The organism is Amycolatopsis sp. CFH S0740, assembly GCF_004522315.1.
GTDB classification, from domain to species: domain Bacteria; phylum Actinomycetota; class Actinomycetes; order Mycobacteriales; family Pseudonocardiaceae; genus Amycolatopsis; species Amycolatopsis nivea.
In genome coordinates, this window is sequence record NZ_SDLS01000024.1 from 53,453 (window position 1) to 110,406 (window position 56,954).

At 69.1% G+C, this 56,954-nt stretch carries 51 protein-coding genes (1 of these 51 cut by a window edge); 31 read left to right on the top strand and 20 right to left on the bottom strand.

Going from position 1 to position 56,954, the window contains the following annotated elements:
* Positions 1 to 1,189: 1,189 nt before the first annotated feature.
* Entirely contained in the window at positions 1,190 to 1,876 is a 687-nt protein-coding gene (locus EIZ45_RS32445; protein ID WP_037816184.1) for a M23 family metallopeptidase, read from the bottom strand.
* Positions 1,877 to 3,077: 1,201 nt separating this feature from the next.
* Here EIZ45_RS32445 and EIZ45_RS32450 point away from each other — a divergent pair.
* The 8 genes from EIZ45_RS32450 (at position 3,078) to purH (ending at position 12,614) form a co-directional block, all read left to right on the top strand.
* Positions 3,078 to 5,270 (top strand): hypothetical protein, encoded by a 2,193-nt coding sequence (locus tag EIZ45_RS32450; protein ID WP_240690853.1) that lies wholly within the window; start codon positions 3,078 to 3,080, stop codon positions 5,268 to 5,270.
* 20 nt (positions 5,271 to 5,290) lie between these two features.
* Positions 5,291 to 5,563 carry a hypothetical protein gene (locus tag EIZ45_RS32455; RefSeq protein ID WP_370318210.1) on the top strand — a complete coding sequence of 91 codons (273 nt, stop codon included), beginning with the start codon at positions 5,291 to 5,293 and terminating at the stop codon, positions 5,561 to 5,563.
* Positions 5,564 to 5,694: 131 nt separating this feature from the next.
* Positions 5,695 to 6,864: an ADP-forming succinate--CoA ligase subunit beta gene (gene sucC / locus EIZ45_RS32460; RefSeq protein ID WP_134667608.1), complete on the top strand. Its 1,170-nt coding sequence runs from the start codon at positions 5,695 to 5,697 to the stop codon at positions 6,862 to 6,864.
* A 1-nt stretch (position 6,865) separates the two neighbouring features.
* Positions 6,866 to 7,756 (top strand): succinate--CoA ligase subunit alpha, encoded by an 891-nt coding sequence (gene sucD / locus EIZ45_RS32465; protein ID WP_037816181.1) that lies wholly within the window; start codon positions 6,866 to 6,868, stop codon positions 7,754 to 7,756.
* A 217-nt stretch (positions 7,757 to 7,973) separates the two neighbouring features.
* On the top strand, positions 7,974 to 8,690 hold the full coding sequence (locus EIZ45_RS32470; RefSeq protein WP_134667606.1) for a DUF5336 domain-containing protein: 717 nt from the start codon (positions 7,974 to 7,976) through the stop codon (positions 8,688 to 8,690).
* 143 nt (positions 8,691 to 8,833) lie between these two features.
* Positions 8,834 to 10,363, top strand: a complete 1,530-nt coding sequence (locus EIZ45_RS32475; protein WP_167756617.1) for a DUF6350 family protein — start codon at positions 8,834 to 8,836, stop codon at positions 10,361 to 10,363.
* Between the two features lie 74 nt (positions 10,364 to 10,437).
* Positions 10,438 to 11,055, top strand: coding sequence for a phosphoribosylglycinamide formyltransferase (purN, locus tag EIZ45_RS32480; RefSeq protein ID WP_043835174.1), 618 nt, complete (start codon positions 10,438 to 10,440; stop codon positions 11,053 to 11,055).
* A complete protein-coding gene (gene purH / locus EIZ45_RS32485; protein ID WP_134667602.1) occupies positions 11,052 to 12,614 on the top strand; it encodes a bifunctional phosphoribosylaminoimidazolecarboxamide formyltransferase/IMP cyclohydrolase in 1,563 nt (520 codons plus the stop codon). The genes purN and purH overlap by 4 nt, the downstream gene beginning before the upstream one ends.
* A 45-nt stretch (positions 12,615 to 12,659) precedes the next feature.
* Here the strand turns inward: purH and EIZ45_RS32490 are convergent, their stop codons facing one another.
* A complete protein-coding gene (locus EIZ45_RS32490) occupies positions 12,660 to 13,172 on the bottom strand; it encodes a GNAT family N-acetyltransferase (protein ID WP_134667600.1) in 513 nt (170 codons plus the stop codon).
* Between the two features lie 97 nt (positions 13,173 to 13,269).
* Complete coding sequence (locus EIZ45_RS32495) at positions 13,270 to 14,310, bottom strand: hypothetical protein (protein ID WP_134667598.1); 1,041 nt, start codon at positions 14,308 to 14,310, stop codon at positions 13,270 to 13,272.
* A 451-nt stretch (positions 14,311 to 14,761) separates the two neighbouring features.
* Here EIZ45_RS32495 and EIZ45_RS32500 point away from each other — a divergent pair, with 451 nt between their 5' ends.
* From EIZ45_RS32500 to EIZ45_RS32515, 5 genes are all read left to right on the top strand, one after another.
* Positions 14,762 to 15,355: a hypothetical protein gene (locus EIZ45_RS32500; RefSeq protein ID WP_037816176.1), complete on the top strand. Its 594-nt coding sequence runs from the start codon at positions 14,762 to 14,764 to the stop codon at positions 15,353 to 15,355.
* Positions 15,356 to 15,405: 50 nt separating this feature from the next.
* Positions 15,406 to 16,992: a DNA polymerase Y family protein gene (locus EIZ45_RS32505; protein ID WP_167754267.1), complete on the top strand. Its 1,587-nt coding sequence runs from the start codon at positions 15,406 to 15,408 to the stop codon at positions 16,990 to 16,992.
* 56 nt (positions 16,993 to 17,048) lie between these two features.
* On the top strand, positions 17,049 to 17,171 hold the full coding sequence (locus tag EIZ45_RS47445) for a hypothetical protein (protein WP_255443579.1): 123 nt from the start codon (positions 17,049 to 17,051) through the stop codon (positions 17,169 to 17,171).
* 2 nt (positions 17,172 to 17,173) lie between these two features.
* Positions 17,174 to 20,506 carry an error-prone DNA polymerase gene (locus EIZ45_RS32510; RefSeq protein ID WP_134667596.1) on the top strand — a complete coding sequence of 1,111 codons (3,333 nt, stop codon included), beginning with the start codon at positions 17,174 to 17,176 and terminating at the stop codon, positions 20,504 to 20,506.
* A 90-nt stretch (positions 20,507 to 20,596) separates the two neighbouring features.
* Positions 20,597 to 21,184 carry a pentapeptide repeat-containing protein gene (locus tag EIZ45_RS32515; RefSeq protein WP_037816173.1) on the top strand — a complete coding sequence of 196 codons (588 nt, stop codon included), beginning with the start codon at positions 20,597 to 20,599 and terminating at the stop codon, positions 21,182 to 21,184.
* A 68-nt stretch (positions 21,185 to 21,252) separates the two neighbouring features.
* On the opposite strand, the gene EIZ45_RS47720 is transcribed toward EIZ45_RS32515, so the two are convergent.
* Complete coding sequence (locus EIZ45_RS47720) at positions 21,253 to 25,722, bottom strand: TNT domain-containing protein (RefSeq protein ID WP_370318211.1); 4,470 nt, start codon at positions 25,720 to 25,722, stop codon at positions 21,253 to 21,255.
* A gap of 274 nt (positions 25,723 to 25,996) precedes the next feature.
* Between EIZ45_RS47720 and EIZ45_RS32535 the strand changes: the two genes are divergently transcribed.
* Both EIZ45_RS32535 and EIZ45_RS32540 read left to right on the top strand, forming a co-directional pair.
* Positions 25,997 to 26,851: a bifunctional methylenetetrahydrofolate dehydrogenase/methenyltetrahydrofolate cyclohydrolase gene (locus EIZ45_RS32535; protein ID WP_037816426.1), complete on the top strand. Its 855-nt coding sequence runs from the start codon at positions 25,997 to 25,999 to the stop codon at positions 26,849 to 26,851.
* Positions 26,851 to 27,162 (top strand): DUF3017 domain-containing protein, encoded by a 312-nt coding sequence (locus tag EIZ45_RS32540; protein ID WP_043835164.1) that lies wholly within the window; start codon positions 26,851 to 26,853, stop codon positions 27,160 to 27,162. Before EIZ45_RS32535 ends, EIZ45_RS32540 begins: the two co-directional genes overlap by 1 nt.
* A 197-nt stretch (positions 27,163 to 27,359) precedes the next feature.
* Here the strand turns inward: EIZ45_RS32540 and EIZ45_RS32550 are convergent, their stop codons facing one another.
* Together EIZ45_RS32550 and EIZ45_RS32555 are read right to left on the bottom strand one after the other, a co-directional pair.
* Positions 27,360 to 28,538 carry an MFS transporter gene (locus EIZ45_RS32550; RefSeq protein ID WP_134667594.1) on the bottom strand — a complete coding sequence of 393 codons (1,179 nt, stop codon included), beginning with the start codon at positions 28,536 to 28,538 and terminating at the stop codon, positions 27,360 to 27,362.
* A gap of 185 nt (positions 28,539 to 28,723) precedes the next feature.
* The gene (locus EIZ45_RS32555) at positions 28,724 to 29,047 is read right to left on the bottom strand and encodes a helix-turn-helix transcriptional regulator (RefSeq protein WP_134667592.1); all 324 of its coding nucleotides are present in this window, start codon (positions 29,045 to 29,047) and stop codon (positions 28,724 to 28,726) included.
* Between the two features lie 109 nt (positions 29,048 to 29,156).
* Between EIZ45_RS32555 and EIZ45_RS32560 the strand changes: the two genes are divergently transcribed.
* A complete protein-coding gene (locus EIZ45_RS32560) occupies positions 29,157 to 30,347 on the top strand; it encodes an MFS transporter (protein WP_134667590.1) in 1,191 nt (396 codons plus the stop codon).
* A gap of 13 nt (positions 30,348 to 30,360) precedes the next feature.
* Positions 30,361 to 31,005 carry a hypothetical protein gene (locus tag EIZ45_RS32565; RefSeq protein ID WP_037816168.1) on the top strand — a complete coding sequence of 215 codons (645 nt, stop codon included), beginning with the start codon at positions 30,361 to 30,363 and terminating at the stop codon, positions 31,003 to 31,005.
* An 18-nt stretch (positions 31,006 to 31,023) separates the two neighbouring features.
* Here EIZ45_RS32565 and EIZ45_RS32570 read toward each other — a convergent pair whose 3' ends face one another.
* From EIZ45_RS32570 to EIZ45_RS32585, 4 genes are all read right to left on the bottom strand, one after another.
* Positions 31,024 to 31,410 carry a toxin-antitoxin system, toxin component, PIN family protein gene (locus EIZ45_RS32570; RefSeq protein ID WP_081684974.1) on the bottom strand — a complete coding sequence of 129 codons (387 nt, stop codon included), beginning with the start codon at positions 31,408 to 31,410 and terminating at the stop codon, positions 31,024 to 31,026.
* Positions 31,400 to 32,050 (bottom strand): DUF433 domain-containing protein, encoded by a 651-nt coding sequence (locus EIZ45_RS32575; protein ID WP_043835155.1) that lies wholly within the window; start codon positions 32,048 to 32,050, stop codon positions 31,400 to 31,402. The genes EIZ45_RS32570 and EIZ45_RS32575 overlap by 11 nt, the downstream gene beginning before the upstream one ends.
* A gap of 102 nt (positions 32,051 to 32,152) precedes the next feature.
* Complete coding sequence (locus EIZ45_RS32580; protein WP_037816165.1) at positions 32,153 to 32,734, bottom strand: HhH-GPD-type base excision DNA repair protein; 582 nt, start codon at positions 32,732 to 32,734, stop codon at positions 32,153 to 32,155.
* A gap of 27 nt (positions 32,735 to 32,761) precedes the next feature.
* Positions 32,762 to 33,523 (bottom strand): AraC family transcriptional regulator, encoded by a 762-nt coding sequence (locus tag EIZ45_RS32585; RefSeq protein ID WP_134667588.1) that lies wholly within the window; start codon positions 33,521 to 33,523, stop codon positions 32,762 to 32,764.
* Between the two features lie 50 nt (positions 33,524 to 33,573).
* Here EIZ45_RS32585 and EIZ45_RS32590 point away from each other — a divergent pair, with 50 nt between their 5' ends.
* Positions 33,574 to 33,987 carry a DUF2000 domain-containing protein gene (locus EIZ45_RS32590; protein ID WP_134667587.1) on the top strand — a complete coding sequence of 138 codons (414 nt, stop codon included), beginning with the start codon at positions 33,574 to 33,576 and terminating at the stop codon, positions 33,985 to 33,987.
* A 292-nt stretch (positions 33,988 to 34,279) separates the two neighbouring features.
* Here EIZ45_RS32590 and EIZ45_RS32595 read toward each other — a convergent pair whose 3' ends face one another.
* From EIZ45_RS32595 to EIZ45_RS32605, 3 genes are read right to left on the bottom strand one after another with little or no spacing between them, the layout of a single operon-like run.
* Complete coding sequence (locus EIZ45_RS32595) at positions 34,280 to 34,879, bottom strand: class I SAM-dependent methyltransferase (RefSeq protein WP_134667584.1); 600 nt, start codon at positions 34,877 to 34,879, stop codon at positions 34,280 to 34,282.
* A gap of 29 nt (positions 34,880 to 34,908) precedes the next feature.
* Positions 34,909 to 35,274 (bottom strand): DUF2203 domain-containing protein, encoded by a 366-nt coding sequence (locus EIZ45_RS32600; protein ID WP_037816161.1) that lies wholly within the window; start codon positions 35,272 to 35,274, stop codon positions 34,909 to 34,911.
* A 37-nt stretch (positions 35,275 to 35,311) separates the two neighbouring features.
* Entirely contained in the window at positions 35,312 to 35,800 is a 489-nt protein-coding gene (locus EIZ45_RS32605; RefSeq protein ID WP_240690852.1) for a hypothetical protein, read from the bottom strand.
* A 216-nt stretch (positions 35,801 to 36,016) separates the two neighbouring features.
* Between EIZ45_RS32605 and EIZ45_RS32610 the strand changes: the two genes are divergently transcribed.
* Together EIZ45_RS32610 and EIZ45_RS32615 are read left to right on the top strand one after the other, a co-directional pair.
* Positions 36,017 to 37,240 carry an NADP-dependent isocitrate dehydrogenase gene (locus EIZ45_RS32610; protein WP_037816160.1) on the top strand — a complete coding sequence of 408 codons (1,224 nt, stop codon included), beginning with the start codon at positions 36,017 to 36,019 and terminating at the stop codon, positions 37,238 to 37,240.
* 193 nt (positions 37,241 to 37,433) lie between these two features.
* Entirely contained in the window at positions 37,434 to 37,745 is a 312-nt protein-coding gene (locus EIZ45_RS32615) for a hypothetical protein (RefSeq protein ID WP_106961406.1), read from the top strand.
* 368 nt (positions 37,746 to 38,113) lie between these two features.
* Here EIZ45_RS32615 and EIZ45_RS32620 read toward each other — a convergent pair whose 3' ends face one another.
* The gene (locus EIZ45_RS32620; protein WP_134667582.1) at positions 38,114 to 38,845 is read right to left on the bottom strand and encodes an MBL fold metallo-hydrolase; all 732 of its coding nucleotides are present in this window, start codon (positions 38,843 to 38,845) and stop codon (positions 38,114 to 38,116) included.
* A gap of 64 nt (positions 38,846 to 38,909) precedes the next feature.
* Here EIZ45_RS32620 and EIZ45_RS32625 point away from each other — a divergent pair, with 64 nt between their 5' ends.
* From EIZ45_RS32625 to yhjD, 5 genes are all read left to right on the top strand, one after another.
* On the top strand, positions 38,910 to 39,725 hold the full coding sequence (locus tag EIZ45_RS32625; RefSeq protein WP_037816421.1) for an exodeoxyribonuclease III: 816 nt from the start codon (positions 38,910 to 38,912) through the stop codon (positions 39,723 to 39,725).
* A gap of 411 nt (positions 39,726 to 40,136) precedes the next feature.
* Positions 40,137 to 40,514, top strand: a complete 378-nt coding sequence (locus tag EIZ45_RS32630) for a hypothetical protein (RefSeq protein ID WP_240690851.1) — start codon at positions 40,137 to 40,139, stop codon at positions 40,512 to 40,514.
* Positions 40,515 to 40,807: 293 nt separating this feature from the next.
* Complete coding sequence (gene trpS / locus EIZ45_RS32635; protein WP_037816158.1) at positions 40,808 to 41,827, top strand: tryptophan--tRNA ligase; 1,020 nt, start codon at positions 40,808 to 40,810, stop codon at positions 41,825 to 41,827.
* A 42-nt stretch (positions 41,828 to 41,869) separates the two neighbouring features.
* Complete coding sequence (locus tag EIZ45_RS32640; RefSeq protein WP_134667579.1) at positions 41,870 to 43,126, top strand: hypothetical protein; 1,257 nt, start codon at positions 41,870 to 41,872, stop codon at positions 43,124 to 43,126.
* 54 nt (positions 43,127 to 43,180) lie between these two features.
* Complete coding sequence (gene yhjD / locus EIZ45_RS32645; RefSeq protein WP_134667577.1) at positions 43,181 to 44,194, top strand: inner membrane protein YhjD; 1,014 nt, start codon at positions 43,181 to 43,183, stop codon at positions 44,192 to 44,194.
* Between the two features lie 52 nt (positions 44,195 to 44,246).
* Here the strand turns inward: yhjD and EIZ45_RS32650 are convergent, their stop codons facing one another.
* Positions 44,247 to 45,479, bottom strand: coding sequence for a D-alanyl-D-alanine carboxypeptidase family protein (locus EIZ45_RS32650; protein WP_037816155.1), 1,233 nt, complete (start codon positions 45,477 to 45,479; stop codon positions 44,247 to 44,249).
* Positions 45,480 to 45,521: 42 nt separating this feature from the next.
* Here EIZ45_RS32650 and EIZ45_RS32655 point away from each other — a divergent pair, with 42 nt between their 5' ends.
* Positions 45,522 to 45,767: an SCO4848 family membrane protein gene (locus EIZ45_RS32655; protein WP_037816154.1), complete on the top strand. Its 246-nt coding sequence runs from the start codon at positions 45,522 to 45,524 to the stop codon at positions 45,765 to 45,767.
* Positions 45,768 to 45,845: 78 nt separating this feature from the next.
* A complete protein-coding gene (locus EIZ45_RS32660; protein WP_134667576.1) occupies positions 45,846 to 47,228 on the top strand; it encodes a S8 family serine peptidase in 1,383 nt (460 codons plus the stop codon).
* Between the two features lie 55 nt (positions 47,229 to 47,283).
* On the opposite strand, the gene EIZ45_RS32665 is transcribed toward EIZ45_RS32660, so the two are convergent.
* The 5 genes from EIZ45_RS32665 to sdhC form a co-directional block, all read right to left on the bottom strand.
* The gene (locus tag EIZ45_RS32665) at positions 47,284 to 48,249 is read right to left on the bottom strand and encodes a hypothetical protein (RefSeq protein ID WP_240690850.1); all 966 of its coding nucleotides are present in this window, start codon (positions 48,247 to 48,249) and stop codon (positions 47,284 to 47,286) included.
* 151 nt (positions 48,250 to 48,400) lie between these two features.
* Positions 48,401 to 49,174: a succinate dehydrogenase iron-sulfur subunit gene (locus tag EIZ45_RS32670; protein ID WP_037816151.1), complete on the bottom strand. Its 774-nt coding sequence runs from the start codon at positions 49,172 to 49,174 to the stop codon at positions 48,401 to 48,403.
* A complete protein-coding gene (sdhA, locus tag EIZ45_RS32675) occupies positions 49,174 to 50,928 on the bottom strand; it encodes a succinate dehydrogenase flavoprotein subunit (protein WP_037816150.1) in 1,755 nt (584 codons plus the stop codon). The genes EIZ45_RS32670 and sdhA overlap by 1 nt, the downstream gene beginning before the upstream one ends.
* A 35-nt stretch (positions 50,929 to 50,963) precedes the next feature.
* Positions 50,964 to 51,380, bottom strand: a complete 417-nt coding sequence (locus tag EIZ45_RS32680; RefSeq protein WP_037816149.1) for a succinate dehydrogenase hydrophobic membrane anchor subunit — start codon at positions 51,378 to 51,380, stop codon at positions 50,964 to 50,966.
* 4 nt (positions 51,381 to 51,384) lie between these two features.
* Positions 51,385 to 51,834 carry a succinate dehydrogenase, cytochrome b556 subunit gene (sdhC, locus tag EIZ45_RS32685; RefSeq protein ID WP_078870582.1) on the bottom strand — a complete coding sequence of 150 codons (450 nt, stop codon included), beginning with the start codon at positions 51,832 to 51,834 and terminating at the stop codon, positions 51,385 to 51,387.
* A 553-nt stretch (positions 51,835 to 52,387) separates the two neighbouring features.
* Between sdhC and EIZ45_RS32690 the strand changes: the two genes are divergently transcribed.
* The 4 genes from EIZ45_RS32690 to EIZ45_RS32705 all read left to right on the top strand — a co-directional run.
* On the top strand, positions 52,388 to 53,530 hold the full coding sequence (locus EIZ45_RS32690; protein ID WP_037816147.1) for a BMP family protein: 1,143 nt from the start codon (positions 52,388 to 52,390) through the stop codon (positions 53,528 to 53,530).
* 80 nt (positions 53,531 to 53,610) lie between these two features.
* Entirely contained in the window at positions 53,611 to 55,176 is a 1,566-nt protein-coding gene (locus tag EIZ45_RS32695; protein WP_037816145.1) for an ABC transporter ATP-binding protein, read from the top strand.
* A complete protein-coding gene (locus EIZ45_RS32700; protein ID WP_037816144.1) occupies positions 55,173 to 56,270 on the top strand; it encodes an ABC transporter permease in 1,098 nt (365 codons plus the stop codon). The genes EIZ45_RS32695 and EIZ45_RS32700 overlap by 4 nt, the downstream gene beginning before the upstream one ends.
* A 47-nt stretch (positions 56,271 to 56,317) precedes the next feature.
* Positions 56,318 to 56,954, top strand: partial view of an ABC transporter permease gene (locus EIZ45_RS32705; protein ID WP_051172618.1) — the 5' portion only. Its footprint extends 596 nt past the window's final position; only the first 637 of its 1,233 coding nucleotides appear in the window; the start codon lies at positions 56,318 to 56,320; its stop codon lies beyond the right edge, outside the window.

Consider the following 56,954-nt stretch of genomic DNA (forward strand, 5'->3'; position numbering starts at 1 on the left):
GCCGTGCCGTGCCGTGCCGTGCCGTGCCGTGCCGTGCCGTGCCGTGGGCCCGATTCTCCACAGTCCGGCGCGCCAGAGCGGGACTGTCCAAGCTGACTCGCCACAGTGAACACTGGCCGCCGCCAACACCGCAGCACTGCTCTGGGCTCCACGCTGCCTTTCGCGCAACGGTGCCCCTCAGCTCCCATTGCCTCTCCAGGCGTCAGCCCCGCACGTCTGGCGCGTGATGCTTCCAGCCGTGGCAAGCCACCCCTGTCGGTACCGCGAGCCGTCCTCCCCGCGAAGCCTTCCTCGTCGTCCTCCGGTGTAGGTCCACTCGCCCTAGTTTTCCCGCTGGCGGTGCCAAAACTCGGCGTCGCCCGGGCCCTGCGCGGCTCCCGCGTGTTCCCGGTCTCCTGCCGTAACCCACTCCTGCCCGGTGTCGGACGCCTGCCCGCCCCGTCCGGGACATCTTTCGCCGGACCGAGTGAACTCCCCATTGAACCCGCCGATCTTGTCGGTCCCCTCCGGCATACTGAGTTTCATCGAACACAAGTTCGATGAAATGCGGTAGGCTGCAGAAGGGACGCAGGGGATGGACGCGGTGCTGTTTGGGGTATTTGCCGCTGGGGTACAGGAGTACTTGAGGAGAGTCGCGGGGACGGTTGCCGTGGGGACGGCAGCTTGGCCAGCTCGGGACGTGCCAGGGGATGTGGCACGGCTGGCCGCAGCATGGCGCGCGCTGCTGAAACAGCACGCATTAGGACCAGACGGCAGATGTGTCGTCTGCGGAGGAACATCGCGCGCTGACGAGGGACTCGCGCGATGGATGCCATGGCGAAGACGCGCCGACCTGTGCACAGTGTGGCAGGTAGCAGTCGCCTACTTCGTCCGTCGCCTACCGGGCAGCGATCCGTGACGCCATCGCCTGACAGCTGAAAGTCTCGCTCAAGCCGGGCAGAGATCGTTGGAACTCGTCGCCGATTGTTCGGACCGACGGCCATGCGGTGCGACTAACCGACGAAATCCCATTTCACCGACGAGCCTGTCGACACCAGGTCTCGCGCCGCCAGAGTTCCTCACGCACAAAGGCGTTTCCACCACGAGCAGCCAAGAAAGAATCCGTACGAACCAAACTCAGTCGACGCTGCCGTGCGGCGGCAAGGCACCACTGCACCGGTCGCCCGGCGAGCAGGAAATGCGGTCTGGCTCAGACGTTCACGCCGCGAGCGGCAAGCCACGGGCGCGGGTCGATCTTCTTGGTGCCGTCCTGCCACACCTCGAAGTGCAGGTGCGGGCCGGTGCTCTCGCCGCGGTTGCCGATCTCGGCGATCTGCTGGCCGCACTTGACCTTCTGGCCCTCGCGGACGGAGAAGCTGTTCATGTGGCCGTAGACCTGGATGGTGCCGTCGTCGAGCTGGATGCGTACCCAGAGGCCGAAACCGCTGGCAGGGCCGGCCTGGATGACGGTGCCGTCGGAGGCGGCGTAGATCGGGGTGCCGATCGAGTTGGCGATGTCGATGCCGAGGTGGCTCGTGCCCCAGCGGGCGCCGAAGCCGGAGGTGAACGTGCCGTGAGCGGGCATGCAGGTCTTCGGGCGGGCGGCCTCTTCGGCGGCCTGACGCGCGGCTTCGGTTTCCGCCTGCACGCGGGCCTTGGTGACCTTGGCGCTGTCGGCCATCTTCGCGGCTTCAGCGGAGGCGTCGACGGCGTGCCCGGCCGGCAGCAGTTCGGGAGCTCCCCCGGAGCCCGCGCTGCCGAGGGTGAACGAGGCGCTCGCGTTCTGTGCGTTGGCGAGCGGGGTGACCGCGGCGTCGGAATCTCCGCCGCTGGTGGACTTGAGGGTCTGCCCGGCGGCGGCTGCGGCGAACGCGCCAGCCGCGACGGCGGCGACCACGACCCGTCCGCGAAGCGCGGAGGAGGGCGGGGCGATGCGGTGCTGCCCCCGGACGCGGATGACTGCACCGTCCAGTGCGTCTTTCAGCGCCGGGGAAGGGGCTTGGCCGCCGGGGGAGCGGTGTGAAGCCAAGACAGGGCCTTCCATCGTCGGGGAGCCGGGCGGAAACGGACTCGGGCGGGGGATCCCGTGAACGAACCTCGGGGGTGATTCGCTCAGCGTCCTGCTTCGTGACCTGACTGTAATGGGGACCGCAGGACAGTAACGAAGCGGCGCCTCAATGAGCAAGACGCGACCGGGCTTTCGGCCGAACGAGTGGCGCGCATCGCGCGTCTAGCTGTGGAAACTACCCAAAGTTAATCGGAAACTACTTCGCCGTTTGTGGCTTGAGTCACATACCTTCGGATGGCCCAACGTCCATGAACGCCCTCCCGGCGCTCTCGCGGACGAAATAACCGGCCACTCCGGTGCGTTGAAGCAGTTTCACGGCGAAACTTGTGATGCCGGTCACTCACGGCAAGCCCCGCGGGTTCTGAGCGGTGCGGCCGGTTACCTGCCCTCCCCGGCAGGCCCCGGCCGTCCCTGTCCCCAATCTCGGCCGACCGTCCCCACGATCTGCCGAGCCTGTCGCCGTCCCCTCCGCGACCCGGCCTGATTGCCTGTCCCGGCAGGCACTGGCCGTCTCCGTTCCTGGCAGGTCCTCCCCGGCCTGCCAGGAACGGAGTTCGCGGCTCCCTCCGCGACGCGGCCGTTCACCTGCCCTCCCCGGCAGGCCTCGGCCCCTCCATCTCGGTCCCGGCTGGCCGTCCCCACGACCTTCCGGCACCCGCCGCGGCTCCCCTCCGCGACCGGGTCGGGCACCTGCCACGAACAGGCATCCGACCTCGTCCATCGCCCCCGCGATGTGTCCCCGTGCTTCGCCCCGTGCCGGAGTGACGCCCCGAACGCCACTCCCTTACGCGACTTCCCCGAAGTTTTTTCCCGACGCTCCCTCCGGCACTCCAGTCCCTCTTGCCGTCGAGACCTCCGGCCCGCGCCCCTCTTACGCGGATCGGCGGAATTTTTTCTTCGCACCCGTCAGACGCGCGGGAACGGCCAAAGGTTCATCCGGCGGCGAATTCACCTGGAAGTGCGTTCCGGCCTGGTCGAGGCGGCCCTGCTGTCCCCGCGCCGGGGCCGGTCCTTGCTAGCGTCGCGAGCGATGACTCCGCCGACCCCAGAGCCTTCCGACGGCGATTCCGCCCCGGACACACCGGGCCGTCCCGCCGGACCCCGGCGTCCCAGCCTCGCCGAGCGCAAGGCCGCCGCCCGAGCCCGTGCCCGCCGCGACGCCGACCGCGCGAAATCGGATCCCGCCGACAGCCCCGCCGACTCGTCCCGTCGCCGCGGGACGGACCCCGCTGGACGTTCGGTGGACTCACCCGGCGGCACCGAGCCGACGTCGACAAGTCCCGCCGACTCGCCTAGCCGTGGCGAGGAGACTTCCGCTGAAAGCTCAGCCGACCCGGTCACCAGCGACCAGTCCGCTGCGGAAAGCCCGGCAAGCCGGGAACCTGCCGCCGGGCAACGGCGTGACGAGGCAGGTCTGGCTAGCCGGAAGCCTGCCGCCATCCCTGACGAGCAGAGGTCTGCGCCTCGGACCATCCCCAGCCGTCAGGACACAAGCAGGGCCGACGCAAGCCGCGGAGACGCAGGCCGTAAAGGCGAGGCCCTCCTAGACATAACCGACCAACCCCCCTCCCCAAGGCTCCAAGCCGCCACCGCCCTCCTCGCCGTCGGCTCCCTGGCCCTGGCCGCAGGCGCCATCGCCCCGGTCTCACCGGACGCCGGACCCGGTTACCTCTCCTGGCCGCTCCTAGCCATCCTCGCCGTCGTCCCAGCCGGAATCGCGGTCGCCGCAGCCCGAAGCGGCCGCTACGGACTGGCGGCCGGTCTCGTCACCGGACTCGCCGCTCTCGCACCGGGCAGGCTGATCCTCGATCTCCAATTCCTCGTCAACGGCTCCAAAACCATCCGCCCCGAGCTGTACCTCCCGGACCGCCTGCTCGACCGCAGCGGTGTCGGCATCGGGTTCTGGCTGCTGATCGCCGGGCATCTGCTGACGCTCGCCGCCGGGATAGTGGCCGCGCGCGTCGTGCTGGAGCGCAACGAGATCGCCGGCGGCGACGACAAACGTCGTTGGCGGCTGATCATTCCGCTGCTCGCCGTCGTGGCAGCAGTCGGATTGCTGATGACCCCCGTCCTCTCGGACGATCCGTTTCTCCTTGCGCGGTCAGCATTCGAGGGCCCGGGACTGGCGCTCGCCGGGTACCTTCTCCTCGCCGGTGCGCTGCCGGTCGCCGCGGTGCTCGGGGTTTTCGCTGGCTCCGACGGTGTCGCTCGCGGGACGCTCGGCGGGATTGTCGCGGCGGTGCTCGCCGTCGCGGTGCCGACGTTGGTCGCCGGGTTCGCCGTGTCCGGGCTGGAGGTCTCGACGGGCGCGTATCTCGCCGTCGTGCCGATGGTGCTGGTCCTCGTCCTCACTCCACTTGCGACACCGCAGCAGACGCAAACCGAGCGCACCGACCTGGCCGGCGAGGCTCGCGTCCCCGGGCTCACCATTTGGCGTGCGCTCACCGGACTGCTCGCGTTGCTGACCGGGGTCGCGGCGGCGATCGGTGCGTACGCTCCGCAGCTCGGCAACAGCACGGACAGCCCGGCTCGTCTGCAGCTGCTGGTCGCGGCAGTTCTTGTCGTGCTGCCAACACCTTTCCTCCTCTCCCGCCGCACCGCGCCGATCGCGCGCGGAATTCTCGCGGTGTTGTGGGCCGGCGTCGTTCTCGCGGGAACAGCGGTTCTCAGCACGGCCATCACCGCCTCCGAAGCGACTGGGCTCGGCGGGCTGGGCGGCGCGATCAGTTATCACCTCGGCGCGGGTGCCGTTTTCACCGCGATCGCACTCGGACTCGCCGGGCTTACCGGATTGGCCGCGGTGATCACCGGCGTCGTGGAACGCGATGACACCGGTACCGAAGGGGCGCGTTCCGCCGCGCTCATTCCGGCCGGAATCACCGCGGTGCTGGCGATCGCGGCGTTCGGCACGCCGGTGTTCACCGCGCAGGATTACGCGCCGCCCGGTCTCTGGTCCGATTTCGACACTCCGTCGTGGGGATTGCTCGCCGCGCTGCTCGTCGTTCTCGGGACGCTCGGGTTGAGCGTTCGTTCACGGCCTGGTGCCGCGGCGGCGGGACTGGCTGGAGCGGCACTGCTCCTTGCCTTGCGCGTCGCCGAGATTCCGCTGGTCAGCATCCTTTTCTACGCCGCGAAGCCGGGTGCGGGTTTCTGGCTCGGGCTCGCCGCGACAGCAGCGGCAGTGATCACCGCTGTCATCGCGGCCGCCGGTGCGAAGAAGTGAGTCCGCGGCGCGTCGTCCTCGTGGAGCTGGCTGAAGAAACCGCGGCGATTCCGTTGGCGCGATTGCTGCGCGACGCCGGTCTCGAAGTCGTCCACGTAGGACACCTCGACACGGCGGAAAAGATCGTGCGCACCACCGAACAGGAGGATCCAGACATTCTGGGCCTCCTCGGCGGTCCCGTGCCCGAAGGTCTCGCGGAAGCGCTCTCCGGCACCACAGTGATCGAGTTGGGCTCCGAAAGCCCCGAAAAGGCCGCTGAAATGCTTGTCGGTGGGCGGTCTCACACCCTCTGACCGCGCACGGTGACCGACTTCACCAGGTGCGGCGTCCCCTGCGTCTGCGCTGGTCGCTAACCTCGACTGGTCCGACAGCGCGGTCCGGAAAACGGACCACCACAGTGGCGTGTCGTCAGGAGACTGGAGTAGTGGACCTCTACGAGTACCAGGCGAGGGATCTCTTCGCCGCCCACGGAGTACCGGTTCTGCCGGGTGCCGTGGCAAGCACCCCGGAAGAAGCCAAGGCCGCCGCGGAGCAGATCGGCACCCAGGTCGTCGTCAAGGCGCAGGTGAAGGTCGGCGGCCGGGGCAAGGCGGGCGGCGTCAAGCTGGCCCAGACGCCCGACGAGGCGAAGGAGAAGGCGGAAGCCATCCTCGGCCTCGACATCAAGGGCCACATCACGCACCGCGTGCTGGTGGCGGAAGCCTCGGACATCGCGTCCGAGTACTACTTCTCCTTCCTGCTCGACCGCGCCAACCGCACCTTCCTCGCGATGGCGTCGTCCGAGGGCGGCATGGAGATCGAGCAGCTCGCGGTCGAGCGCCCGGACGCGCTCGCCAAGATCCCGGTCGACGCGATCAAGGGCGTCGACAAGGCCACCGCGCTCGAGATCCTCAAGGCGGGCAACTTCCCGGCCGAGATCATCGACGAGGCCGCCGACGTCGTGGTGAAGCTGTGGGAGACCTTCGTCTCCGAGGACGCCACCCTGGTCGAGGTCAACCCGCTGGTCCGCGACCCGCAGGACAAGATCATCGCCCTCGACGGCAAGGTCACCCTCGACGAGAACGCCTCCTTCCGCCACCCGGCGCACGAGGAGCTCGTCGACAAGCAGGCCGAGAACCCGCTCGAGGCGAAGGCCAAGGCCAAGAACCTCAACTACGTCAAGCTCGACGGCGAGGTCGGCATCATCGGCAACGGCGCGGGCCTCGTGATGTCCACTTTGGACGTCGTGGCGTACGCGGGCGAGAAGCACGGCGGCGTGAAGCCCGCCAACTTCCTCGACATCGGCGGCGGCGCGTCGGCCGAGGTCATGGCGGCCGGGCTGGACGTCATCCTCAACGACACCGACGTGAAGAGCGTGTTCGTGAACGTCTTCGGCGGCATCACCGCCTGCGACGCGGTCGCGAACGGCATCGTCGAGGCGCTGAAGATCCTGGGCGACGAGGCCACCAAGCCGCTGGTCGTCCGCCTGGACGGCAACAACGTCGTCGAGGGTCGCCAGATCCTGGCCGACGCGAACCACCCGCTGGTCACCGTGGTGGACACAATGGACAACGCGGCCGACAAGGCTGCCGAGCTCGCCGCGGCAGGTGCGTGAGATGTCGATCTTCCTCAACGAGAACAGCAAGGTCATCGTCCAGGGGCTCACCGGCTCCGAGGGCATGAAGCACGCGACCAAGATGCTGAAGTCCGGCACCAACATCGTGGGCGGCGTCAACGCCCGCAAGGCAGGCCAGACGGTCACCGTCGAGGGCAAGGACCTCACCGTGTTCGGCACGGTCGAGGAGGCCATCAAGGAGACCGGCGCCGACGTGTCGGTCATCTTCGTGCCGCCGAAGTTCGCCAAGGACGCGGTCATCGAGGCGATCGACGCCGAGATCCCGCTGGCCGTCGTCATCACCGAGGGCATCCCGGTGCACGACTCGGCCTACTTCTGGGCGCACGCGGTCGCGACCGGCAACAAGACCCGGATCATCGGGCCGAACTGCCCCGGCGTGATCAGCCCCGGCAAGTCGAACGCGGGCATCATCCCGGCCGACATCACCGGCCCGGGCTCGATCGGCCTCGTGTCGAAGTCGGGCACGCTGACCTACCAGATGATGTACGAGCTGCGCGACATCGGCTTCTCCACCGCTGTCGGCATCGGCGGCGACCCGGTCATCGGCACCACCCACATCGACGCCCTCGAGGCGTTCGAGAAGGACGCCGACACCAAGGTCATCGTGATGATCGGCGAGATCGGCGGCGACGCCGAGGAGCGGGCCGCGGCCTACATCAAGGAGAACGTGACCAAGCCGGTCGTCGGCTACGTCGCGGGCTTCACCGCCCCTGAGGGCAAGACGATGGGCCACGCGGGCGCGATCGTCTCCGGTTCGTCCGGCACCGCCGCGGCGAAGAAGGAGGCCCTCGAGGCCGCCGGCGTCAAGGTCGGCAAGACCCCGAGCGAGACCGCGGTTCTCGCCCGGGAGCTGTACAACAGCCTCGGCTGACCAGCAGCGACTCCACTGGCGGAGGCCGGGCACCGACACGGTGCCCGGCCTCCGTCGTTTCCGCCCGCAACCGATCCGGTGTCCGGTGCGTCCAACGACGCGGACGCCCAGCGCGGATGCGCTAGCGTGCAGTCACTCGTGAGCGGGGGACGCCGCCGGTGCACCCCGGGTGCCTCAAGATCCCGAACCGCCGGTCGATGAGACAGGAGAGCTTCCGATGACCTTCCCCAGTGGCGGGCCCGGCTACCCTCAGCAGGGCCAGCCGTCCCAGGGACCGCCCCCGTCGGGCGGGTTCCCGCAGCAGCCCCAGCCGCAGCAGGGTCCGCCTGCCGCGGGTGCCGGTGCGCCGCCGAACCTTCCGCTGCTGCTGTCCCTCGGCGTGGCCGGGCTCGGCCTGGTGCAGTACTTCCTCGGCTTCGCTTCCGAGGCGGGCACGGCCGGGCAGCCCATTCTGTTCCTGCTCGTCGGCGGTCTGCTGTCGGCGCTGAACCTGCTGCCCAAGGGGCCGAAGACGCTGCCTTTCGCCGCGCTGTTCAGCGTGGTCGGCGGGCTGGGCGCGCTCGACGCCGTCATCTCCGGGCGGTCGTCCGCCATCGTGATCGTGGTGCTGATCCTCGGTCTGCTGCAGGCGGCCGCGTCGGTCGCGGTGCTGCTGTTCGAGTACAACGTGCTCAAGCCGCCGACGCCGCAGCCGTCCGCTCCGGCGTACCAGCAGCCCTACGGCCAGCAGGGCCAGTACCAGCCGACGCAGTACCAGCCGGCTCCCGGTCAGCAGGGTCAGCAGCCGCCCGCTCCGGGGCAGCAGCCGCCCGCCACTCCGCCGCCGGGCGGACAGGCCACGACGTACGCGCCGCAGCAGGGCCAGTTCTTCCAGCCGCCCGCGGACCAGAACAAACCGGGCACGCCGCCCGGAGGTTTCGGACAGCAAGGCTGAAACCCCTTCGCATCACCCACCCGCTGTGACTCTCCGTGTCACAGCGGGTGTTTTTCTTGGCCCGGTGCCACGACCGGGTGGGCGTTGGATTCGCCACGTCCGCCGGGCGGCGTGCCTCACCCGGACGGCCGAGTGCGGATGTCATGGTCGAGGACATGCAGGTGCTCACCAGTCCCGGACGCCCCGCGGGCGACGAGCCGGTGGGCGACTCCCTTGACCAGGATGTTCCCCGGTTCCGGGTGTTGCTCGCCGCGGCGCTCGGCCCGCTCGTCACCGGCTACGCGGTGGTCGCCACGCTGCTCGCGCTCGTCGCCCTGACCGCCCAGCACGCGGTCTTCTCCGCGGGCGGCGTGCTGCTGTCGGCGGGACCTGGCTGGCTGGCCGCCTACCAGGTCGAACTCGGGATCGGCGGCCATCCGCTCGGGATGCTGCCGCTGCTGCCGACGATCGGGGTGGTACTGCTGGTCGCGCGCGCGGCGGCCAAGGCCGTGCGACGGCTTCGCTGCGCCAGGCTGCGGCACGCGGTCCCGTTGATCGCCACGATTTCCGGCGCGCATCTGCTGTTCGGAGTGCTGATTTCGCTGCTGTCGATCGGCGAACCAGTGCGGGCGAACTTCTGGCTCGCCGCGGTGGTGCCCGCCGTGATCTCCGGGCTCGCGGCCACCGGCGGCGTGCTTCGCCGGTCCGGGATGCCGCGGGTGCTCGCCGACCGGCTCGATCCGCTGGCTCTTCGCGGCCTGCGCGCGGGCCTGCTCGGACTGTTCGCGCTGCTGGCCGCTGGCGCGCTGACGCTGACCGCCGCCACGGCGCTGTCCGCGCGCACGGTGTCCAGCCTGTTCGAGCCGTCGTTCGGGAGCAGCTTCGGCCTGTTCCTGCTTTCCGTGCTGTACCTGCCGAACGCCGTGGTCGCCGCGATGTCGTTCGTGAGCGGACCCGGATTCAGCATCGGCAGTCTCGACGTGCACCTCATCGGCTACCGCGGCGGTTCCGTCCCCGGGGTCCCGCTGCTCGGCGGCATTCCCGAGCACGCCGCGTCGTGGTGGCCGGTGCTGCTGGTGCTGCCGCTGGCGGTCGGCGTGCTGGTGGGCTGGTCGGTCCGCGCGGTGGACGAGGATCCGGCGGCGCGGCTGCGGGTCGTGGTCGTCGCGGGCGCGGTCGTCGGATTCGGCTGCGTGCTGCTGGGCACGTTCGCCGGCGGACGGCTCGGCGACGGTCCGTTCGACCCGGTCAGCGTGCCGGTCGGGGTGGCGTCGATCGTCGCGTTCTGCTGGATCGTCATTCCGGCCGGGTTCGTGGCCTTCTTCGCGGGGGCGCACGCTCCGATGCAGCCGGTCGGCTCGCTCGAGGTGGAGGACGAGGCTGAGCCTGAAGCCGAGTCCGAATCGGCTGAGTCCGAGGATGCTGAGGAGTCCGAGTCCGACGAGGACGTCGCGGATACGGACGAGGCCGAGGAATCCGAAGACGCTGAAGACTCCGAAGACCCCGAAGAGCCTGCCGGAGAATCCGACGAGGCCTCGGCTGAGGGCGACGAGGACTTCGACGCCGAGGCGGACGCGGAACTGGGCCTCGACCTGCCGGAGGACGAGCCCGAAACCCCCGCCGAAGAGCCGGACGCTGTGACCGAGTCCACCGAGGACTCCGGCGACGCGAAGCCCGTCGAGGACGACCGTTAGGGTTGGGGCGACCTGGTGAAGCGCCGTGCGCCCGAGGCGTACCGCCGTGCAAGGAGCCCGTTCTGGCCAGCCGCTTGGAACTGCCCACTCCGGTGAAGATCGTCGTGCTCGCGTCCGGTTCCGGCACGCTGCTGCAGGCTGTGCTCGACGCGGTCGGGCAGCCCGGGTTCCCGGCCGCCGTCGTCGCGGTCGGCGCGGATCGCACCGGCATCGAGGCGCTCGCGCGGGCGGAACGGGCGGACGTGCCGTCGTTCACCGTGCGCGTCGCCGACCATCCGGACCGGGCCGCCTGGGACCGCGCGCTCGCCGAGGCCGTCGCGGCTTATCAGCCCGACCTCGTGGTGTCCGCGGGTTTCATGAAGATCCTCGGGCCGGAATTCCTGTCGCGGTTCGCGGGCCGCGTGATCAACACCCACCCCGCGCTGCTGCCGTCGTTCCCCGGGATGCACGCGGTCGCCGACGCGCTGGCCGCGGGCGTGCGCGTCACCGGATCGACGGTGCATTTCGTCGACGCCGGGGTGGACACTGGCCCGGTCATCGCCCAGGAGGCGGTGCCGGTGGAGACCGACGACACCGAAGACGTCCTGCACGAGCGGATCAAAGCCGTGGAACGCAGGCTGCTGGTTGAAACGATCGAGCGACTCGGCCGTGGTGGGTGCACCGTGGACGGACGAAAGGTGAGGTTTTCGTGAGCACAGCACAGGGACGGCGCCCGGTCCGGCGCGCGCTGATCGGCGTCTCGGACAAGGCCGGCCTGCTCGAGCTCGCGACCGGCCTGCACGCGGCCGGCGTGGAGATCGTGTCGACCGGCGGCACGGCGAAGGTCATCGCGAACGCCGGGGTTCCGGTCACGCCGGTCGAGCAGGTCACCGGGTTCCCCGAGTCGTTCGACGGCCGGGTCAAGACGCTGCACCCGCGCGTGCACGCCGGCCTGCTCGCCGACCAGAGCAACGACGACCACGTCGCGCAGCTGAAGCAGCTCGACATCGCGGCGTTCGACCTGCTCGTGGTGAACCTGTACCCGTTCCAGGCGACTGTCGCGTCCGGCGCGAGCTTCGAAGACTGCGTCGAGAACATCGACATCGGTGGCCCCGCGATGGTGCGCGCGGCCGCGAAGAACCACGGCAGTGTCGCTGTCGTCGTGGACCCGGCGCGGTACGCGTGGGTGCTTGAGCAGGTCTCCGCGGGCGGCTTCGAACTCTCGGACCGCAAGCGGCTCGCTGCGCAGGCGTACGCGCACACGGCTGCGTACGACACGGCTGTCGCTTCGTGGTTCGCCAACGCGTACGCGCCTTCGGACGACAGTGGCTTCCCGGACTTCCTCGGCGCGACGTGGGACCGTGCGGACGTACTGCGCTACGGCGAGAACCCGCACCAGAAGGCGGCGCTGTACCGCGGTGCGCAGCCGGGCCTCGCGCACGCGGAGCAGCTTCACGGCAAGGCGATGTCGTACAACAACTACGTCGACACTGACGCCGCGCGTCGGGCCGCTTTCGACTTCTCCGAGCCGGCTGTCGCGATCATCAAGCACGCCAACCCGTGCGGGATCGCTGTCGGCACGGACGTCGCCGAAGCGCACCGCAAGGCGCACGCCTGCGACCCCGTGTCCGCGTATGGCGGCGTGATCGCCACGAACCGGCCGGTGAGCGTCGCGGCGGCGGAGCAGATCGCCGAGGTGTTCACCGAGGTCGTGCTCGCCCCCGACTTCGAGCCGGAAGCGCTGGAGATCTTGCAGCGCAAGAAGAACGTGCGGCTGCTGAAGCTGCCCGCGATCGAGAACGCGTCCCCGGTGGAGTTCCGGCCGATCTCCGGCGGCGTCCTCGTGCAGACCGCCGACGCGATCGACGCCCCCGGCGACGACCCGGCGAACTGGACGCTGGCCACCGGCTCGCCCGCCGACGAGCAGACCCTGGCGGACCTGGAATTCGCGTGGCGTGCGCTGCGCGCGGTGAAGTCCAACGCGATCCTGCTGGCGCACGAGCAGGCGACCGTCGGCGTCGGCATGGGCCAGGTCAACCGCGTCGACTCGTCGCGGCTGGCGGTCGCGCGGGCGGGTGACCGGGCGAAGGGCTCGGTCGGCGCGTCGGACGCGTTCTTCCCGTTCCCGGACGGGCTCGAGGTGCTGATCGAGGCGGGCGTGCGAGCCGTCGTGCAGCCCGGCGGGTCCATCCGCGACGCCGAGGTGATCGCCGCCGCCGAGGCCGCCGGGATCACGCTGTACCTCACCGGAACGCGCCACTTCGCGCACTGAGTTTTTCGCTGACCGGCCGGGACTTTCGGGTCCCGGCCGGTTTTTTCATCCCTCGCGCAAGATCGCGTAGACGACCTCGTCGCGGTAACCGCCGTCGCGCCAGGTGACCTGGCACAGCAGGCCTTCGCGATGGAAGCCGGTCTTTTCGAGCGTGTGCTGCCCGGCGACGTCCTCACTGTCGACGAAGGCTTCGAGCCGGTGCGCGCGGGTGTGCCGGAAGAGCTGGTCGACGAGCAGGTGGTACGCCTTCGCGGCGGTGCCGTGGCCGCGATAGTCAGGCAGCAACGCGACCCCGACCCGGAAGCACCCGCCGGCAGGCCCGCCCCGGTCGGCCGCTTCCCAGGTAGCCATCCCGGCGACGACCGAGTCGACAGTCACCGCGACCGCGCTCGACGCCGGGCTGAGGAACCCGTCCTCGGCGAACCGGCGCCGTGCCTGCGGTCCGGTGAACCTCGTCCACTGGAAGGTCCCGGCGCCGTCCGGGTCCGTGGAGAACCGGTCGAGCACCGGAAGGTCAGCTTCGGCGAAACCCCGAAGGGCGATGTGTCCTGTCTTCATCAGGGTTCCCAGTGTAAAGAGCGGTTTTCCTGGTGTCCGGTGATCTTCCGGGTTCTTTCTCCGTGCGCGCTTGACAGGCGGGGGAGGGCGGGTGAGACTAGGTGGTGTCGAACGGGTGTTCGATACTGTTCGGCGCAGTGGTGTGTTGTGGGTGCGATTTGTTGGGTGACCGTGCGGTTTCCGCACGGATGAGGATGCGGAACCGCCTTCCCCGCGGTGTGCCGGCGTCCGTCCCGGGCCAGGTATGACGACCTGTCCCGGGACGGACCGTCGGCCAATCCCGGCGGAAGGAGAAACCGGTGACGACCGGAGCGACTTCGGGGGCTGCTTCTTCGGGGTTTGCTTCGGAGATCGCGGAAGGTGCAGAGGTTTTCTCGGCCGCGGGGGCGGCTGGTGAGCCTGGGGGGACTTCCGCGGACGGTGCCTCGACTGGTTGTGCGGACGGTGCCTCGGCTGGTTTTTGGGAAGCGGGCGAGGCTTCGACTCTGGCCGGGGTGGCTTCGGGGGCAGGCAGCGCTGTTGCCTTGGCTGCGGGAGCTTCGGCGGCGGGTGGTTCTTCGGCCGTCGCCGAGATGGCTTGGGGAGCCTCGGCGGCGAACGGTTCTTCGTCCGCGGTCAGGGTGGCGTCGGGAGCTTCCGGGGCTAGGGGAGTTCCGGAAGCGGCCGGAGCGGCGTTGGGAGCGAGCAGTGCTTCGGCTTTGACTGGGGCGGTGTCGGGAGAGGGCGCCGCGGTGGCTCTGGCCGAGGCCGCTTCCGCGACGAGCGACTCTTCGGCGGTGCCCGGAAACCTGCGCGCTCCAGTTCTTCCTGCTGACTCTGCCACGACCGATCTCCTTGTCACCGCAAGGAAATCACCTCTGCTGAAGCAGACATCTCGGGAGATCTTCTCCGCTGCGGAACCTTCCGCGCCCACGAGCGTGCCGGAGGCGCGGCCGGCACGCTCGTGGGAAGTACTGGTGCCGTGGTCGGCGCTCGAAGCCTTGGCGAAGGAACGGACGCCAGTCGCCGCGATGTCCGCGAGTTCCCCGAGCCTGAAGTTCTCCTTGGGGGAGAACGGATCCCGCACCCGGCTGGGCACAGCGTTCGAACCATGGACACCGGCCACCTCCGGCAAGGCAGCGGAAGCCAGGTCGCCCACCGAGCTTCGTTCGCAGGTCCGATCAGCCGAATCCGGCCGTGAGCCTCGCCCTGCCTCGCGCGCGTCCAGCGGACCTGATTCACTACGGCCTTCCGCTCGGGGTCACTCGTCTGCTGAACGCGATTCGCCGCCTCAACCTGAATCGGAGCCGCCAACTCGTCTTCGCTCGCTCACCCCGCCGTCTCAGCTGCGCCCGGAAACTCCTTCCACCCCGCTAACTGAGCCCAGCCAGGAAACTCCCCCCGAACCCCCGTCAACCCAACTGCGCCCAGCAACCCCCGAACCCTCGAAACTCCGTCCCCCAACCCGGCTCCGCCCAACAGACCCGCCCTCACCGGCAGACCCAGCACACCCGCTGGCCAAACTGACCGCCCTCCCCGGCGTCAGCACTGCCAGCACCGTCGCCGCCGAGCGGGCTTCCCGGGCCGACTGGGGGCAGGCTGCCGGGCGGATGCTTCCGGTGGCCCCAGCACTGGCCGATCTCCTCCCCGGAGCCGGGTTGCGCCGCGGGAGCGTCGTCGCGGTTCACCACTCCACCTCGCTGCTGTTCGCGTTGCTCGCGGAGGCGACCGCCGCCGGGGCGTGGGCGGCGGTGGTCGGGGCCCCGTCGCTGGGGATTGTCGCGGCGGCCGAGCACGGCGTCGTCGTCTCGCGGCTCGCGTTGGTTCCGCAGCCGGGGGCCGAATACCCGGCGGTGATGGCCGCTTTGCTCGACGGCGTCGACCTCGTCGTCACCGAACCCCGGTCGGTCCGGCCGGACGTCGCGCGGAGGCTTGCGGCTCGGGCTCGGCACCGCGGGGCCGTGCTGCTTTCGCTGGGGCCCTGGCCTTCCGCCGACGTCGAGCTGCACTGCACCCCAGGCACCTGGACCGGGGTGCTCGAGCACGGTGCCGGACACCTCCGTTCCCGCCCGGTCGAAGTACACGCCCGCGGACGCGGTGCAGCAGCTCGGCCTCGGTCGGCATCGGTGCTTCTTCCTGGCCAGGACGGTCGGGTTTCCCGGGGCGAGAAGCGCGTCGCGGCGCGGGAAGAGGCGGTCGGGTGAACCAAATTGTCCACAAAGGACAGAATGATCCGCGTCGCCATCCCGTGCGGATGCTGGTCTTGTGGTGCCCAGACTGGCCCGCGGTCGCTGCCGTCGCCGCGGCGGGGAGTGTGCTTACCCAGCCGGCGGCGGTGTTTCATGCCAACCGGGTCGTGGCGTGCACTGCAGTCGCGCGGGCGCGGAACATCCGGCGCGGCATGCGGCGGCGGGAAGCGGAATCCCAGTGTCCTGACCTGGCGGTGTTCGGCGTAGACGAGGCGCGGGACGCACGGTTTTTCGAGAATGTCGCGTCGGCGGTGGAGGAACTGGTCGTCGGGCTGGAAGTGGTGCGGCCCGGGTTGCTCGCGGTTCCTGTCGCGGGGGCGGCCGGGTATTTCGGCGGCGAACCGCAGCTCGCGGAGAAACTGGTGGACCAGGTGGCCGCGGCGGCGGGAGTCGAATGCCAGGTCGGCGTGGCGGAAGGACTGTTCGCGGCGACGCTGGCCGCACGGCAGGGGGCGCTGGTCGAACCTGGGCGGAGCGCCGAATTTCTCGCTCCGTTGCCGGTGACTGAGCTGGACCAGCCGGATGCCGAGCGCGCGGATCTGGTCGGCCTGCTCGTCCGGCTCGGGTTGCGCACGCTCGGCGCCTTCGCCGAACTCGGCGAGCGGGACGTGGCCGCTCGGTTCGGGCGCACCGGCGTGCTCGCGCATCGGCTGGCCCGGGGGCTGTCCGACCGGCCGCCGTTGCGCCGCAGTCCGCCGCCGGAACTGTCGCTTGCCGAATCGTTCGATCCAGTGCTTGCCCGGGTGGACGTCGCCGCGTTCATGGCCAAAAAACTCGGCGCGCGGTTCCACGCCGCGCTCGCCGATCGCGGGCTCGCATGCACTCGATTGGGTATATACGCGACAACTGAGAACGGTGAGCAGCTCGGTCGCGTCTGGCGTTGTGCGGAACCACTTACGCCGCAAGGGGTTGCGGACCGGGTCCGGTGGCAGTTCGAGGGCTGGCTCAAGGCCGCGCCCGGCGAACGGCCCACGGCCGGGGTCGCGCGGTTGCGGCTCGAACCGGAAGAGACCGTCGAAGGGAGGTCATTGCAGCTGGGGCTGTGGCGGGGGAGCGATCCCGGCGCCGGTCCCGGCGAGGACGAGGAATTGGCTGCCGAACGGGCCGGCCGCGCGTTCGTGCGGGTGCAAGGTCTGCTCGGTCCGGAGGGCGTGGTCACGCCGCTGCTCGACGGCGGACGCGATCCGGCGAGCCGGGTCCGGCTCATTCCGTGGGGTGATCCGCGGGAACCTGCCGGACCGCCGGACGCCACGTGGCCTGCCCGGTTGCCGTCCCCGTCCCCGGCGACGGTGCTGGAACAACCGTTGCCAGTCCAGGTCATCGACGCGCAAGGACGGCCAGTCGGTCTCACCTCGCGCAAACGGCTGACCGCGCCGCCGCACGGACTGTGCGTCGCGGGCGGGCCGCCCCGGCCGATCACCGGATGGGCCGGTCCGTGGCCGGCCACGTCGGGCCGTCGGTCGACCGGACCGCAGCAAGCCCGGCTGCAACTGCTGCTCGCGGCAGGGGAAAACGAGGCGCCGGAGGCGGTGCTCGTCCTCTGCTCCGGAACAGAAAATCCAGTGTGGACAGTGGAGGGAAGCTACGACTGAACCAAGCCGCCACGAAACCCGAAAAACCCGGTGGAGACAACGAAAGGAATTCGCCCGTGATGGACCACGACCTGCCGGTGCCCCGCGTCCCGGTCGAACCGCCGTGCCCGCTCGACTCGGTGCCGGTCGCACTGCTGATCCCGGAACCCCGCCGATCGCCTGAGAACCGGATGGACTGACGATGGGCTGGAACAACCCGCCGGTCCCGTGGAAGGACCTCGCGCGGGCGCTGTCGGGCGGGATGCCGCCCGGCGACCACGGCGACAGTCCCGCGTGGGGACGCAAACGCGAGGGGTACCGCCGCCCCGCCGACATCCCGCCGCCGCGCAGCGACCTGGAAGCCGGACCGCGAGTGGCGTACGCCGAACTGCACTGCCACTCCAACTTCAGTTTCCTCGACGGCGCCAGCCACCCCGAGGAACTGGTGGAGGAAGCCGCGCGGCTGCGGCTCGACGCGATCGCGCTCACCGATCACGACGGCATGTACGGCGTGGTCCGGTTCGCCGAAGCGGCCAAAGAGCTAGGCGTCGCAACGGTGTTCGGCACTGAGCTGAGCTTCGGGCTGTCCGCGCCGCAAAACGGTGTCGCCGACCCCGAGGGCGAGCACCTCCTGCTGCTGGCTCGCGGCAGCGACGGCTACCGCAGCCTGTGCCGCGCGATCACCGCCGGACAGTTGCGCGGCCACGAAGGCGAAGACGTGGAGCGGGCCGAAAAAGGCCGCCCGATCTACGATTTGGCCGCCGTGGCAGAGGAAGTCGCGGGGAAATGCGCGGTGCTGACCGGCTGCCGCAAGGGATCCGTGCGTTCGGCGTTGGTGCGCGAAGGCGCGGACGCCGCGTTCGCCGAACTGCGCCGGCTGGTCGACCTCTTCGGCCAAACCCAGGTCTATGTCGAATTGATCGACCACGGTCAGCCGCTCGACAGCACGCACAACGACCTGCTGACCGAGATGGCCGGCGAACTCAAGCTGCCCACTGTCGCGACCACCGCCGCGCATTACGCTCGCCCGGAACGAGGCCGGCTCGCGGACGCCGTCGCCGCCATCCGCGCCCGGCGCAGCATCGACGATCTCGAAGGCTGGCTGCCCGGCGACGCCGCCGCGTTCTTGCGCTCTGGCAACGAAATGGCGGAAGTTTTCCAGCGATACCCGGGCGCGGTGCAACGGTCGGCCTTGCTGGGCATGGAATGCGCCTTCCCGTTGGAGCTGCTCGCGCCGGAGCTGCCGCCGTTCGACGTACCGCCTGGCGAGACCGAGACCACGCATCTGCGAAACATCGTCAAGGAGGGCTTCGAGAAGCGCTACTCGGGCAAGGACCACGCGGACAAGGCCTGGCAGCAGATCGAGCACGAGATGGAGGTGATCGAGAAACTCGAGTTCCCCGGGTACTTCCTGATCGTCTGGGATATCGCGCGATTCTGCCGGGACCACGACATTCTGTGCCAGGGAAGAGGTTCCGCGGCCAACTCGGCGGTCTGCTACGCGCTTGAGATCACCAAGGTCGACCCCATCGAGTACCACCTGCTCTTCGAACGGTTCCTCGCGCCCGACCGCGACGGCTATCCGGACATCGACATCGACATCGAGTCCGACCGGCGCGAGGAGGTGATCCAGTACGTCTACGGCAAACACGGCAGGCTCAACGCCGCACAGGTCGCGAACGTGATCACCTACCGCGCCCGCTCCGCGATCCGCGACGCCGCCAGGGCGCTCGGCTACTCGACGGGCCAGCAGGACGCGTGGAGCAAGCAAATCGACCGCTGGGGAGCCTTGCGCAGCACGGAAAAAGACCATGACCACGACATCCCGAACGACGTCGTGCAGCTCGCCTTCGCCCTCGAAGACTTCCCGCGGCACCTCGGCATCCACTCCGGCGGCATGGTGATGTGCCGGGAACCGGTGAGCCAGGTGTGCCCGGTCGAATGGGCGCGGATGGAAAACCGCAGCGTTCTGCAGTGGGAGAAGGAGGATTGCGCCGCGGTCGGGCTGGTGAAGTTCGATTTGCTCGGGCTCGGCATGCTCTCCGCGTTGCACTACATGCTCGACCTGGTCAAGGAGTACAAGGGCGAGACGATCGATCTCGCCGAACTGGACCTCACTGACGAGAACATCTACGAAATGCTCTGCCGCGCCGACGCGATCGGCGTGTTCCAGGTGGAAAGCCGGGCTCAGCTGGCCACGTTGCCGCGGTTGCGGCCGGAGAAATTCTACGACCTGGCCGTGGAAGTCGCGTTGATCCGGCCGGGCCCGATCCAAGGCGGTTCGGTGCACCCGTACATCCGCCGCAAGCAGGGGCGCGAGAAGTGGGATTACGACCATCCGCTGCTGGAGAACGCTCTGGAGAAAACGCTGGGAGTGCCGCTGTTCCAGGAGCAGATGATGCAGATCGCCCTGGACGTCGCGAAATTCACCCCGGCCGAGGCCGACCAGCTTCGGCACGCGATGGGGTCGAAACGGTCGCAGCGGAAGATGGAACGGCTGCACAAGCGGTTCCTTGACGGGGCCGTCGCCAACGAGGTGGACGCTGAGCTGGCGGAGAAAATCTTCCAGAAGCTCAAGGCGTTCGCCAACTTCGGCTTCCCGGAAAGCCATGCGCTGAGCTTCGCGCATCTGGTGTTCGCGAGCGCGTACTTCAAGCACTACCACCCGGACGCGTTCTGCGCGGGTCTGCTGCGGGCGCAGCCGATGGGGTTCTACTCGCCGCAGTCGCTGGTGGCGGACGCGCGTAGGCACGGCGTCACCACGCTCGGCCCGGACATCAACCTGAGCCTCCCGCACGCGACCCTGGAAGCGTTGCCGGGCAAGGGGAAACTCCACGCGGTACGCGGCGGGCTCAGCACCGTCCGGATGATCGGCGAAACGCTGGCCAAGGAGATCGTGGCGGAACGGCAGGCGAACGGCCGGTACGAGAGCATGTCCGACCTCGGCAGGCGCGTCCGGCTCACCACACCGCAGCTGGAAGCACTGGCCACCGCGGGTGCGTTCAGCGCGTTCGGCCCGGACCGGCGGCAGGCGTTGTGGTCCGCGGGCGCGGTCGCGCAGGACCGGCCGGAGAAACTGCCCGGCACCGGCGTCGGCGTGGACGCGCCGATGCTGCCCGGAATGGACGGGCTCGACGTCGCCGCCGCCGATGTCTGGGCCACCGGGATCTCGCCGGACAGCTATCCGACGGAGTTCATCCGAGACCGCCTCGACGCGCTCGGGGTCATCACCGCCGACAAGCTGCTGGGCCGGTCCGACGGGGAACGAGTGCTCGTCGGTGGAGCGGTCACGCACCGCCAGCGGCCGGCGACCGCCGGTGGAGTCACGTTCCTGAATCTCGAGGACGAGACCGGCATGGTGAACGTGATCTGCACACTCGGGCTGTGGCAACGGTTCCATCGGATCGCGCGGGGCAGTTCGGCGCTGCTGGTGCACGGAGTGCTGGAAAAAGCGGACGGCGTCGCGAGCGTGCGCGCGCAGAAACTGGAGCAGCTGAGGCTGCGGATTCCCACGAGATCGCGGGACTTCCGATGACCGGCGGACAGTTCGTGGACACACGCCTTCCGGCGGCTCGCAGCCACCCCGTCGCAAAGCCGGCACCGGGGCGGATGACATCCTGTCCGGGTGACGGAGACCGGCGAGGACTACACCGAAGCACGACTTTCCGGCCAGTGGTGGGAAAAACGCCAGTTCGTGGATTGCGATTTCACCGAAGCGGACCTGCGCGACCTGCGCACCCGCGGCTGCACCTTCGACAACTGCGACTTCACCAAGGTCGATCTCGCCGGTTCGCGGCACGACGCGTCGGCGTTCCGCTCCTGCACGTTCGACCGCTCGGTGCTCGCCGACAGCCGCTGGTCGTCGTGCTCGCTGCTTGGTTCGTCCTTTGTGGACTGTCGCTACACCGGGATCGCGCTGACCGAATGCGATCTGTCGCTCGCGTCGTTCGCGCGCGGCCGGTTGCGGAAACTGGACCTGTCCGGTCTGCGGATGCGGGAAGTGAACCTCAACGAGGCGGATCTGACGGATTCCGACCTGCGGGGCACGGATCTGTCCGGGTCCCGGATGATCGGCACGAAGTTTCCCGGAGCCGACCTGCGCGGTGCGGTGGTCGACGCGAACGGGCTGGTGCAGTCGGACTTGCGCGGCGCGTACGTGGACGTCGAACTGGCGGTGGCGTTCGCCGCGGCCCATGGCTTGGTCGTCAAGTAGCACGGTTCCGGGCACGGAAAAGGGGCGAAGCCCGCTGGCCCCGCCCCTTTTCCGCAGCTTCGGTTTTCTCAGTCGATCGGCGGTTCGCCCGGGTCGAGTTCGATCAGGTCGCCCTCGGCGAGCAGCTCTTCGATGCTCGCCGGAAGCAGGTACGCCGACCCGCCGCCCGGCTGGTTGAACCACGGGATCGCGACCCCGGCCAGGGTTTCGAGCGGCCGCTGCACGCGGTACACGTGGTACGGCCGGTTCACCCACTCCGGCACCAGCGAACGCTCCTCGAACGGGGTGCCCGCCGCGTAGGTCAGGTTGCCGTTCGGGCCGCCGAAGCGGTCCAGTTCGCTGCCCGCGGGCAGTTCGCGCAGTTCCTTGCCGCGGAACAGGGTCAGCGGCGGTTCCCCGGACAGCGGCGCGATCGGCCACTGCCCGCTGCCGCCGGTTCCGTTGGCGCGCACCGGTTCCTCGCGCCGCACCGGCGGTTCCCGCCGCGGCGGCGGGCTGACCGGCGGAGCGACCTGGGTGGGCGGCGCGCTGACCGGCGAGGCGATCTGCGTCGGCGGGGCGCTGACCGGGGGAGCCACCTGGGTCGGGGGGCTCACCGGTGCCGCGACCTGCGTCGGCGGAGCGGGCGGCGGGGTCTGCCGGGCAGGCGGTTCGTCGTCGGCCAGCAGCTGATCGGCGGGCGTGAACGCGGTCTGCTCCTGCGGCGGCACGTTCTCGCGCGGCCGGACCGGGAACGAGCCCGTCGCGACCTCCGGCGACAACGTCGCCACCACGGGCGGCTTCGGCGCGTCCGCGACTGGCTGCTCAGCCGGTGCGGGGGCTTCCGCCGCGACATACCCGTCGGGGTACAGCAGCACCTTGCCGAGCATGAACGCCGCGGCGTCCTCCGCGTCGCCGAACACCGCCGGGTTGATCAGCTCGCCGTCGTACCAGCCGACGCGCCAGCCTTCGCCCACCTGCTCGACGCTCCAGCCGCGTTCGGTGGGGCCGCCGAGCCGGTACGCGGCCTCGGGCACGTCCAGTTCGTCGAGCTTCGCCTGCAGTTCGGCCAGCTCCGGCTGAGCGGGCTGCTCCCGCCGCGCGACCGGGGCCGGTTCGGCCTGCTCCCGAGCCGCGCGCCGCCCGCCGGACGGCGGCGGAACCGGCATCTCCGGCACCGGAAGCCCGCCGGGGATCTCGGACCCCGGCATGATCATCGCGGTCGGAGGGCCCGCGTCGTACTCGGCCTCGCGACGGTTGTCGTCCTCGTAACCATTGGAGTGCGTGAACAGTTCGGCACGCTGCTCGTCGTCGTCGCGGGACGGCTCGTTGCCGTGCGTGAAGAGCACCGGCTCTTCACTCTCGACGTCGACCGGCCGGTGAACGTCGGTGTCGTCCTCGTCGTCCGGATGACCCGGGCCGGTGCCGTTGCGGCTCGGGACCAGGTCGTGGTGGACCTCGGTGTGGTCTTCGTCGTCGTAGTGGCCGTCGTCGTAGCGGTCGTACTGCCCGCCGTCGAAGTCTTGCTCGAAGGGCGGCTCCGCAGGACGCTCCGGCGCGGTGCCGTGGCGGCCCTCGGCCTCCTTCTCCCGGCTCCGACCGTGCGCGGCAGCTGCGAGCCCGGCCGCGGCCAGCCCGCCTGCCGCGGCGAGCCCGGCCGCAGCCGCGCCGACGTGACTGCCGTGCTCGTCCGCGGGTTCGGCCTGGCTGTCGGGTTCGGCGCTGCGTCGTCCGCCGTCCTCGGCGTTCAGCCGCACGTCTTCCCGGCGGCTGTCGTCCGCTTCGGCGTCCGGCTGGGCTCGCCGACGGCCACCTTCCTGGTCACGGCTGTCGTCCGGCGCCGCACCGCGCCGAGCTGCGTCCGGCTCAGCGTTGTGCCGGTTCGGGGCGGCAGGTTCGTCGGCGGAGTTGTCCGCGCCGATGAGCCCGTCGGCACCGATGAGGCCATCCGCGCCGACCAGCCCGTCCTCCGTGTTGGGAGCGGACTGGTCGAACGTGCCGACGCCCGGAACCTTGCTCCCGTGCGCGTCGAGGTGCTCGTCGTACCCGTGGGCGTCGTCGTAGTCGGCCGCGTCGCGGTTGCGGTCATCGACGTGGTGCGCGGGTTCGTCGTAACCCGCTTCGTCATGACCGTGCTGACCGGCTTCGTCGTACCCCTGCTCGGCGTAGGCACCGGGCTCGTGGGATGCGGCGTCCTCGTACCCGTGCTGGTCGTACGGCTCGGCGTCGTACCCACCGTGCGGTGCGTGGTCGTAGTCGCCGTGGGCGGACTCGTCGTAACCCTCGTCGTGCTGGTCGTAACCATCGGCGTGGCCGCGCTGGCCTTCGCCGCGGTCGTAGTCCTCCGGGTAACCGGCTGCCTGGTCGTAGCCAGCGTTGGCGTGCCCCTGCTGGTCGTAGCCGTCGGCGTCGGGGGCTCGGTCGTCGTAGCCGGCCGCGTCGGGGTGCTCGTCGTAACCAGCTTCGTGCGGGTGCTCAGCACGAGTGCCGCTCGCGGCGGCTCCTGCCACGCCCGCTGCCCCTGCCGCCGCGGCGGCTACGCCCAGTCCGTGCGACCCGCCGGGACTGTCCTGCCCGGACACTCGCGAGTCCGGTGCGCCGGGACCTTGCGGACCAGGCCTCTCGCGCCTGTCCGAGGCACTGCGGTTGGGCTCGAAGTGCTCTTCCGGGCCGCTGCGGTCGTCGAAACCGTGGCCGTCCGTTGCGTCGGGACCCGCGAATTCGTCGGCCGGGTGGAAGCTGTCCGCTCGGCCGGGGTCGCGGCTGTCGAACTCGTCGGCCGGACCGCGCCGGTCGGGACCGGAGCCGCCTGGGCTTCCGGCCGCGCCGGGCCTGCGGGAGCCGGGGCCGTCGAACTCGTCCGCCGAGTCGAAGCCGGGAGCGTCCGATCCGCCGGGCCTGCGGAATTCCTCGGCCGGGTGGAAAGCGCCCTCCGGCTGGTCGGCCGCGCCGGGCCTGCCGAACTCGTCAGCGGGGTGGATGCCCTCCGGGCCACCGGCTACTTCGTGCCCGCCGAAGTCGTCGGCCGGGTGGAAGGTGCCTTCTGGCCGGTCCGCTGGGCCTGGCCCGCTGAAGTTGTCGTCGGGGTGGAAGTTGTCCGGTCGGCTGGAGTCGCGGTTGTCGAACTCGTCGGCTGGGCCGCGTCGGTCGGGACCGGGCGCACCCGGTCCGGGCCTGCCGGAACCGGGGTCGCTGAAGTCGTCGGCTGGGTGGAAGTTGTCGTGGCTGCTTGGTCCAGACTCGCCTGCCGCGCCGAGTGCGGCTGCACCCAGACCGGCCGCGCCGAGTCCGGCGGCGGCTGCTCCGACTCCGGCTGCGCCGTGGCCACCAGAGCTGGGGCCGTCAGCGCTGGGGCTGCCGGAACCCGGTCCGTTGGCGTCGAATCCGCCGGGGCCGCCCGAAGTCGGTCCGCCGACTCCGTTCGGACCGCCGGGTGCACCAGCACCGCCAGGCCCACCGGCACCGCCGGGGCCGCCCGTTGCGCCAGCGCCGACTGGCCCACCAGCCGCGCTAGGACCACCGGGACCAGTAGCGCTCGAGCCGGGGCCGCCAGGACCGCCGGAACCGGGACCATTCGCGCCAGGCCCGCCCGCCCCGGGACCACCGGCACCGGGGCCACCAGCGCCAGGTCCGCCCGAGCCAGGACCGCCAGCACCGGGACCACCAGCACCAGGTCCGCCCGCACCAGGTCCACCAGCACCAGGTCCGCCAGGAGCGGGTCGCTGCTGCGGAGTCTGGCTCCCGCGAGTCAGATACGCGGCCGCACCCTGCAGCGTCAGCTCGTCCACCTGCGGAAGCTGGAACGCGTTCGCCCGGATGTGCTCGATCAGGTCCGCTTCCGGCGAGACGCCGTACGTGCGGAGGTAGAAGTTGACCGCGGCCGGCCAGATCCAGTGGCCGTCGCTGTGGAAGGCGACGGGGACCGTCGCTTCGGGGGTCTGCGCGAGACGGTCGATGTCGTAGCCGCGGTCCTGAACCACGACGGGGGCGTGGTCCAGGTAGTCCAGCAGCCGGTCTTGCTCGTCGACGTCCAGGTCAGGGCGGTTGATCACCGGGCGGCCCGCCGGGCCGATGGTGTCGAAGATCCGGGCGATGCGGAAGTGCGGTCCGGGCTGTTCCGGGCCGAGGCCGGACATCCGGCGGATCAGCCACTCGGGGACGTTCTCCTCGGTGCGCGGGAACATGCGCAGCTCGTCGGAGTACGCCTGCGGCGGCGGGGCGAGGTGCCAGCCCGGCTCGTCGCGGTTGTATTCGAGGTTGTAGCTGGAGGGGTGGTCCAGCTGGTAGCGCGCGTTGAACCAGGTGCCGCGGCCGTCGCGGTACATGCCCGCGCGGAGTCTGCCGAACAGGGTCGCGATGTCGTGCGTCGCGATCCATTCCTGAGTGGAGCCGTCCTCGAGCACGATCTCGCCGGTCAGCTCGTGGTACCTGCCGACGGCTCGGTACTCCGCGGAGACTTTGCGCCAGTCGCGCGGGGCGGCGCGCAGCAGGGCCAGTCCGATCTGCTTGACCAGAGTGTCCTGCTCCGTCGCGTTCAGCTGCGTCGTCGGTTGTGCCACAGAGAACATTTTGACTGTTCGCGCGCACGAACGCACCCCGCATAGGGCTTTTGCCACCCTCAGGCCGGTGGACGAGCCCGCTGACCTCGACGGACGCGATATGGCACGGGTCACACGCCTGGGTGGGTGATGCGGTGGAGCCCCTCCAGCTTAAGACCCAGGACGGCTGATTCGACGGAAGACGCGCGGGCCGATCGGGTGGTGTCGCGGACACACAGAGTGCAGAACCCACTCCTGACCGGCAGTCTCCGGCGGCTCTGCGACAATGGCCGCCGTGACGGCGAAGATTCTCGACGGCAAGGCCACGAAGAACGCCATTTTCGCAGAGTTGCGCCCCCGCGTGGCCGCGCTCGCGGAGAAGGGGATCACCCCTGGGCTGGGCACGGTGCTGGTCGGCGACGACCCCGGTTCCCACTCCTACGTGAAGATGAAGCACGCGGACAGCGCGAAGATCGGCGTCAACTCGATCCGCCGCGACCTGCCCGCGGACATCTCCCAGGAGAAGCTCGAGGCCGTCATCGACGAGCTGAACGCGGACCCGGCCTGCCACGGCTACCTCGTCCAGCTGCCGCTGCCGAAGCACCTCGACGCGAACCGCGTCCTGGAGCGCATCGACCCGGAGAAGGACGCCGACGGACTCGCGCCGATCAGCCTCGGCCGGCTCGTGCTCGGCGAAGCTGGCGCGCTGCCGTGCACCCCTTACGGGATCATCGAGCTGCTCAAGCGGCACGGCGTCGAGCTGAACGGCGCGCAGGTCACCGTGGTCGGCCGCGGGATCACCGTCGGCCGCACGCTCGGTCTGCTGCTCACCCGGCGCAGCGAAAACTCCACCGTCACGCTTTGCCACACCGGCACCCGTGACCTCGCCGCCGAGGTGCGCCGCGCGGACATCGTGATCGCCGCGGCGGGCGTGCCCGGGATCATCAAGCCGGACATGGTCAAGCCCGGCGCGGCGGTGCTGGACGTCGGCGTTTCGCACGTCGAGGGCAAGCTCACCGGCGACGTCGACCCGGCGGTCGCCGAGGTGGCCGGCTGGCTGTCGCCGAACCCCGGCGGCGTGGGCCCGATGACGCGGGCGATGCTGGTCACGAACGTGGTCGAGGCTGCGGAACGCGCGGCCGCCCGCTGATGGCGATGACCGGGCAACGGCACCGCGGCGATCGTCCCTGGCTCGTCCACGTGCCGTTCGCGGTGATCATGCTGCTGCTGGCGGCGGCTGTGGTGCGCGCGCTGCAGTACCACTGGCGCGAGGGTGCGGCGCTGGTCGGCGTGGCCTTGTTCGTGGCCGGGCTGCTGCGCGCGGTGCTGCCGGAGGAGCGCGCCGGACTGCTCGCGATCCGCGGCAAGGCCGTCGACATCCTCACCTACGGCGCGTTGTGCGCCGCGGTGCTCTACATCTCGCTGTCGATCGTCGGCGGCCCGTTCGACGCCTCCTCCTGAGCGAGCGCGGTCAGGACGCGAGCGCGAGTTCTTTCTGGACTCGCGCTTCGCGGCGGGCCGACCCAGTTCGGGGCCAGTAGGCCGAGTCCGCCTGCGATGACGAGGCCGCCGAGGTAGGCGCCGATCGTTGAACGCGGGCTGCACCGCCGCCGAGACCAGCGACGGCGTGCCGCACGCCTCCTCCTGAGCGAGCGCGGTCAGGAGGCGAGCGCGAGTTCTTTCTGGACTCGCGCTTCGCGTCGGTCCAGCAGCCCGGACACTGCGGCGATGGATACGCCGAGGACGGCGAGCAGTGAGCCGACCCAGTTCGGGGCCAGCAAGCCGAGTCCGCCGGCGATGACGAGGCCGCCGAGGTAGGCGCCGATCGAGTTGGCGATGTTGAACGCGGACTGCACCGCGGCCGAGACCAGCGACGGAGTGCCGCCCGCCTTCTCCATGATCCGGGCCTGCATCATCGGGCCGATCATGAAGCCCGCGACGCCCACGAAGAAGATCGTGACCGCCGCGCCGACCTTGCCCTGCGCGGTCACGGTGAAGATCGCGAGCACGGTCGCGAGCGCGAGCAGCGCGACGTACAGGCTCGGCATCAGCGCCTTGTCCGCGAGCCGTCCGCCGAGGTAGTTGCCGATCGTCATGCCGACACCGGCCAGCGAAAGCAGCACCGTGACGTTGGCGGGCGAGTATCCGGCGACGTCGGTCAGCATCGGCGCGATGTAGGACATGCAGGCGAAAACGCCGCCGAGTCCGAACATCACGATCGCCAGCGCCAGCCACACCTGCGGGCGCCGGAACGCGCCGAGTTCGCCGCGGATCGACGGGTCGGCCGGGCGGCCCTGGTGCGGCACCAGTTTCGCGATGGCGGCGATGGCGAGCAGACCGATCACCGCGACGACGCCGAATGTCGCGCGCCAGCCGACCTGCTGGCCGAGCAGCGTGCCGAGCGGGACGCCGATGACGTTCGCCAGCGTCAGGCCCATGAACATCATCGACACGGCCTTCGCGCGCTGGCCCGGCTGCGCGAGGCTGGACGCGACGACCGCGCCCGCGCCGAAGAACGCGCCGTGCGGCAGGCCGGCGAGGAACCGGAACGCGATGCCGAAGTCCTGGTTCGGCGAGAGCGCGAAGAGCGCGTTGCCGACCGTGAACAGACCTATCATCGCCAGCAGCATGGTTTTGCGCGGCAACCGGACAGCCAGCGCGGTGAGCAGCGGCGCGCCGATCACCACGCCGAGCGCGTACGCGGAGATGAAGTAGCCCGCGGACGGGATGTCGATGTGGAAGTCCGCGGCGGTCAGAGGCAGCACACCCATCATCACGAACTCGGTGGTACCGATGCCGAAGGCACCGACGGCGAGCGCGAGCAACGCGACGGGCACGGCTCTCCCTTCCTGGAGAAAACGATTGCTCAGCGCCTGGGGACCAGGCTTCTGAAGCGCTTTAGAACGAGGGCAAAAAACTAGACAGCCCCGACGTCGTCGTGCTGTCTCGCTCTAGTTGAACCGATGGAGGGCGGCCTTGTCATCCCGGTATTCGGGTGAGGCCCGCCACGTAGCGCGGCCGGTCAGCGGGGCGCGGCCAACACGCCGTCGAGCAGGCCGGGGAACAGCGCGTCGAGATCGTTGCGGCGCAACGAGTTGTACCGGGTCGTGCCTTCCTGGCGGCCGACGATCACCCCGGCCTGGCGCAGGGTCGCGAGGTGATGGGTGAGTGTGGACTTGGTCACCGGCACCTCGAAACCGCTGCACGAGATCTCCGTTTCGGAGTTCGCCAGCTGCCGGACCATCGCCAGCCTGACCGGGTCGGCCAGCGCGCGCAGCACCGCTTCGACCGTGATCTCGTCGCGGTCGGGATAGGCGAGCGGCGGCAGGGGCGCAGAGGCGGGCATGTGTCCATAGTACGACGACTGTCGAAATTGTCGGCGGGTCCGTGTACGGTCGTCATCGAACTACGACGTTCGTCGAACTATCCGTTCAGGTTTCCTTGGGGGAACATTCATGTCCAGCGTCTCGTCCTCGGCGGCGGCCCGGAACTCGGTGCTCGCGTTCGGGGCCTTCGGCGTCGGCACCAGCGGCTACATCGTGGCCGGGCTGTTGCCGGCGCTCACCTCCGAACTGCACATCTCCGCGACGGCCGCGGCGCAGCTCGTCACCTCGTTCGCCATCGCGTACGCGGTGGGCTCGCCGTTGTTCGCCGCCGCCACCGGCCGGTGGGAACGGCGCACGCTGCTGGTCGCCGCGCTCGCGGTGGCCGCGGTCGGGAACATCTTCGCGGCCGTCGCGCCGGGATACACCACGCTGTTGATCGCACGGGTCGTCACGGCGATCGGGGCCGCCGTCTACACCCCGGCCGCCACGGCCGTCGCGGCTGAACTGACCACGCCGGAACGTCGCGGACGAGCTGTGTCGCTGGTGTTCGGGGGACTCACCATCGCGTTGATCTTCGGTGTTCCGCTGGGCAGCGTGATCTCCCAGCAGTTCGGCTACGAGGGCGCGTTCCTGTTCGTCGGCATCCTTTCGCTGCTCGGTGCGATCGGGGTGCAGGTCGCGTTGCCGAGGGTCGCGCCGCCGCCGGTGGTCGGGCTCGCCGAGCGGTTCGCGGTCGCGCGGGACAAGCGGGTGGTCGCGCTGCTGGTCACCACCACGCTCGCCTGCCTCGCCGCGTTCATGGTCTACACGCTGGTGTCGCCGGTGCTGTCCGCCACCGCGGGCGTTTCCGGCGGGACGATCACGGTGCTGCTGTTCTGCTACGGCATCGGCGGCGCGATCGGCAACTTCGCCGGCGGCCGCGCGGCCGACCGGTGGGGTGCGCGCAAGCCGCTGCTGATCGTGCTCATCGGGTTCACCGCCGTGATGGTGCTGCTGCCGTTCACCGCGACGACCGTCGTCGGGGCCGGGATCACGTTGTTCGTGTGGGGCTTGGCGAACTGGTCGTTCAGCCCGCCGCTGCAGCACCGGCTCATCGAACTGTCGCCGGGGCACGCCGGGCTCGCGCTGTCGCTCAACGCGTCGGCGATCTACCTGGGCGTCGGGCTGTCCGGTGTCGTCGGCGGCGCGGTGTTGACCTCGGCCGGGCCGACCGTGTTGCCGGAGATCGCCGCGATCCTCGCCGCCGCGGCGATGCTGGTGGTCGTGTTCTTCTGGGGCGCGCGGAAGCGGGCTGAGGTCCGCGAAGAGGTCGCGGTCTGAGAAGCTGCCGGGCGTGGCAGAGGTACTGGAAACCGTGCCCGGGCACGGCGGCGAACTGGTGCTGCGGCGCGACGGCGCCGAGTTCGAGGTGATCGAAAACGGGATGTTCCTGATGGACACCCGCAACGGCGAGTCGGAACGGCTGCTCGTGACCGGAGCGGCCGACCGGCTCGCCTCCGGCGCCCGAGTGCTGATCGGCGGCCTCGGCGTCGGGTTCTCGCTGCGTGCCGCGCTGGACCACAGTGCGGTTTCCGAGGTCGTGGTCGTGGAACGCGAACCTGCCGTGATCGCGTGGAACCGGACTGGTCCGCTGCGCGAGGTGCACGGTGCGGCGCTGGACGATCCGCGGGTGACGGTGGTCGAGGCGGACCTGCTGGAGTGGCTGCGGACGACGAGCGAGACGTTCGACGCGCTGTGCCTGGACATCGACAACGGTCCAGAGTGGACGGTCACCGAGGGGAATGCGTCGCTGTACGCGGCTTCCGGCCTGGAGCGGTTGTCTCAGCTGCTGCGCCCGGACGGGGTGCTGGCGGTGTGGAGCGCGGGCGCGGCACCGGGGTTCACGGCTCGCCTGCGGGAGCGGTTCGCCGAGGTGGACGTGGTGGAGATTCCGGTGCCGCGCGGGGAACCGGACGTGGTCTGGTTCGCGCGAGGCTGAGTCAGACGGTCTGACGAGTCATGGCCAGGTTGCACGCAGGCTGTGCGCACCTACTGCGTATGCGCGCGGGCCGCCACGTGCTATGGCCCGGTGGATCGCTTGCCGATGCTGCTCGAATCGAGCCACCATGTCGTCGACCCTGAGGCGTTGGTTGTCGAGATAGAAAAGAACCCCGCCGTACGTCTCCAGCGGTGCGCGTTCCGTATCACGACCTTTGATCCGGCCGTCTTTGCACAATGGCGACCATCCCCGGGCCAGGCCGTAGTCCAGCCAGTCCTCGTCGGCGACGTGTTGGGCATCGTCCGGGAAGTGCGCGGCTGCTCGGTGCACGATCCAGCCGAGGTCGGTCAGCTCTTCGGCCAGCCTTCGTCCTAGCCCTCGATCGAGGAAAAACTCAGGCGGCACGGCCTACTCTGCAGATCGCTTCGACCTGTTCCGAAGTGAGACCGTATTCGTAAGCGACGTCGGTGAAGGATTCGCCGGCCAGCCAAAGATCGACGACGGCGTCGACCGGTACCTTCGTCGACTCGACAACGGGCGTGCCCCATCCGAACCGAGGGTCGATCACCACCGGTGCCACATCGGGGTACTGCCGGAGGCGCAGGCTTCCGGCGAAACCGTCCGCAGCGTCCCATTCAATGAAATGCAGGTAATCGTTGATGATCTCGCGGAACGGCCGCTGACCATCTCCGATGCGCGCGAGGTCCCCGTCCGCGTAGTGGAGGAAGATGTCCACCCCGTCGGTTGCGATCTGCTTCGTCGCCAGTGCATACGGCGTGTGAAACGACCGGCGAACCTCAGCGGCGGCGTCACGGATCTTTCGTTTGGTCAGTCCGAGATCGCGCAGCGCTCGAAGCACGTAGGCCTCGATCACGGCGACAAACGGAACTGACGGCCTGCCATGTCGCTCCGGTTCGACTCGGTGCACCAGCGGCGTACCGTCTGCCTTCTCGCCGAGCCAGTAGTACATGGTGGACTGAGGAATCTGCAGGTGCCGAGCCACTTCTTTGGGAGTCAGCAGCGGATCGGCGAACTTGTCGACCACGGCCCCTCCTTCATGATGTGGATTCGTCCTCGACACAGCCCACTGTATCGGTTTGCCCGGTTGCTGGACGGCTCAAGATCCGCGTGTTCGCGCGAGTCTGAGTCAGTTCGCCTTGGCGGCAGCCTTCGCGGCCTTCTTGAACGCGCGCACCTCGCCCAGCGTCTTGGCGTCCGTCACGTCCGCAATGGACCGACGGGAGCCGCGGTCGCCGTATGCGCCTGCGGCTTCGCGCCAGCCCTTCGGGGCGACGCCGCGCTGTTTGCCCAGCAGTGCCAGGAAGATCTTCGCCTTCTGCTCGCCGAAACCGGGCAGTGCCTTGAGTCGCTTCAGCACCTCTTCGCCGTCCGGCTTGGGGCGGCCGTCCAGCCAGATGCCTTCGGTGCGGCCGTCGTAGTTCTCGATGATGTGCAGCGCCAGCGCGTGCACCCGGCGCGCCATCGAGCCGCCGTAGCGGTGGATCGCGGGCGGGACGACGCACATCTCGACGAATGCCTCGACGTCGGTGGCGGCGATCTTCTGCAGCGAGAAGCCGTCCATCCGGTCGGCGATCTTCCGCGGGCCCGCGAAGGCGTGCTCCATCGGGTACTGCTGGTCCAGCAGCATCCCGGTGAGCAGGGCGAACGGGTCGTCGTTGAGCAGCTTGTCGGCCGCCGGGTCGCCGGTCAGGTGCAGTTCGCGCAGCATGGGGCCATCTTCGCACAAACCGCCCGGTCAGCCGCGTGCGAAGCGGGCCGGGGTGGTGCCGAGGTAGCGGCGGAAGTGCCGGGTCAGGTGGGCCTGGTCGGTGAACCCTGCGGTCGTGGCGACGGCGGCGGGCGGGGTGCCGTCGAGCAGGAGGCGGCGGGCGTGGTCGACGCGGCGGCCGGTGACGTACCGGTGCGGCGGCAGCCCGAAACGGCGGCCGAAGGCGCGGACCAGGTGGACGGGGTGCGCGCCCAGTACCTCGGAGGCGTCGGCCAGCGTCAGGGAATCGGGCAGGCGTTCGTCCAGGAGGTCGCGCAGGTCGTCGGCCAGGCTGCGGTCGGGCGGCGTTACCGTCAAGCGGCCGAGGTGGGTGCGCAGTCGCTCGGCGACCAGGGCTAGGCGGCTTTCGGCTTCCAGCGGTTCGGCGAGTGACTGGTGCAGCTGGTGAATCCTGGTGCGCAGCAACGGATCCGGCAGGCTCGGCTGGTCGACGGCGGCCCCGATCAGGTCGTCGCCGAGGACGTCGGCGTCGAGGTAGAGCACGCGTTTGCGGAAGCCGTGGCTGGTCGCGGCGCGCCCGTCGTGCGCGACGTTCGGCGGCAGCAGGGTGACGGCCGTGCCGAGCGCGCCGTGGTGGTGCCGGTCGAGGTCGTAGCTGATCGCGCCGTCGTCGACGATCAGCAGCGTCCAGGTGTCGTGCGTGTGCGCGGGGTAGGCGTGGTCGGTGAACCGGGCGTGGAACGCCTCGGTGATCCCGGGCACCGGAGGGCGCCAAGCCGACACCGTCATGTTCAAAACGTACAAGACCCGCACGCGGCGCCGGGCCGACGCTGTCCCGCATGAACCGATTCGACACGAAGATCGCCGTGCTGCTGCGGGACGACCTGGCCTCGTGGCAACGGCTGAACGTCACGGCGTTCCTGGTGAGCGGCGTGGCCCACACGACGCCCGAACTGATCGGCGAGCCCTACCTCGACGCCGGCGACACCGAGTACCTGCCGATGTTCCGCCAGCCGGTACTCGTGTTCTCCGGCGCTGCGGAGACGCTCGCGCTGGCGCACAGCCGCGCGCTCTCGCGGGGTCTGCGGTTCTCGATCTTCACCGACGAGCTGTTCCAGACCGGCAATGACGTCGACAATCGCGCGGCGGTGCGGGCGGTGCCGACGGAGAAGCTGGCGTTGGCGGGGATGGCCGTGCACGGGCCGAAGAACGCGGTGGACAAGATCCTCAAGGGCGCTCAGCTGCACGGCTGAATGGAAGGAGCTCAGAAGGCAAACGGTGGTGCACCGAAGGTGGATGCCGAGACACCCGACGGCTGGGACTGGGTCCGGCTGGAGCTCAGCGCCCCTGCCGGACACCAGTTGCACAAGGGGGATTACTCGAACGCCGCTGTCCGGCCGCAGAAGTCGCCGCAGCTCGCGACGCCGACTTCACCGTCTCCCGCCTAACCCGTGCGGCCGACGGTACGGTCACGGACCTCGACGTCACCTTCGTCCTGCACTGCGCCCCCGCCGCGGCTACCCGCGGCGAGGCGCACTTCCACCGTTAAGCCTCCGCGAACACCGCGAAAACCTGCCGTACCCGGTCACCCTGATCGAGCGTCACGTGCTGTGCCTTCGCCGAGCTGAACCCGGCGTCGGTGGCCAGCGCGGCGGCTTCCTCGAGGGTGCCCGGGACGCGCAGGTCGCGCGGGAACACGTCAGCGAACTTGCCGGTCGGCTTGAAGCGTTCCGCCGACACCACGCTGAACGCCAGCTTCCCACCTGGACGCAGCACTCGCCGCCAGTCGGTCAAGGCGCGCGCGCCCAGGAAATGCAGCGCCGACGCGCAGACGACCGCGTCCGCCTCGCCGTCTCCGATCGGCAGCGGGACCGCGGAGCCGACCTGCCAGGTGATCCGGCCGTCCGGGTCGCGGTCGGCGGCCTTGGCGCGGGCGATCTCGATCATCGCGGGGGAGAGGTCGATCGCGAATACCGCGGCCGGTTCGAGGCGCAGTGCCGCGAAGGCTGCCGCGCCGGTGCCCGCGGCGACGTCGACCAGCAGAGTGGGCTTGGGGGCCAGGCCGCCGATCAGCTGCTCGGCCACATACGGGTGGAAGGTGTCCTCGTCGTATCCCGCCGCGTCGGCGTCGAAAAGTGTGCTCACCTAGCCACCGTAGTGCGGTTGACCAGTGATTATCCGGGCAATCGGCGACGGCCGGCGAAACCGAGGTCGGCCCGGTGGTACCAGGACAGTTCGCGGTCGCCCTCGAGCCAGCACAACAGGACGTCGTCGCCGTCGAGCGAAGCCGGGAAGTCCACCAGCAGCGGGGCGAACCCCTTCAGCTCCGCCCCGGTCGCCTGGATCGCGGTCATCAGGTCGTCCAGCCTCGCCTGCGCGGCCTTCCACTCCGGCAGGCCGCCGAGGCTGGTGTCCCGCCCGCCCGGGCGCAGCGACGCGGCGAGTTCGGCGGCGTCGGCGCGGACCCGGATCAGCTCGGCGAGCACGGGAAGCAACCGGGCGAGCTCGGTGCGGGCCTCGGCTACGGTGAACAATCCCATCTGCAAATAGTCTCACCGGGCCCGCGCCGGTCCGCCGCTACCTGCGCCGACGCGCCAGCCGGACCGCCAGACCCGTGCCGACCAGCAGGAACCCGGTGCCGAGCAGCGCGCCCGACGACATCCACCCGGCCACGCCCACGGTCATCTCGCCGCGCGGCAGCAGGTCGAGCAGATCGAACGCCGAGCGCGGTGCCACCAGCGTGATCACCCCCGGAACCAGGCACCACACCAGCCCGCCCGCGATCGGTCCGGTTCCCGACCACGCGCCGAGCACGGCGACCCCGAACAGGAGCACCGCGCCCGCCACGGCCAACGTGATGCCGAGGGCGTCCCCGTGTTCGGCGAACGAAGCCGCGATCTGCCGCTGGTGCAGGTAGCTGCCGTAGGCCAGCAGCCCGAGCGCGACCGGGGTGAGGACGAGCCCGCACAGCCCGCTGAGCACGCGCGCCACCGCCCGGCTGCCCGCCGGTGCGGCGACCGGGCCGCCCGCGGGGGGATAAACGGAGTACGGCTCGGGGTATGACATGGCGGGACCTCCCAGTGCGGTGCTTGCCGCGATGGGACGGGCGGCCCGCTCGGCTGGTTCCGCAGTCGTGCCCGGTCGGCAGGCCGGGTCAAGGGTGGTAGAGACTTGATTCCGACCACTTCTGGAACCATCCAGCTCTGTTAAGCAGTACGCTTGTACCGCTATCGGAGAGCGAAGAAGCGAACGCGAAGATCCGCGGAAGGAGCACCGCTGCTCATGGCCAAGATCAAGGTCCAGGGCACCGTTGTCGAACTCGACGGCGACGAGATGACCCGCATCATTTGGCAGTTCATCAAGGACAAGCTGATCCACCCGTACCTGGACGTCAACCTGGACTACTACGACCTGGGCATCGAGGAGCGGGACCGCACCGACGACCAGATCACGGTCGACGCCGCCAACGCCATCAAGCAGCACGGCGTCGGCGTCAAGTGCGCCACGATCACGCCCGACGAGGCGCGCGTGGAGGAGTTCGGCCTCAAGAAGATGTGGGTGTCCCCGAACGGGACCATCCGCAACATCCTCGGCGGCGTGATCTTCCGCGAGCCGATCGTCATGCGCAACGTGCCCCGGCTGGTACCCGGCTGGACCAAGCCGATCATCATCGGCCGCCACGCGCACGGCGACCAGTACAAGGCCACCAACTTCAAGGTCCCCGGCCCGGGCACCCTGACGATGACCTACACCCCCGAAGACGGCTCCGAGCCGATGGAGTTCCAGGTCGCGAACTTCCCCGAGGGCGGCGGCGTCGCGATGGGGATGTACAACTACCGCAAGTCGATCGAGGACTTCGCGCGCGCGTCGCTGCAGTACGGCCTCGACCGCGAGTACCCGGTCTACCTCTCGACCAAGAACACCATCCTCAAGGCCTACGACGGCATGTTCAAGGACGTGTTCCAGGAGATCTTCGAGACCGAGTTCAAGTCGGACTTCGACGCCAAGGGCATCACCTACGAGCACCGGCTGATCGACGACATGGTCGCCGCGTCGCTCAAGTGGGAGGGCGGCTACGTCTGGGCGTGCAAGAACTACGACGGCGACGTCCAGTCCGACACCGTCGCGCAGGGCTTCGGTTCGCTCGGCCTGATGACCTCGGTGCTGCGCACGCCGGACGGCAAGACCGTCGAGGCCGAGGCCGCGCACGGCACGGTCACCCGGCACTACCGCCAGCACCAGCAGGGCAAGCCGACCTCCACGAACCCGATCGCCTCGATCTACGCGTGGACCCGCGGCCTCGAGCACCGCGGCAAGCTGGACGGCAACTCGGAGCTCATCGGCTTCGCGAACAAGCTGGAGCAGGTCGTCGTCGACACCGTCGAGGGCGGCAAGATGACCAAGGACCTCGCGCTGCTGGTCGGCAAGGACCAGGAATGGCAGACGACCGAGGACTTCCTCGCGACGCTGGACGAGAACCTGGCCAAGAAGATCGCGCAGGGCTGATCTTTCTTTAGCCGTTTTTGCGAGAAGGGCACCTCGGAGGAGTCTTCCGAGGTGCCCTTCTCTTTCTTGTCACTCTTCGTGATGTGTCGGTGACAGGATTGGCACCTCCGGGTGGAATGGGGTCGCGAACCTGTCCGGGCCGGGTCGGACTGCCTACTCTGGACGAGGGGTTTTTCGCGACTGAGGAGCGGCCGTGATTCTGGGTTTGCCCAAGAAGACACTGATTATTATCGGAGTCGTCGCCGCGGTCGTGGTCATCTACGCGTTCGGCCAGAAAGGCCAGGCCGACGCGCAGGGATCCCCGACCGGCTGCAAGGTCTCGGTGACCGCCGACGTGCTCAATGCGCGGGAAACCGCCGCGGGCAACGGGAAGGTCGTCGGGAAGTACTTGCGCGGCGCGGAATTCGACGCGCAACCCGTGGTGCAGAACGGGTTCCGGAAGGTCGCCGACGGCAAGTGGGTCGCGGACAGCTTCGTGACGCCGGTGTCCGGGGCCAAGTGCTGAGTCTGGTTCGTACTGGTGCCTGGTTGAGGTGCTGAGCCGGTGGTGTGCTGACGCTGTCGTGTGCGGAGTCCGTTGCCGCGCTTAGGTTCGCGTGGTTGCTGGGTTTTCTGCGACGCGTGGTTCGGCCGGGGCCGAGTGGCTGCTGAGCTTGGTGCGGGTCCGGGCCGATAGTTGTCCGCTGATTCGTCCCATGTGGTGGGACGGCTTCGGTTGTCCACGCGGGAATGCGCCGGTCGGTTGAACCGGTGCGTCCGTACGGCTCTGGGTGTTCGCGATTGCCGGATGCGGCTGCTCTTTTGTGCCGCGCGGTGCCGGGGTGAAAGCGTTCAGGGCGAACGGTGGTCGCGTTTGTTGTGCGGAACGCGCGATTATGCGTGATTCAGCATGAGTCCTTCTTCCGCGGCGAGTACTTCCCCGGCGAACTCGGCGCGGGCTTCGGCTACGGAAACCGCGCGGTCGGAACCGGGCCAGAAATGCGTGAGCAACAGCGTGCGGACATTCGCCGCGGCGGCGAGTCGGCCTGCTTCCGCGGCGGTCATCAGGTACCGGGGACCGTCCGGCGGTGCGCCTTGCAGGGTCGCTTCGCAGATGAGGACGTCGGCGTCGCGGGCCAGGTCGGTCAGGTGCGGAGCGGGACCGGTGTCGCCCGTGTAGGCGAGGGTGTAGCCGGGTGTGGTGAGCCGGACGCCGTAGTTCGGCACGTGGTGCGGCAGGAGCGCGGTGGTGAGCCGGAACGGGCCGAGGTCGGTGTCGGGGCCGAGATCGTGGAGGTCGAAGTTCTCGTCGGGGGCCGGGTTGGGCTCCATCGCGGCGAGCCGGCGCACGCTGCCGGGAGTGCAGTGCAGCGGGAGCTTGCGGTCGGTTGTGTAGTGGCGGGCCCGGCCGAGTGCGCTGACGTCCGCGAGGTGATCGGGGTGCTCGTGCGTGACGACGATCGCGTCGAGCCGGTCGGCGGGAACGTGCTGGAAGAGTCGCGGGGCGGCTCCGTAGCCGAGGTCGAGTGCGACGTGGAAGTCCTCGTGGGACAGCAGGAATCCGGCGCAGGCGCGGCCGGGTTCGGGCCAGGCGCCGCAGCTGCCGAGGACGGTCAAGCGAGGCATGGCGGTCATTCTGGACCTCGCCGTACCCGCCGCGCGCGGAAAATTGTCGGACCCGGCGGGTAGCGTGCGCGGGGTGCTGATCGTCTCCACTGTCAACGTCAATGGTCTCCGGGCTGCCGTCAAGAAGGGCTTCGTCGAGTGGCTGGCCGCCACCGAGGCGGATGTCGTCGCGTGTCAGGAAGTGCGGGCTGAGGCCGCGCAGCTGCCCGCGTCCGTCGTCGCGCCTGAGGGGTGGTTCGCCGCGCACGCGCCCTCGGTCGCGAAGGGGCGCAACGGCGTCTCGCTCTACAGCCGCGTCGAGCCGGACGAGGTGCGGACCGGGTTCGGCGAGCCCGAGTTCGAGGACAGCGGGCGGTACCTGGAAATGCACCTGCCCGGCGTGATCGTCGCGAGCCTGTACCTGCCGAGCGGCGACGTCGGCACGGAGCGGCAGGACGAGAAGGAACGCTTCATGGCCGCGTTCCTGCCGTACCTGGTCGAGCTGCGCGCGAAGGCGGCCGCGGAGGGCCGGGAGGTCGTCGTGGTCGGCGACTGGAACATCGCCTACGACACCGTCGACCTCAAGAACTGGCGCGGCAACCAGAAGAACTCCGGGTTCCTGCCGGAGGAGCGCGAGTGGATGGGGCGCGTCTACGAAGCGGGCTATGCCGACGTGCAGCGTCGGCTCGACCCCGAGGGCCCCGGCCCGTACACGTGGTGGTCCTACCGGGGCAAGGCGTTCGACAACGACTCGGGCTGGCGCATCGACTGCCAGCTGGCGACGCCCGGCCTGGCAGAGAAGGTGACGTCGGTGGTGGTCGAACGGGCAGAGTCCTACGACCAGCGCTGGTCGGACCACGCGCCGGTCACCGCGACGTACGACGTGCCGTTCCCGGGCTGAGCCTGGTTGTCCTGCTGGTGACTAGTGGGTGAAGCCTGCTGAGGGTAGTTCGGGTTTGTTCTGCAGGGTGATTCTGTCCGGTTTGCCGGGGACCGAGGACACTGTGCGTGGTTCCGCGCACGGCGCACGGCGCTGACCACCGACGACACCGAGACCGCAGGGGCGGCCTCGGTTACTCCCCGAGTGGGCGCTAGCCTCGGCTCCCGAGTTGATCAGATCCGACAGGTCTTGACACGCTCGGTAGTTTTCTGACCAGTAGCACGTCGAGAACTCATCCTTACGGGTGAGGCGCTCGTTCAGAACAGTCACCTCGCGGGAGGCACTCCGGTGCGCAACCCAGGCCGGTTCGTGACACGGTCCACGCTGGCTCTTGGCCGTCCAGCGCTTCGCTCGTCCGTCACCCCATCGGGGGTGTCCGGGACGGGGTCGGCCGAGCGGGCTCCGGTTCGCCGGGCTGTCCGTGGCAGCCGTTCCCTGGTCGTCGCGGGCGGGCGAGTCCTGGCAGTGCTGGCGACGGTGCTGATCGCGGCTGTCGGGACGGGTGCGACGGCGTTCGCGGACGACAGTGTCGTCCGGGCGGAGACGACGTCGGCCGGGTTCGGGATGCTCGGACCGGTCGGCCTGGTCGCGGTGGGTTTCGGTGTCATCGGGATGGCGCTGGGCGTCGTCCGGCAGCGCCGCAAGGCCCGCGCGAAGGCACTCGAGGCGGTCGCTGCCGCCGGGGCTCTGGACGAGGAGACCCGGCCGCTGGAACCGGCTCCGGCCGCGCTCAACCTGCGGCAGTCCTAGTCAGCTGGCCGGTTCTCCGGCAGCAAGATCTTTCCCGGCCGAGCGGCGAACTTCGCCATGCTTTCCACGCCGCCGGTTGAGTCACTTGCGGCCCCGGTCGTCTCCGCCGCTCTCCTCACACCGCGGTATCGGCGACCTGAGCTGCACATCCACCCCTAAATCTCTCCGACGACGCTCTCTCCCGAGAGCAGATACCCGCGCGGACGGCGGCGAAACGTCCCGTCTGCCCGTCCGTCCCGCGAACCGCCGGGCCCGCGGCAGGGGCTTCTTCGCAGCCTGAAAGAATCCCGGGCGTGTCCGACGAACAGAACGGGCGCCTGCGGGTGCTTTCCGGGATCCAGCCGACAGCCGACTCCTTCCACCTCGGCAACTACCTGGGCGCCCTGCGCCAGTGGGTGCGGCTGCAGGACACCCACGAGACCTTCTACTGCGTCGTCGACCTGCACGCGATCACCGTCGAGCAGGATCCCAAGGTGCTGCTGGAGCGGACGCGGCGTTCGGCCGCGCAGTTGCTCGCCATCGGGGTCGACCCGGAGCGCAGCGCGTTGTTCGTGCAGAGCCACGTGCCCGAGCACGCTCAGCTGAGCTGGGTGCTCGAATGCCAGACCGGCTTCGGCGAGGCCGGGCGGATGACCCAGTTCAAGGACAAGGCCGCCAAGCAGGGCAGCGACCACGCGAGCGTCGGCCTGTTCACCTACCCGGTGCTGATGGCCGCGGACATCCTGCTGTACCAGACGAACGCGGTGCCGGTCGGCGAGGACCAGCGGCAGCATCTCGAGCTGACCCGCAACCTCGCGCAGCGGTTCAACAGCCGGTTCGGCAAGACGTTCGTCATGCCGGAGCCGTTCATCGTCAAGGACACCGCCAAGATCTACGACCTGCAGGAACCGACCTCGAAGATGAGCAAGTCGGCGGCGACCGGCAACGGGCTGATCGAGCTGCTCGAGGACCCGAAGCGCTCGGCGAAGAAGATCCGTTCCGCGGTCACCGACACCGGCCGCGAGGTCCGCTTCGACCGCGAGGAGAAGGCAGGCGTCTCCAACCTGCTCACGATCTACTCCGCGCTGACCGACCGGACCGTCGCCGACCTCGAAACCGCCTACGAGGGCAAGGGTTACGGCGATCTCAAGAAGGACCTCGCCGAGGTGCTGGTCGACTGGGTCACGCCGTTGCAGGAGAGCGTTCAGTCCTATTTGGACGATGTCGCCGAGCTGGACCGGATCCTCGCCGCGGGCGCGCATCGGGCCCGTGAGGTCGCGTCGGCCACGCTGGCGTCGGTCTACGAGCGGATCGGGTTCCTGCCCGCGAGCTGAGCGGGGAGTACACAAAAAATATCCTGTGGGGGGATAAATACAGTGAAGTGGAAAACCGGGCTGTTGCCGATCGGTGTCGCGACGCTGATGCTGGTCACGTCGTGCAGCGGATTCTCCGGATCGGACCGCGAGAACGCGAAGGACCCGAACGCCGACGGCCAGACCGTGCAGCGGCCGGGTTATGCGAACTCGCAGTACCCGGACCCCGCTCCGATCAAGGAAAAGGCGAACCCGCAAGCGGTGCAGATCGGCGGCAAGCCGGTGATCCAGGCGTGCAACCTGCTGACGATTGCCGACCTCGTCGCGCTCGGGATCAAGGTCGAATCGCGGCCGGACCCGAACGGGGCCGTCTTCGAGCGCCGCTACCTGGTCGGCGACGGTTCGGGACCGCTGCGGTCGTCTGAAAACACCTACGCCAAGGCGCTGACCTCGGGCGTGAACCACTGTGTGTACAGCCTGCAGGACGACCAGGGCAATCAGACGTATGAGGAGCTGGCGGTCGCGGTATCCCAGCCGGCGTACGTGCCGACCGTGAACACCAAGCCCTACCTCGACGACGCGGACCCCAGCTTGACCGTCGGCCCGGTGAAGATCTTCTCGAAGCGCCGCAAGACCGACAGCCCGTCGGACGCTTCCGGCGACGCCGTGCTCGTCCTGGGGGACACCCTGGTCGACTTCGACTTCCAGCTGAAGGCGGACAAGAACGCGGGCAAGCTGCAGGACCTCGGCAAGAAGCTCGCCGAGAACTTCGCCAAGCAGGTGAGCGCGCCGGCCGGGGCGAACGTCATCGGTTACGACAGCTCGGCGTTCCCGAAATCGGTCGCGCAGCCCTGCCCGATGCTCACGCCCGACGCCGTGACCCCGGCAATCGGCACCGAGGCTTCGCCGATGGTCGCCGAAACCCCCGCCACCGCGGTCGGCGACATGTTCATGACCAACAGCACCCAGCACAACTACGTGCAGATCGACTGCGAACGCGGCACCGGCCAGGACAACGGCATCGACCGGCGCGCGCTGCACCTGACCGCGATCAGTTTCCTCAGCGAAGACGCGGCGAAGAGCTACCTCGGGTCCGCGCCGAAGGACGGCCAGTCCACGCCCGCCCAGGTCGGGGATGAGGGGCAGGTGCGCAGCAAGGGCCAGACCAACGGCGAGGTGCTGTTCCGCAAGGGCCGCTTCGTGTTCAAGCTCTACCTCGCCGACCACAACGCCGCCCCGAACGGCATCAGCGGCGCGGACGCGACCCGGCTGCTGGTTCCCGCCGCCCAGAAGATGCTCTCCGCCTTCCACGAGCAGTAACCGCGCGGGCACGCTCGCGTTGCGGGGCCCGGTTGCCGTGGTTAGCGTTTTCCGGTGGCGAAAGAGACCGGTGACAAGGAAAAGCTGCTGCCCCGGCTGCGGCGGAAGTACCCGTGGCTGGATCACCTGATCCGCGCCAACGATTCCTTCAACGAAAACTACGGCAACCATTACGCGGCGGCGATCACGTACTTCAGCGTGCTGTCGGTGTTCCCGATCTTCATGGTGGCGTTCGCGGTCGTCGGCATGGTGCTCGGGCACAACACCGCGGTGATCGACCAGATCACGCACGGGATCGACAGTTCGGTCCCCGAAGGCCTGCGCGGCCTGGTCAAACAGATCACCGACACCGCGCTGAGTTCCGGCAGCGGGATCGGGATCTTCGGGTTGCTGCTGGCGCTCTACTCCGGCGTCGGCTGGATGGCCAACCTCCGCGACGCCCTCACCGCGCAGTGGGGGCAGGAGAAGAAGACGGAACCGTTCGTCACCAAGACGATCAAGGACCTGCTGTCGCTGATCGGGCTCGGGCTGGCGCTGGTCGTGTCGTTCGCGATCACCGCGGCGGGCAGTGGCTTCGGCGAACTGCTGCTGGAACTGGTCGGGCTGGAAGGCCAGGGGTGGGCGAAGTTCCTGCTCCAAGCCGCGACGATCGTGCTCAGCCTGATCGCCAACGCGCTGGTTTTCCTGTGGGTGATCGCCCGGCTGCCCCGGGAGCACGTCGCGCTGCGGAGCGCGGTCAAGGGCGCGATCTTCGCCTCTGTCGGGTTCGTGATTCTGCAGCAGGTCGCGACTGTGTACCTGGCTAGCGTCACGAAGTCGCCGTCGTTCGCGTTGTTCGGGCCGGTGATCGGGTTGCTGGTGTTCGCGAACCTGGTGTCGCGGTTCCTGCTGCTGGTGACGGCCTGGACGGCGACCGCGCGGGAGAACCAGCGACGCGTGGTGCAGCCGCCCGCTCCGGTGCTGCTGGAGCCCCGGGTGACGGTGCAGCACGGGCTGGGGCTCGGTTCCGTGGCCGGTGCGTTCAGTGCCGGTGCGCTGCTGGCGTGGCTAGGCAGGCGGAAGGGCTGACACAAAAGGGCCTCCTTGAGCGAATCAAGGAGGCCCTTTTTTCATCGGCTCGCTATGCGCGGGCGTTGCGCTTCCGCTGGTAGCTGATGACGAACCCGGCGATGATGATCAGGAGCACCACCACCGTCAGCACCCAGCCGGTCGTTCCGAACGGGTCCGGTTTCTCCGCCGCCGCGGTCGTCGCGCCCGCGGGGGTGACTTCCTTGTCCGACATCGGGGCGGCCGAGTCGGTGCTCAGCGGCCGGTAGGCGATCTGGCCGACCGGCTGTGCGCCGTTCTTCTCCAGCGCGAAGCCGTAGTCGAGCAGTTTCGCCGCCTGGTCGACCACCTTCGTCGGACGCTGTTCGGCCCGCATCATCACGATCGCGAGGCGGTGGCCGTCGCGTTCCGCGCCGCCGACGTACGTGTGCCGCGCGTCGTCCGTGAAGCCCGTTTTCCCGCCGAGGAAACCGGGGTACACGCCGAGCAGCTTGTTGTCGTTGAACACCGGGATCGGCGGCTTCCCGTCGATCGCCGGGATCGTGTACGCCTTCGTCGCGACCGCCTTGGCGAACTCCGGCTGCTTCATCGCGTAGTGGAAGACCAGGCTCAGGTCGTACGCCGAGGTCGACATGCCCGGTCCGTCGAGGCCGGACGGGGTCGCCGCGCGAGTGTCCGTCGCGCCGATGCGGGCGGCGAGCGCGTTCATCTTGGCGACCGCCGCGTCCACGCCGCCCAGCGCCGTCGCGAAGGCGTGCGCCACGTCGTTGCCCGAGTGCATCAGCAGGCCGTGCAGCAGCTGGTCGACCGTGTAGTGCCCGCCCGCGGTGATGCCGACGCAGGTGCACTCCTGCTCGGCGTCCTCCTTCGTCGGGACGATGACCTGGTCCGGCTTCAGCTCGGTGACCACCACCAGCGCCAGCAGCGTCTTGATCAGCGACGCCGGCCGCTCCCGCGCGTGCGGGTCCTTCGCCGCGACGACCGCGCCGGTGTCGAGGTCCTGGAGGACCCACGACGCCGAGGTGTCGCCGGGAGGCAGCGCGGGCGCGCCCGGCGGGAGGACCGGGCCGCAGCCGCCAAGGAGGTCGCCGCCGACCGGCTGAGCGGGCACCGGAAGCGGCGGCGGGACGGGCTGGCCCGGCTTCGGCTTCTCCGACGTGTCCACCGGCGCCGGCGGCACGGCGTGCTCGGTGCATTGCTCCGCCAGCGCCGGTGCGGCGAGGGCGACGGGCGCGGCGACGGCTACGAGGGCTGCGGCGAGTGTCGCGGCGAATGCTCGCAGCGACCGGGCGAAAGCGGGGTGCACCCACGCAATCTAGCGTCGATGGTCCGGCGGCATACTCGAGACATGCGCATTTCACGAGGTACAGCGATGGCCTTGTTCGCTTTCGGCATCTGGTCCTGGATCATTTGGATCACGTTCGCCAAGAATCTGTGGGCCAGCAACCAGTCGTGGGCGCCGGACGGTTCGCCCACCGGGTACTTCATCGTGCACGCGGTGCTGACCGTGGTTTCGTTCGTGCTCGGCACCGCGATCGGGGTGCTCGGCTGGCGCGGCATCCGGGCGACGTCGCGGGATCGCGCGAACACCTGATCCGGCGAAGCGTCCTTTGGTCGGTGGCGGGGCGCGTCCGGGCTGGCTTAGTTTCGGGCGACCGACCATGGAGGCTAAATGTCCCGTTTACGTCGATTGCTCGTCCCGGTCGCGGTAGCCGGCGTCGCCGCCGCTGCGGTGGCTGTGCCAGCGTCCGCCGCGCCCGCGCCGTCGTGTGACACCACCAGCACCCAGTACAGCTACGTCGTGCTGTACCAACCGGGCGAGACGCAGCGTTCGGTCGACGCGGAGCTGACCGCCAAATGCGGCAAGCGGATCGCGTACTACCCGGAAATCGGCGTCGCGGTCGCCAGCTCGCGCAACGCGGACTTCGCCGACCGGATCGGGGTGAAGCGGGCCTATTCGGGTGGCAAGGACGTCGCCGCGAAGGCCGCCGCCCGCGCCGGACTGCGTTCGGCGGTCGGGATGCTGGAGCAGACGGAGAGCGTCGCCACCGGTAGCGATTTGTCGACTCAGCAGTGGGACATGCGGGCCATCCACGCTCCCGAAGCGAACAAGATCAACCCCGGTTCGCGGTCGGTCACCGTCGGCGTGCTGGACTCCGGCATCGACGCCAAACACCCGGCGCTCGCGAGCGCGGTGGACACGAAGTCCTCGACCGGCTGTGTCACCGGCGCGCCGGACGCTTCCGCGTGGGCCCCGACGAACTCCGACCACGGCACGCACGTCGCAGGCACCATCGCGGGCAAGGACGCGTCGCGCGGCTTCACCGGCATCGCACCGGGCGTGCGGCTGGCGTCCGTGAAGGTCGTGAACGACGACGGCTACATCTTCCCGGAGGCAGCGGTCTGCGGCTTTGTCTGGGCCGCACAGCACGGTTTCCAGGTGACGAACAACAGCTACTACATCGACCCCGGGATGTTCTACTGCCGCAACGAAGCGGGCGACGCTGCCGCGTACGAGGCCGTACGGCGCGCCGTGACCTACTCGACGCAGCGCGGGACTCTCAATGTCGCTGCGGCGGGTAACTCGGGCTTCGACGTCACGAAGCAGACTGTCGACCCGAATCGTCCGCACAAGATTGATTCTTCGTGCGGCATCCTGCCCAAGGCGATCGACGGTGTGGTGACCGTGTCTGCGGTTGGTTACGCGGGGACGAAGGCCTACTACTCCAACTACGGCTCGGTCACGGTGACTGCGCCGGGCGGCGATTCGGGCCAGGTTCCGCCTTCGGGGCAGGGCTCGGGGTGCCCGCTGTCGACGATTTTCAACGGCGCTTACGGGACTAAGTGCGGCACGTCGATGGCTTCGCCGCATGCGGCTGGGGTTGCGGCGCTTTTGGCTTCTACACACCGGAATGCGCCGCCGCGGGCGTTGGCGGCTTTGCTTACCGCGGAGGCGGATCCGGTGGCTTGCGATGTGTCGGCTTGCTCCGGACCGGCCCGAAACAACTCGTATTACGGGCGCGGCCTAGTCAACGCCCTCGACGCGGTTCACTGACGTACGTGAGGGGAACCTTGAGGGAATCAGATTCCCTCAGGGTTCCCCTCACGTACTAGCCAGGGGGGCGCAGGGAAACCGGTGGGCGAGGGCGGATCTCGGCGGCACGGTATGCGTCGCTGAGCTCGTTCAGAACTGCTTTTGGTTCGGTGCGCAGACGGGACGGCAGAGTCTGCACAACGGTGATGCCAAGCGCCGCGTAGCGAGTATTTCGATGCAACGTTCGTGCGTAATCAGCCGAACGAAAGTGAAATTCCACCGAGTCGATCTCCCATGCCAGCCCCACGTCGTCCCACCAGAAGTCAGGTCGCCCCGCGTAGTGGCCCTCTTGGTCGTAAAGCGCGGCATTCTGATGGGTCGGCGGGCGCGGAAGGTTCTTGGCCAGTTTCTGAGCCTCGGCTTCGGCGACGGACCGGATATCCGACCATTCGGCGAGCAGCCGACGGGGGATCGCGGTGCCCCGTTTGGTGCCGCGGTCCAGCTCTCCCGCCAGAGCTCGCGGCGCGCAACTGCCTCGCTGGACCGCTTCGATCAGGATGCGGCTGACGATCTCGGGGTCACGTACGCGCCGGACCAGATCCGTGGTGGCTCTGACCGGGGGCGCGAGCGGGATGCCATTGCGCAGCCACGGTGCCGGGAGGTGCCTCGTCCGTTCGATGATCACGAACTCAGCGCTGTTGAGCTTTTGTCGATGCGGAACCAGCAGGTGGATTTGCCGAGGGCTCTCCGGCTCCGGAAGACGCATGCCGTACCGGAGGCAGGCTTCTTCGCCGGTGACGATCGCTGATTCCCCCGCGTACAGCAAGGCTGCGTGCACCAGCTGGTCAGTCGTGGGGTCGTTGTTGTGCAGGAGGATGACTCCGGGCAACAGCCGTCGCCATGGTCCGCCGGGCAGGCATCTTCGATAGATGACCCTGCTGTTCATGCCCAGTGATTCCAGCGTCATCGCGCGGATCGCTTGGTGAGTGCTGTGCTGCGCGAGCATTTCGGGGTGGGCGGCCCACCGGCCTCGTTGTTTCACCCAGTTAATGCTGCCGCGCCCGGGGGACTTCGGGGCTGCCCAGGGCTGATCTGTGGACAGCCCGCCGACCTGTGGACAGCTCGGCTAAACAGCCGTGAGGGGGACCCTGAGGGAATCAGATTCCCTCAGGGTTCCCCTCACGTACTTGAGATCAGACGCGCTTGAACAGCAGCGCGCGCTTCACTTCCTGGATCGCCTTCGTCACCTGGATGCCGCGCGGGCAGGCGTCGGTGCAGTTGAACGTCGTGCGGCAGCGCCACACGCCTTCACCGTCGTTCAGGATGTCCAGCCGCTCCTCGGCACCCTCGTCGCGGGAGTCGAAGATGAAGCGGTGGGCGTTGACGATCGCCGCCGGGCCGAAGTACGAGCCGTCGTTCCAGTAGACCGGGCAGGACGACGTGCAGCAGGCGCACAGGATGCACTTGGTGGTGTCGTCGAACCGGTTGCGGTCGGCCTGGGACTGGATCCGCTCGCGGGTCGGCTCGTTGCCGTAGGTGATCAGGTACGGCTTGATCGCCCGGTACGCCTCGAAGAACGGGTCCATGTCGACGTACAGGTCCTTCAACGTCGTCAGGCCCTTGATCGGGGCGATGGTGATCTCGGTCTTCTTGCCGTTCTTCTCGAGCAGGTCCTTCAGCAGCACCTTGCAGGCCAGCCGGTTGATCCCGTTGATCTGCATCGCGTCCGAACCGCACACGCCGTGCGCGCACGAGCGGCGGAAGGAGAACGTGCCGTCGATGTAGTCCTTGACGTAGAACAGCAGGTTCAGCACGCGGTCGGTCGGCTGCGCCGGGACGTCGTAGGACTCCCAGTGCGGCTCCTGGTCGACCTCCGGGTTGAACCGCAGGATCTTCAGCGTGACCTGGATCGGCGTGTGCTCGTCGGACGCCTTGGAGGAAGGCGCTTCAGGGGTGGCCGTCGTCATCAGTACTTCCGCTCCATCGGTTCGTAGCGGGTGAAGGTGACCGGCTTGTAGTCGAGCCGGATGTCGGACGACAGCCCCTCGCCCTGCTTGTAGGCCATGGTGTGCCGCATGAAGTTCGTGTCGTCGCGGTTCGGGTAGTCCTCGCGGGCGTGCCCGCCGCGGGACTCCTTGCGCGCGATCGCGCCGACGACCAGCACCTCGGCCAGCTCCAGCAGGAAGCCCAGCTCGACGGCCTCGAGCAGGTCGGTGTTGTACCGCTTGCCCTTGTCCGCCACGGTGATCCGCTGGTAGCGCTCCTTGAGCGCCTGGATGTCGGTCAGCGCCTGCTTCAGCGTGTCCTCGGTGCGGTACACCGACGCGTGCGAGTCCATCGTCTGCTGCATTTCCTTGCGGATGTCGGCGACGCGCTCGTCGCCGTGCTCCGACAGCAGCAGCTCCAGCTGTTCCTCGACCAGGGTGGTCGGGTTCTCCGGCAGCTCGACGTGGTCGTGCGCCAGCGCGTACTCCGCGGCGGCGATGCCCGCGCGGCGGCCGAACACGTTGATGTCCAGCAGCGAGTTCGTGCCGAGGCGGTTCGAACCGTGCACCGACACGCAGGCGACCTCGCCCGCGGCGTACAGGCCCGGGATGACGTGCTCGTTGTCGCGCAGCGCCTCGCCGTGGATGTTCGTCGGGATGCCGCCCATGACGTAGTGGCACGTCGGGAACACCGGCACCGGCTCCTTGACCGGGTCGACGCCCAGGTAGGTGCGGGAGAACTCGGTGATGTCCGGCAGCTTGGTCTCGAGGACCTCGACCGGCAGGTGGGTCACGTCGAGGACGACGTAGTCCTTGTTCGGCCCGCAGCCGCGGCCCTGCAGCACCTCCTGGACCATCGACCGGGCGACGATGTCGCGCGGCGCGAGGTCCTTGATGGTGGGGGCGTAGCGCTCCATGAACCGTTCGCCGTCGGCGTTGCGGAGGATGCCGCCCTCGCCGCGCACCGCCTCGGAGATCAGGATGCCGAGTCCGGCGAGGCCGGTCGGGTGGAACTGGAAGAACTCCATGTCCTCCAGCGGAAGGCCCTTGCGGAAGATGATGCCGAGGCCGTCGCCGGTGAGGGTGTGCGCGTTCGAGGTGGTCTTGAAGATCTTGCCCGCGCCGCCGGTGGCGAACACGATCGACTTCGCCTGGAACACGTGCAGTTCGCCGGTGGCCAGCTCGTAGGCGACCACGCCGGTGGCGATCGGGTTGCCGTCCTCGCCCTCGGACAGGACCAGGTCGAGCACGTAGAACTCGTTGAAGAACTCGGTGCCGTGCTTGACGCAGTTTTGGTACAGCGTCTGGAGAATCATGTGCCCGGTGCGGTCCGCGGCGTAGCAGGCGCGGCGCACCGCGGCCTTGCCGTGGTCGCGGGTGTGCCCGCCGAACCGGCGCTGGTCGATCTTGCCCTCGGGCGTCCGGTTGAACGGAAGGCCCATCTTCTCCAGGTCGAGGACGGCGTCGATGGCCTCTTTCGCCATGATCTCCGCGGCGTCCTGGTCGACCAGGTAGTCACCGCCCTTGACGGTGTCGAAGGTGTGCCATTCCCAGTTGTCCTCTTCGACGTTCGCCAGCGCGGCGCACATGCCGCCCTGGGCCGCGCCGGTGTGGGACCGGGTCGGGTACAGCTTGGTGAGGACCGCGGTGCGGGCGCGCTGACCGGATTCGATGGCCGCGCGCATGCCGGCGCCGCCCGCGCCGACGATCACCACGTCGTACTTGTGGAACTGCATAGGGAAAGACTCCGCTAGCTAGTGGTGGGTGCGCCTCAGGAGGCAGGCATCTCGGGGTCGAACGTGAAGATCACCATCGTGCCGACGGCCAGGATGAGCACCATCGAGACGTAGAGCAGGATCTTCAGCCAGAACCGGGTGGAGTCCTTGCGCGCGTAGTCGTCGATGATCGTGCGCAGCCCGTTCCCGCCGTGGATCTCGGCGAGCCACAGCATCGCCAGGTCCCAGAACTGCCAGAACGGCGAGGCCCAGCGGCCGGCGACGAAGCCCCAGTTGATGCGGTGCACGCCGCCGTCGAGGATGTTCATGATGAACAGGTGGCCCAGCACCAGGATGATCAGCGCGAGTCCGGAGATGCGCATGAACAGCCAGCTGTAGAGCTCGAAGTTGCTGCGCCGGGCGGACGGCCGCCGCGGCGAGCGCGGCTTGTCGAGGATCAGAGCGTCGGCCATGGGATCAGGCACCCCCGAAAAGCGTCTCGACGGTGCGCTTCAGCATGAAGAACGCACCCGGAACCATCACGACCACCCACACGACGCCGATGACCCAGAGCATCGTCTTCTGGTACTTCGGGCCCTTGGCCCAGAAGTCGACCAGCAGGACGCGCAGCCCGTTGAGCGCGTGGAACAGCACCGCGCCGACAAGGCCGACCTCGAGCAGGTTCACGATCGGCGTCTTGTACGTCTCGATGACCTGGTCGTAGGTGTTCGGCGACACGCGCACGAGCGCGGTGTCGAGCACGTGCACGAACAGGAAGAAAAAGGTCAGCACGCCGGTGATGCGGTGAAGCACCCAGGACCACATGCCGGGGTCGCCCCGGTAGAAGGTTCCCTGCCGGCGTGAGGCACCCGCCCGATCGCTAGCTCCTGCCCCGCTTTCGGTGGCAGTGCTCGCCGTGGTGGACATCGGTGAACGGCCTCCAACGTCATGACTGTCGTGCCCGGGTGACCGGTGAGGTCCGCACCCGCGGCCGGGGTCGGTCCACTGGGGACAACTCCGGCGACGGTGCCGAGATCAGGGGCCATCGAGCGTGGATGCATGGATGCTAGACCCGACCCATACGCGCGGCTCACCTCCGGGTTCCTCTCTGTGACAGACCAGACACCGGTGACCACGGCAGACCACTCGGACGTGTGGTCTGGAGCACGTCTGAGCTGCCGTGAAGGACTCCTTCCGGGACCGGGATTCCCTCGCGGAGTCCTTCACGGACGGCTCCCGGGCGAAAGCGGGGCCACGGTGCGTGATCGCGGCGGGCGGGGCGGGGGCTCTTGATCACGGTCGGCGCCGGATTGGTCGCGGATCGACCCTCCGAGTAAACGTTTGTGTTACGTAGCGTGCCGTTCCTATGGCGGTTACCCGGCGGTTGGGTACGGTCTGCCAGTTGAGCCCGGCGACCGTGACCGGGCCGTTCCTGGATCGTCCGCTGGATCAGCGGGGAGGGAGACACACGTTGCGTCGCATGCGTGGAACCGCGCTGGCCGCCGCGACCATGGCTGGGGTGCTTGCACTGGCCGGGTGCGCGAAGGACACCGGGGGAAGCAACAACAACGCGTCCGGTTCGGACGGCAACGCGGGCTCGAACTGCATCACCGCCCCGAAGCCGCCCGCCGCGCCTGCCGCCGCCACGAGCAGCAGCGCCGCCTCGGGCAAGGTCGACGGCAGCAAGCTCAAGGTCGGCCTGGCCTTCGACGTCGGCGGTCGCGGTGACGCTTCCTTCAACGACGCGGCCGCCGCGGGCACCGACCGGGCGAAGTCCGAACTGGGCGTCCCGACCGTCAACGAGAGCACCGCGAGCGCGAGCGAGAGCGAAGCCGCCAAGCAGCAGCGCCTCGAGCAGATGGCGCAGCAGGGCCTGAACCCGATCGTCGCGGTCGGTTTCGCCTACGCGCAGTCGGTCAAGGCCGTCGCCACGAAGTACCCGAACACGAAGTTCGCGATCGTCGACGACGACTCGATCAACTTGCCGAACGTCACGCCGCTGGTCTTCGCCGAGGAGCAGGGCTCGTTCCTGGCCGGCGTCGCCGCCGCGTACAAGAGCAAGAAGTGCCACGTCGGCTTCGTCGGCGGCGTGAACACTCCGCTGATCCAGAAGTTCGAGGCGGGCTTCCTGCAGGGCGCGAAGGCCGTTTCGAGCAAGATCAAGATCGAGGACGAGTACCTGACGCCCGCCGGCGACTTCTCCGGTTTCCAGGACCCGCCGAAGGGCAACGCGAAGGCCGCCGCCGAGATCTCCCGCGGCGCGGACGTCGTCTACCACGCCGCCGGCGCCTCCGGTAAGGGCGTGTTCGACGCGGCGAAGCAGAACAACGCGCTGGCCATCGGCGTCGACTCCGACCAGTACAACCAGAAGACGGTCGCCGCCGACAAGGACATCATCATCACCTCGATGATCAAGCGCGTCGACGTCGCGGTCTTCGAGTACCTGCAGGCCGTCGCGAAGGGCGACCTGAGCACGGTGCCGAAGCGCTTCGACCTGAAGTCCGACGGGGTCGGCTACTCGACCTCCGGCGGCAAGGTCGACGACATCAAGGACGTGCTGGACGGGTACAAGGCCCAGATCGTCTCCGGCGCCATCAAGGTTTCGGACAAGCCGGCCAAGTAACGCTCACGACGCGGCAGGGCTCGGAAGGATCTTCCTTCCGGGCCCTCACGCGTTTCCGACAGAACGGGATGTCCCCTCCGATGACCGAGATCGAGGCCGAAGCCGTCCCCGACCGGGGCGTGCCGGCCGTCCAGCTGACCGGGATCACCAAGCGGTTCCCCGGCGTCGTCGCGAACTCCGACGTCAACCTCACCGTCGCGGCGGGCGAGGTGCACGCGCTGTGCGGCGAGAACGGCGCTGGCAAGTCGACCCTGATGAAGATCCTGTACGGGATGCAGCAGCCCGACGAGGGCAGCATCGCCATCAACGGCGCCGAGGTGAGACTGCGCAACCCGCAGGACGCCATCCGCGCCGGGATCGGCATGGTGCACCAGCACTTCATGCTCGCCGACAACCTGACCGTCGCGGAAAACGTGTTCCTGGGCGCGGAGGCGCTGCACGGCATCGGCCGCGCGGCGCGGACGCGCTTGGCGGAACTGTCGAAGCGGACCGGGCTGCACGCGAAGCCCGACGCGCTGCTGGAGGAACTCGGCGTCGCCGACCGCCAGCGCGTCGAGATCGTCAAAGTCCTTTACCGCGGCGCGAAAATCATCATCCTCGACGAGCCGACCGCCGTGCTCGTGCCGCAGGAAGTGGACGCGCTGTTCACGACCGTCCGCGAGATGCAGGCCGACGGCTACACGTTCCTCTTCATCTCGCACAAGCTCGACGAGGTGCGCGCGATCGCCGACACGGTCACCGTGATCCGGCGCGGCACCACGGTCGGCACCGCGGATCCGAAGAAGATCACCAGCCGCGAGCTGGCCGAGATGATGGTCGGTTCGGAGCTGCCGAGCCCGGAGACGCGCGAGTCGACGGTGACCGACCGCGAGGTCCTGCAGGTGCGCGAACTGCGGCTGTCCGCCGAGGGGTCCGAGCGCAACGTGCTGGACCACATCTCCTTCACCGTCCACGCGGGCGAGGTGCTCGGCATCGCGGGCGTCGAGGGCAACGGCCAGACCGAACTGGTCGAGACGATCATGGGGATGCGCAAGGCGAGCGGCGGACACATCGAGCTGACGCCGCCCGACGGCGAGACGCACGACCTGGTCAAGCTGGGCACGCTGGCGCGGCGCGAGGCGGGCATCGGCTACATCGCCGAAGACCGCACGCGGCACAGCCTGCTGCTCACGCAACCGTTGTGGGTCAACCGGATTCTCGGCTACCAGACGCGGGAACCGGTGTCCGGCGGGCAACTGCTCAACATCGCGGGCGCGCGCGAGGACACCGAACGGATCGTGCGCGAGTACGACGTCCGCACGCCCGGCATCGACGTTCCGGCCGCCGCGCTGTCCGGCGGCAACCAGCAGAAGCTGATCGTCGGGCGCGAGCTGTCCGGCAACCCGGTGCTGCTGATCGCTTCGCACCCGACGCGCGGCGTCGACGTCGGTGCGCAGGCGCTGATCTGGGAGCAGATCCGCCAGGCGCGTGCCGACGGCCTCGCCGTGCTGCTGATTTCCGCGGACCTCGACGAGCTGATCGGGCTGTCCGACACCATTCGCGTGATGCTGCGCGGGCGGCTCGTGAGCGAGGCGAACCCGGCCACCGTCACCCCGCAGGAACTCGGTTCCGCCATGACCGGCGCCGAAGAAGGTGAAGACTCATGAGTTCGTGGCGCACGCGGCTGCTGCCGCCTCTGCTCGCGATCGCGTTCGCGGTGATCCTGTCCGCGATCGCGCTCGTCATCTCCGGCGCCGACCCGTTGCAGGCGTACGGGACGATGATCGGCCAGCTGTTCAAGGGCTCCACCGCGGTCGACACGGTGAACCTCGCGACGGTGTACTACCTGTCCGGCCTCGCCGTGGCGATCGGGTTCCAGATGAACCTGTTCAACATCGGCGTCGAGGGCCAGTACCGGTTCGCCGCGGTGGTCGCCGCGATCATCGGCGGGGCGCTGCAGCTGCCGCCGGTCATCCACACCATCGTGATCCTGCTGGTGGCCGTGGTTTCCGGCGCGCTGTACGCGACGATCCCGGCGGTGCTCAAGGTGACCCGCGGCGTCAGCGAGGTCATCTCGACGATCATGCTGAACTCGATCGTCGCGGGCATCATCGCGTTCCTCATCAACGCCGACCAGTTCGGCGTGCAGACCGGCAACAACATCGGGACCAGGGTGATCGCGCCGTCCGGCCGGATCCCGGGCATCCCGCTCGGGTCGGGCACGCTGTTCGGGTTCGTGTTCATCGCGATCGTGATCGGCGGCGCGTACTGGTTCATGCTGAACCGCACCCGGTTCGGCTTCGAGCTGAAGGCGAGCGGCGAGTCCGCGACGGCGGCGGCCGCCGGTGGCGTGAGCGCGAAGAAGATGACGCTCATCGCGATGCTGCTGTCGGGCGCGGTGGCCGGTCTGGTCGCCATGCCGGAACTGCTCGGCCGCGACTACAGCTACGGCATCACCGCGACCCAGATGTACGGCTTCACCGGCATCGCGGTCGCGCTGCTCGGCCGCAACCATCCCGGCGGCATCGCGTTCGGCGCGCTGCTGTGGGCGTTCCTGGACACCTCCGCGGTGTCGCTGGAGCAGATCAACGTGTCCAAGGAGATCGCGACGATCATGCAGGGCATCATCGTGCTCTCGGTCGTCGTGGCGTACGAGATCGTGCGCCGGGCCGACCTCGCCGCGGAACAGCGCAGGGTGGGCAGGGCGCTCGCCGGCAACGGCCGCAAGGGCGCCTCGGTCGCGGAAGGCGGTGCGGTGTGACCACCACGACGGAGTTCTCCCGGCCGGGTCCGGAATCCGGGACGCCGATGCCGGTCAAGCGCAAGCGGCCGCGGATCCCCGGCTGGCTGCGCGGCGTGATCTGGGCCGTGGTCGCGATCGCGGTGATGTCGACCGCGTCGTACGCCACCGGCGTTTCGGCGCTGACGTCCAGCAACACCGCGTCGACCGCGCTGCGGCTGGCATTGCCGATCCTGCTGTGTGCGCTGGGCGGGCTGTGGGCCGAGCGCGTGGGCGTGATCAACATCGGCCTCGAAGGCATGATGATCCTCGGCACCTGGGGCGCGGCCTGGGGTGCGTATTACGGCGGAGCGTGGGTCGGCCTGCTGGCCGCGATCGCGTTCGGCGCGCTGGGCGGGCTGCTGCACGCGGTGGCGACGGTGACGTTCAACGTCAACCACATCGTTTCCGGTGTCGCGATCAACCTGCTCGGGCTCGGGGTCGCGAAGTATCTGGCGAACCTGATTTTCGAGCCGCTGTCGGGAAACCCGCGCCAGTCGCCGCCGGTGCCGAAGTTCGACACCTATTCCGCGGCCGGATTGTCGGACTGGCTGGGTTCGCTGGAAGACCAGCAGCGCGTCGGATTGTCTGACGTCGCGGGCATTCTGCGCGGCCTGGTGACCGGCGTCGCGCCGCTGACGATGATCGCGATCGTGCTGATCCCGG

What these genes read in the sequence shown, in the direction of transcription:
- sucD (WP_037816181.1), top strand. Translation starts at nt 6,866, where the DNA reads ATGTCGATCTTCCTCAACGAGAACAGCAAGGTCATCGTCCAGGGGCTC.
- EIZ45_RS32620 (WP_134667582.1), bottom strand. Translation starts at nt 38,845, where the DNA reads ATGCCTCGCTTGACCGTCCTCGGCAGCTGCGGCGCCTGGCCCGAACCC.
- sdhA (WP_037816150.1), bottom strand. Translation starts at nt 50,928, where the DNA reads ATGCAGTTCCACAAGTACGACGTGGTGATCGTCGGCGCGGGCGGCGCC.
- EIZ45_RS32590 (WP_134667587.1), top strand. Translation starts at nt 33,574, where the DNA reads ATGAACCGATTCGACACGAAGATCGCCGTGCTGCTGCGGGACGACCTG.
- sdhC (WP_078870582.1), bottom strand. Translation starts at nt 51,834, where the DNA reads ATGTCCACCACGGCGAGCACTGCCACCGAAAGCGGGGCAGGAGCTAGC.
- EIZ45_RS32585 (WP_134667588.1), bottom strand. Translation starts at nt 33,523, where the DNA reads ATGACGGTGTCGGCTTGGCGCCCTCCGGTGCCCGGGATCACCGAGGCG.
- EIZ45_RS32655 (WP_037816154.1), top strand. Translation starts at nt 45,522, where the DNA reads ATGCGCATTTCACGAGGTACAGCGATGGCCTTGTTCGCTTTCGGCATC.
- EIZ45_RS32680 (WP_037816149.1), bottom strand. Translation starts at nt 51,380, where the DNA reads ATGGCCGACGCTCTGATCCTCGACAAGCCGCGCTCGCCGCGGCGGCCG.
- EIZ45_RS32580 (WP_037816165.1), bottom strand. Translation starts at nt 32,734, where the DNA reads ATGCTGCGCGAACTGCACCTGACCGGCGACCCGGCGGCCGACAAGCTG.
- EIZ45_RS32470 (WP_134667606.1), top strand. Translation starts at nt 7,974, where the DNA reads ATGACCTTCCCCAGTGGCGGGCCCGGCTACCCTCAGCAGGGCCAGCCG.
- EIZ45_RS32540 (WP_043835164.1), top strand. Translation starts at nt 26,851, where the DNA reads ATGGCGATGACCGGGCAACGGCACCGCGGCGATCGTCCCTGGCTCGTC.
- EIZ45_RS32695 (WP_037816145.1), top strand. Translation starts at nt 53,611, where the DNA reads ATGACCGAGATCGAGGCCGAAGCCGTCCCCGACCGGGGCGTGCCGGCC.
- EIZ45_RS32690 (WP_037816147.1), top strand. Translation starts at nt 52,388, where the DNA reads ATGCGTGGAACCGCGCTGGCCGCCGCGACCATGGCTGGGGTGCTTGCA.
- EIZ45_RS32600 (WP_037816161.1), bottom strand. Translation starts at nt 35,274, where the DNA reads ATGGGATTGTTCACCGTAGCCGAGGCCCGCACCGAGCTCGCCCGGTTG.
- EIZ45_RS32560 (WP_134667590.1), top strand. Translation starts at nt 29,157, where the DNA reads ATGTCCAGCGTCTCGTCCTCGGCGGCGGCCCGGAACTCGGTGCTCGCG.
- EIZ45_RS32505 (WP_167754267.1), top strand. Translation starts at nt 15,406, where the DNA reads ATGCTGGTCTTGTGGTGCCCAGACTGGCCCGCGGTCGCTGCCGTCGCC.
- EIZ45_RS32605 (WP_240690852.1), bottom strand. Translation starts at nt 35,800, where the DNA reads ATGTCATACCCCGAGCCGTACTCCGTTTATCCCCCCGCGGGCGGCCCG.
- EIZ45_RS32450 (WP_240690853.1), top strand. Translation starts at nt 3,078, where the DNA reads ATGACTCCGCCGACCCCAGAGCCTTCCGACGGCGATTCCGCCCCGGAC.
- EIZ45_RS32490 (WP_134667600.1), bottom strand. Translation starts at nt 13,172, where the DNA reads ATGAAGACAGGACACATCGCCCTTCGGGGTTTCGCCGAAGCTGACCTT.
- EIZ45_RS32610 (WP_037816160.1), top strand. Translation starts at nt 36,017, where the DNA reads ATGGCCAAGATCAAGGTCCAGGGCACCGTTGTCGAACTCGACGGCGAC.
- EIZ45_RS32670 (WP_037816151.1), bottom strand. Translation starts at nt 49,174, where the DNA reads ATGACGACGGCCACCCCTGAAGCGCCTTCCTCCAAGGCGTCCGACGAG.
- EIZ45_RS32510 (WP_134667596.1), top strand. Translation starts at nt 17,174, where the DNA reads ATGGGCTGGAACAACCCGCCGGTCCCGTGGAAGGACCTCGCGCGGGCG.
- EIZ45_RS32500 (WP_037816176.1), top strand. Translation starts at nt 14,762, where the DNA reads ATGCTTCCGGTGGCCCCAGCACTGGCCGATCTCCTCCCCGGAGCCGGG.
- EIZ45_RS32700 (WP_037816144.1), top strand. Translation starts at nt 55,173, where the DNA reads ATGAGTTCGTGGCGCACGCGGCTGCTGCCGCCTCTGCTCGCGATCGCG.
- EIZ45_RS32660 (WP_134667576.1), top strand. Translation starts at nt 45,846, where the DNA reads ATGTCCCGTTTACGTCGATTGCTCGTCCCGGTCGCGGTAGCCGGCGTC.
- EIZ45_RS32555 (WP_134667592.1), bottom strand. Translation starts at nt 29,047, where the DNA reads ATGCCCGCCTCTGCGCCCCTGCCGCCGCTCGCCTATCCCGACCGCGAC.
- EIZ45_RS32475 (WP_167756617.1), top strand. Translation starts at nt 8,834, where the DNA reads ATGGTCGAGGACATGCAGGTGCTCACCAGTCCCGGACGCCCCGCGGGC.